Raw genomic sequence first — 57671 nt, forward strand, 5'->3', positions numbered from 1 at the left:
AAGCCGAATTACACCATTACGGGAATTGCGGGAAAGAGGGGCTTTTGCTCGATCAACATTGAAAAGGCCATGATGAATGCTGAAGTGGGCTTTGGAAGAAAGGTGCTGGAGGTATTTGAAAAATACAACATCTCCTTTGAGCACATTCCGTCAGGAATCGATACCATGACCGTGTTCGTTCATCAGTCTGAGTTTGAGGAATTTGAGCAGTCTGTGATTGCAGGAATCCACCGGGCTGTGGAACCGGATTTTGTAGAACTGGAATCAGACCTGGCTCTGATCGCAGTGGTTGGAAGGGGCATGAAGGCCACCAGAGGAACAGCCGGAAGGATATTCTCCGCCCTGGCTCATTCCAGAGTCAATGTAAAGATGATCGACCAGGGCTCCAGTGAACTGAATATTATCATCGGCGTGAAGAATTCGGATTTTGAAGAGGCGATCAAGGCCATTTACGATATATTTATTACAACCGAAGTGTAAATAAAAAAGACAGAAGAAAGGCAGTCAAGCCGTTTTCTTCTGTCTTTTTTGTTAAAGCTTTTCCGTCACAAGGGATATGGCGCAGTATGCCAGAAAAAGGGCCATGGCCAGATTTAAAAGCTTTCTGTGGCTGGAAAAGAAGCGGTTAAAGGCGGCTCCGAACAGGGACCAGCAGCACGTTCCGGCCAGCCCCATGAGGGAGAGAATGAGGACGAAGACCGTGAGGGAAGGAATGCTCCTGTAATAGGGAAGGATAAAGGTGGTCATGGCTGTCAGGCCGTAGAGAATCACCTTTACATTGATGAACTGGAGAACCATGCCGTTTAATACGCTGTTGGTTTCCATGTGTCTGGAACCTTCCCCGTGGGGTGCATCTCTCCATATGGTCCAGGCCAGCCATAAGATGTAAGCGGCTCCCGCATAGACCATGACAGGCTCTAAGACGGGGACAAAGCTGTATAAGAACCGGGTGAAGACCGCACAGCCGGTCATGACGAGGAGAAAACCGAAGAAGACACCCAGGTTAAACCGCAGCCCTTTCCAAAACCCGTATCTGCCCGCAATGGACATGGACATGATGTTATTTGGCCCCGGAGTAAATGCCGTTAAAGCTATGTAAGAAAAAAATGCCGCGAAATTCATAAATAATCTTTTCCTCCTTTTTGGGATATGATATAATGTACGAAATAAACAATATATTGACTCGTTTAATATAATATACAATTTGTGCACTATGATGTCAATAGCTGGGAGGGAATTATTTTGGATTTTATCAATTCAATTGTTGCGGAAAATTTAAAGAGGCTGAGAGAACAGAGGAAAATGAGTCTGGACATGGCGGCAAAGGTCTCAGGAGTCAGCAAAAGCATGCTGGGCCAGATCGAAAGGGGAGATGTAAACCCCACCATATCCACAGTCTGGAAGATTGCAAACGGATTTAAGGTTTCCTTTACAGAGCTGGTGAGCCGCCCTGAAACAGAGCACGAGGTGATTCACAAGGACATGGTCCAGCCCCTTTTGGAGGATGAAGGGCATTACCGCAATTATCCGGTCTTTCCCTATGACAGCAAACGGCGGTTTGAGATGTTTTCCATTGAGCTGGACCCGAAGAGCACCTTACAGGCAGACCCTCATCCGGAAAACACCCAGGAATTTCTCATGATCTTTTCCGGGGAACTGGAGGTGGAGGCAGCAGGAGAAACTTTAAGGGCAGGAGAAGGCGGAGCCATCCGTTTCCGGGCAGACTGTCCCCACCGGTATCACAACCCAGGGGAGGAGCTCTGCCGCTTGAGCATGGTCATTTACTATCCGGAGGCATAGGAAAAAATGCTTTAGCCTGCCGGTAAAATATGGTACAATAAGGGTAAAATAAATCAAATGGAGGATCATCATGAAATACAGGGATTTTGGGAAAACAGGAATAACAGTGTCAGCCCTTGGATTCGGAGCCATGAGACTCCCACTCCTTGATGAGGACTGCGTGGATGAGAAGCGGGCCGTGGCCATGATCCGTCATGCCATTGACCAGGGAGTGAATTATATTGATACGGCATACCCCTACCACAGGGGAGAAAGCGAACGGATTGTGGGGAAAGCCTTAAAAGACGGGTACAGGGAAAAGACGTATCTCGCCACAAAATGTCCCGTGTGGAAGCTGGAAAAGCCGGAGGATTTTGATGCTGTCTTAGAGGAGCAGTTAGAAAAGCTGCAGACAGACCACGTTGATTTTTATTTGCTTCACGCCTTGAGCCGGGAGCGGTTTGAGGAAAAGGTGAAAAAGCTTGAGCTGGTAAAGGCCATGGAAAAAGCCAGGGAGGAAGGCAAAATAAAGTATATTGGATTTTCCTTCCATGATTCATATGACGTATTTCAGGATATCCTAGATTATTATGATGGCTGGGATTTCTGCCAGATTCAGTACAATTACGTGGATTTGGAGCATCAGGCAGGGGCAAAGGGACTTAAGGAGGCCGCTGAGCGGGGGATGGCTGTGGTCATTATGGAGCCTCTTCTCGGAGGAAGGCTGGCAAATCCGGCAGATCACGTGAAAAAGGTATTTCCTGAGGATAAGTCCCCGGTGGAATACGCCCTTGATTTCCTTTGGGACCAGCCGGAGGTGAGCCTGCTTTTAAGCGGCATGAGCGACGAGCAGCAGCTTGAGGACAATCTTTCCTATGCTGACCGCAGTCAGGTGGGCATGGTTACGAAAGAGGAAGGGCAGATTTATAAAAAGGCGAAGGAAGTGTTTGATTCCATGGCCCTGGTTGGCTGTACCGGCTGCCGTTACTGCGTGCCATGTCCCTTTGGCCTTGAAATACCGGAGATATTTTCCTATTACAACATGACTGCGGCCCATAGAGAGGGAGAGGCTAAGTCAGGGTATGGGGCTCTTTCCGTCAAGGCCCAGGAGTGCAGGGCCTGTCACCACTGTGAAAAGGAATGTCCCCAGATGATAAAGATCAGTCAGGTCATGCCTGAGGTTGCCAGGGTGTTTGAAAAAATGGAAGCTTAACTGTTTTGGGAGAAGGAGGGCGGTTTATGCTGGAGAAAATTGATTTATCGGAAAAGCTGGATAAGGAAACGTGTAAAAAAATAAGGGAAGAGCAGGCGGCAAGGCTTGGGCTCTTGCAGAGGGAATGCAAGGAGGCCGGGATTCCCGTTATGGTGGTGTTTGAAGGGCTTGGAGCTTCCGGAAAAGGGACCCAGATCAACCGTCTGATCCAGGCTTTAGACCCCAGAGGCTTTGATGTATACGCCAACAGCAAATCAACGGAGGAGGAGCAGATGCGCCCGTTTTTATGGCGTTTCTGGACCAAAACTCCGGCAGACGGCAGAATTGCTGTCTTTGACCGAAGCTGGTACCGCCAGGTGACGGGGGAACGGTTTGCAGGCAGGCTGGACGAATCGGACCTTGGAGGGGCATTTCACGATATCCAGTCCTTTGAGCGGCAGCTTACGGACGGTGGAACGGTTATCATCAAGCTGTTTCTCTATATTTCAAAGGAGGAACAGAAGAAGCGGTTTAAACGGCTGGAGAGCTCCAAGGATACAGGCTGGCGGGTTACAAAGGAAGACTGGCGCAGAAATAAGGAATATGACCGGTATATTGAAATCTGCGGGGAAATGCTGGAACGGACGGACATGAACTATTCCCCATGGACCATCATCGAAGCCACGGACAAGGATTACTGCTCTGTTAAAATCATGACGCGGGTTGCGGACTGTATGGAAGAGGCATTGAAAAAAAGCCGTCTTCACGGGGAAAAAGGGAAAACAGATGCTGTTCTCCGATCCGGAAAATTCCCTAATAAGGTCCTTTCCGGCGTGGATTTGACAAAGAGCCTGACAAAGGAAGAGTATAAGAAGGAAATAGACCGTCTGGAAGAACGGCTGGAGTTTCTTCACAGCCAGATATACCGCTTGAGGATTCCGGTGGTTTTAGGTTTTGAGGGCTGGGATGCCGCCGGAAAGGGCGGGGCCATCAAACGCCTGACAGGCCACTTGGACCCAAGAGGCTACAAGGTCCACCCAACGGCAGCGCCCAATGACTTAGAGCGGGTCCATCACTACCTGTGGCGCTTCTGGAACAACGTGCCAAAGGCAGGCCATATCGCCATTTTTGACCGGACCTGGTACGGCAGGGTTATGGTGGAGCGGATCGAGGGCTTTTGCAGGGAACAGGAGTGGAGACAGGCTTACCAGGAAATCAATGAGATGGAAGCCCACATGGCAAATGCAGGGGCAGTGGTCATTAAATTCTGGCTTCACATCGATAAGGATGAACAGGAAAAACGGTTTAAAGAGCGCCAGGAAAATCCGGCCAAGCAGTGGAAGATCACGGAAGAGGACTGGAGAAACCGGGAAAAATGGGATGAGTATGAGGCGGCAGTGGATGAAATGCTGGTCCGCACCTCAACCGCCTGTGCGCCCTGGGTGGTCGTGGAAGGAAACTGCAAATATTACGCCAGGGTCAAGATATTAAAGACCGTGGTGGATGCCTTAGAAGCCAAGGTTAAGGAAAAAAAGAAAAATTAGTGATTGCTTGTATTTTTCCTCTTTTTCGTGTAAAGTAGAAAAGCAGCGAACAAAGTGAGAAAGAGGAAGATGCATGAATACGGTTTTAATCGTGGGCGGTGGTGCTGCAGGGATGCTGGCTGGAATAGCGGCAGCCAAAGCAGGCAGCACCGTCCACATTTTTGAGAAAAATGAGAAGCTGGGAAAGAAAATCTATATCACGGGAAAAGGACGGTGCAACGTGACCAATGCCTGTGATGTGGAGGAGCTGTTTACAAACGTGGTGACCAATGCCAAGTTTTTATACAGCAGCTTTTACGGCTTTACGAATTTTGATATGATGAATCTTTTGGAAGAGCTTGGCTGTCACTTAAAGACAGAGCGGGGAAACCGGGTATTTCCGGTCTCTGACCATTCTTCGGATGTGATCAGGGCTCTGACAAAAGGTCTCTTGGACCTTGGGGTTTCTGTTCATTACCGGGCGGAGGCAGAAGCCCTTTTAATGGAAGAAGGGGTTCTTAAGGGACTGGTGATAAAAGAAGGAACGAAAAAGACGAAGGTGTACGCAGATCAGGTGATCGTGGCCTGCGGAGGCTTATCCTATCAGGCCACCGGTTCCACGGGAGACGGCTATGAGCTGGCAAAACAGGCCGGTCACAAGATCACCTCCCTTTCCCCTGCTCTCGTTCCCTTTACAGCGGAAGAGCCATGGGTCAAGGAACTCCAGGGCTTATCCCTGCGCAATGTGGAAGCGGCCATTTTAAAGGGGAAAAAGGTGATTTATAAGGAATTCGGGGAAATGCTGTTCACCCATTACGGAGTCAGCGGCCCGGTCCTTTTAAGCGCCAGCAGCTATGGGGCAAAGGAACTGAAAAAAGGGCCTTTGACTCTTTCCATTGACTTAAAGCCCGCCCTTTCCCCGGAGCAGCTTGACGCCAGGATTTTGAGGGATTTTGAAGAGGCTGTGAATAAGCAGTTTAAAAATTCCCTAAACAACTTATATCCTTCCAAGCTGGTGCCTGTTATCATCGATTTGAGCGGAATTTCACCGGAGAAAAAGGTCAATGAAATTACGAGAGAAGAGCGGCAGAACCTGATTCGGGCAACCAAGAACTTCACCCTGACCCTTACGTCCCTCAGAGGCTATAACGAGGCGGTAATCACCCAGGGAGGCGTTTCGGTGAAGGAGGTAAATCCCTCCACCATGGAATCAAAGCTGGTTCCCGGCCTTTATTTTGCCGGAGAGGTGCTGGATTTAGATGCAGTGACAGGAGGCTTTAACTTACAGATCGCCTGGTCCACAGGATGGGCGGCGGGCAAGGCTGCCGGAGAGGAGAACAAAGTCAGATGACAAAGGTTTATAATATAGCGATTGACGGGCCTGCGGGAGCTGGAAAGAGCACCATTGCCAGGTCTGCCGCAGAAAAGCTTCATTTTGTTTATGTGGATACGGGAGCCATGTACCGCGCCATGGCCCTGCATTTTTTGAGAAACGGGATTTCCCCGGAGGATGAAAATGCAGTTTCTGAGGCGGTTTTAGGCGCCAATGTGACCATTTCTTACGTGGACGGCGTTCAGCAGGTGCTGTTAAACGGGGAAAATGTTTCTGAAGTCATCCGCACTCCCAAAGTCAGCGACATGGCATCTGCCGTTTCCGTTTACATGCCGGTCCGGGAAAAGCTGGTGGAGCTTCAGCGGGAGCTGGCTTTAAAGGAAAACATCATCATGGATGGCAGGGACATCGGAACGTGTGTGCTGCCTGACGCGGATTTAAAGATATACATGACAGCCGACAGCCGGGTACGGGCCATACGCCGGTATAAGGAGATGGAGGCTAAGGGAGAAAAGTGCGATCTGGATGAGATCGAGGCTGACATCATAGAGAGGGACAGGCGTGATATGAACCGGGAACACTCTCCTCTTCGCCAGGCAGAGGATGCCGTTCTTTTGGATACCTCTCACATGAACATTGAAGAAACCGTAGACCGGATTCTGGAGCTGTTTGATGAGAAGACAGGGAAGGAGGGCGGCCTATGGAAGTGATCGTAGCCAAGACCGCTGGCTTCTGCTTTGGAGTGAAACGGGCGGTGGACCAGGTTTATGAGCAGTTGAAGAGAAATGACAACAAGCCCATCTACATCTATGGACCCATCATCCATAACGAAGAAGTGGTCCGGGATTTAGAGGAAAAGGGAGTGAAGGTCATTCACTGCGAGGAGGAGCTTGACGGGCTTTCCGATGCAGTGGTGGTCATCCGGTCCCATGGTGTGGGAAAACGGGTTTATGATATCATGGAGGAAAAGGGCATCGAGATCGTGGATGCAACCTGCCCCTTTGTGAAAAAAATCCACCGGATTGCCATGGAACAGAATGAGGCGGGAAGACGGCTCATCATCGTGGGCAATGAAAATCACCCGGAGGTACAAGGTATTAAAGGCTGGGGAAATGACAATACTTTAGTGATAGAAACCCCGGAACAGGCCCTTTCTCTGCCTGTTTCAGAGGGGGAAAAGCTGTGTATTGTATCACAGACGACATTTAATTACAATAAATTTCAAGATTTAGTTGAAAAAATTTCGGAAACGAGTTATGATATACTTGTTTTAAATACGATTTGCAATGCAACACAGGAAAGACAAGTGGAAGCAAAGCGGATAGCTTCAGAAGTGGATGCCATGATTGTCATTGGCGGAAAGAGCAGTTCCAATACCCAGAAGCTGTACGATATATGCCGAAGGGAGTGTAAGAACACTTACTATATCCAGACACTAGGTGATTTAGATCCTGATTGTGGAAATTCTGTGCGCAGCGTAGGTATTACAGCCGGGGCCTCAACCCCGAATTATATTATCGAGGAGGTTCATACTAATGTCAGAGTTAAGTTTTGAACAAATGTTAGAGGAATCATTAAAAACTATACGTACAGGAGAGATCGTCACTGGTAAAGTCATCGACGTAAAAGAAGATGAAATCGTCTTGAATATAGGTTACAAGTCTGACGGCATCATCCCGCGTAACGAGTACACGGATGACCAGAATTTAAATCTCACCACTGTCGTACAGGTTGGAGAAGAGATGGAAGCCAAGGTCATCAAGGTAAACGATGGCGAAGGCCAGGTTGCCCTTTCCTACAAGAGACTGGCAGCAGACAGAGGCAATAAGAAACTGGAAGAAGCATTTGAAAACCACGAAGTACTGACTGCAAAAGTTGTGCAGGTGCTTGACGGTGGTTTAAGCGTGGTTGTAGAAGGCGCAAGAGTCTTCATTCCTGCAAGCCTTGTATCTGATACTTATGAGAAGGATTTATCCAAGTATGCAGATAAGGAAATCGAATTCATCATCACAGAATTCAATCCCAGAAGAAGAAGAATCATCGGCGACAGAAAGCAGCTCATGGTTGCTAAGAGAGCCGAGCTTCAGAAAGAATTATTTGAAAAGATCCATGCAGGCGATGTAGTAGAAGGCACGATTAAGAATGTGACCGATTTCGGTGCGTTCATCGACCTTGGCGGAGCCGATGGTTTACTTCATATTTCAGAAATGAGCTGGGGCAGAGTAGAGAGCCCGAAGAAGGCTTTCAAGGCCGGCGAGAAAGTGAATGTTCTGATCAAGGACATCAACGGCGACAAGATTGCTTTAAGCTTAAAGTTCCCTGAGACAAATCCCTGGAAGGATGCTTCCGTAAAGTATGCTGCAGGCAATGTAGTGAGCGGAAGAGTAGCACGTATGACTGATTTCGGCGCATTCGTTGAGCTGGAGCCAGGCGTAGATGCACTGCTTCACGTATCTCAGATTTCCAGAGATCACGTAGAGAAGCCATCTGATGTGTTAAGCATCGGCCAGGAAGTAGAAGCCAGAATCGTTGACTTCAATGAAGACGACAGAAAGATCAGCTTAAGCATCAAGGCTCTTCAGACACAGGATGAACCAGAGAGTGAATCTGCATATTCTGACGAAGAATAAGCATAATAAAAGATAGAACAAATGAGGAAGCGGAAGTATCCGCTTCCTTTTTTCGTTGTGCGCCCGGCGGCGCACGTTTCTAACCGGTGCAAGTCCGGAATCCGCCCGGTAGTGGGAAGGATATAGCCGAAGGCAAGGGTGTCCATCGTGAGGTGGAATCTAAAGGAAGCCGGATACTGGGAACATACGAACCAGTGGGCAAATCTCTGGTCTGACGAACAGAAATCACATCAGGCTATGCATGAGGGTAAGACTGCAACACAAGTTAAAGCCCAATAACTACACGGAATCATGTATGGTAAATGTGGCAGATAGATGGAGAGAAAGAAACGTGTGATACCCGGGGAGGTCTGTATGAAATGCTCTGAAAGGAGTAACCACCGTACAAGGAAACGAGGCGGTGCTGAACATGCAGAAGTCAGCAGAGGTCATACTAGCCGAGAGGTGAAGGACCGAATCAATAGGAGTCTTTAGTACAACCGGGAAAGGAGGAAGGACGAATGGGTACAGAAAACGCAGAAAGCTGCTCACAAAAGAATCGTGCGGAACATGAAGGATATGTGAGAGCGCACCGCTCCTTCAACCGGATATGGAAGGAAAGGGACAGTGCACAGCCTGAACTCTTGGAGAAGATACTGGATAAGGATAACCTAAACAGAGCTTTTAAAAGAGTAAAGGCAAACAAGGGAGCACCTGGAATTGACGGAATCACGGTTGATGAAATAGGTGAATACCTTCGGGAGAATCAAAAAAGCGATTATCGAGAGAATATATAGGGGAAAATATACCCCAGACCCGGTAAGACGCAAGGAAATCCCCAAACCAGACGGTGGAATACGAAAGCTTGGTATTCCAACAGTCAAAGACCGAATATTCCAGCAAGCGATTACCCAACAGCTTATGCCAATCTATGAGCCGGTGTTTTCGGACAACAGTTACGGCTATCGTCCGGGAAGAAGTGCAAAGGACGCCATGATGAAGGTAAAAGAGTATGCCGAGGAGGGATACACGAGTGCGGTATCCCTGGATTTATCCATGTACTTTGACACGCTCAACCATGAGATACTTCTAAATATCCTGCGCAGAAAAGTAAAGGACGAGCGAGTAATCCAATGGATTAAAAGATACTTAAAGAGTGGAGTCATAGAAAACGGAGTAGTCATGGAAACAGAGGAGGGATCGCCGCAGGGAGGAAACATCTCGCCGCTGTTAGCGAATATCTATCTGAATGAATTTGACCAGGAATTCCAAGAAAGAGGGGTGGCATTTGTCCGTTATGCGGACGATAGTGCGCCACGAAGGCGTGTCCAAGTAGCGTAGCTACTTGAAGACAGCTATGCTGTACAGATGATGGCGGACGGCCCGCCGAAATCGCCATACAGGTGGAGGTTTCAAACTACCTTAAGGTGCTGTGGTCAAAAGCCACGGTATTGAGCGTTAAGGAAAAGGCAGTATAAACTGTCAAGTGAGTATTAAGGAGATGAATGAACAAGTGAACCACTTACGGAAATGTCGAAAGCGTAGAGATTCCATCAAAACCAGGGGGTAGTCGTTAACCTGGGATAAGTCTGGAGGAAACCTGTTTACTGACCAGACGGTGGGCGGCATAAAGGTGGCATGAACTTAATACAGGCGTCTGTACGGAACGTGGGAACCCACGGACTGATGATAAGGGAGTATATCAAGCGGAAGAACCGTAAGATAAGAGTACTAATGCAGTCATGGGGGCAGATTGGGTTGTAGTAGTGATGAAGTTTCTGTAATGGGAATGGAGCGAAGAACCCGAATTATTCGGTTTCAAGAATAAGTCAACTTTGAAAGGAGGAGGAACTTATGCAAGAAACAAAGCCATACAGTATTTCAAAAAGAGCAGTGATAGCAGCTTATGAAAAAGTAAAAGCAAACAAGGGAACATACGGAGTTGATGAGCAGTCTATTGAAGATTTTGAGAAGAAGCTAAATAATAATCTCTATAAGATTTGGAATAGAATGTCGTCAGGAAGTTACTTCCCGAAACCTGTAAAAGCAGTGGAAATTCCAAAGAAAAATGGAGGAACTCGAATTTTAGGGATACCAACCGTAGAGGACAGGATAGCGCAGATGGTGGTAAAGTTATACTTTGAACCATGTGTAGAAACGGTATTTTACGGAGATTCCTATGGATACAGACCAAACAAATCAGCGATACAGGCAATTGAAGTGACAAGGACAAGGTGTTGGAGAAAAGACTGGGTATTAGAGTTTGACATCAAGGGTCTTTTTGATAACATCAGACATGATTATCTAATGGAAATGGTAAAACTCCACACGAAAGAGGAATGGATTCTTCTTTATATACAGAGGTGGTTGGTTGCGCCTTTTCAAATGGAAGATGGAACAATTACTCCAAGAACTTCAGGAACACCACAAGGAGGGGTGATTAGTCCTGTCCTTGCAAATCTGTTTTTGCATTATGTATTTGATGATTTTATGGTAAAAGAGTTTTCAAGAATTCCGTGGGCTAGATATGCCGATGATGGAATTGCGCACTGTGCATCATTAAAACAGGCAAAATATCTGCAACGTAGGTTACAGGAGCGATTCGAAAGCTTTGGATTAGAATTGAACTTGGAGAAAACAAGAATTGTGTATTGTAAAGATGATGACCGAAAGGGAAATCATGAGTACACATCTTTCGATTTTCTAGGATATACATTCAGACCGAGGCATGCGAAGAATAAGTATGGAAAGTTCTTTACTAACTTTCTGCCAGCAATGGGAGGAAAAGCAAAGAAAGCTATACGAAAGGAAGTTCGTAGCTGGAAGTTGCAGTTAAAGCCAGATAAAGACTTGTGGGACATAGCAAATATGTTCAACAAACAGATACAGGGATGGATTAACTATTACACACATTTCTACAAATCGGAGATATATGATGTTTTAAGATATATCAATGTATGTCTTGAGAAGTGGGTTCGTAGGAAATTTAAGAAACGCAGAGCAAGGAGAAGAGCCGAACATTGGCTGGGAGAGGTAGCAAAGCGTGATAGAAAGCTGTTTGCACACTGGAAATTTGGAATACTGCCAGCGGCTGGATAATGGGAGCCGTATGAGCTGAGAGGTTCACGTACGGTTCTGAGAGAGACTTAGGGGGAAGTTCCCTAGGTCTACTTACTTCGTACTGTTTGCAAAGAGCAGAAGAGCCGCAGAGCGACTATTGGAATCAAGCAGAAAATACCTTGAGGGAAAACTGAAACTGAAGGTGAACCAGGAGAAAAGCCGAGTGGTCAGTGTATATGCAATCCGAAATTTTAAATACCTTGGCTTTACGTTGGGAAAGAACGGAAAGGGCATATATGTCCGAGTTCACGAAAAGTCATGGAAGAAAATGAAGTCAAAGCTGAAAGAACTTAGTTCCCGAAGGACTGTACAGAGCATAAGAACTTCCTTAGAGAAGATAAAAGAGTATATGCGAGGTTGGCTGAATTATTATGGGATAGCAGAAATGAAGAACCGGATAGAATACCTCAACAAATGGCTATATCACAGAATCCGCATGTGCATATGGAAACAATGGAAGAAGCCAAAGACGAAGGTAAGAAACCTGCTGAAAATGGGGGTACCTATGGATTTAGCCTGGAAAGCAGGCAACAGTCGCAGAGGGTACTGGTTTACGACCCAAACGGTAGCCATAAACATGGCAATGACAAAAATAAGACTGATAAACAGTGGCTTTTATGATTTAGCCACGGCCTATCAGTCAGTGCACGTCAACTATTGAAAGCGCCGTGTACCGAACGGTATGCACGGTGCTGAGAGAGGACGGCGGTTAGTCACCGCCTCCTACTCGATTCAAAAAAGTACAGAACAGGAGAAACGGAAGCATGAAAAAACGGAAAGTGAAAGGGGTTTTGCTGCTCTATGCACTGCTGACGGCCCTTGCGGCAGCCGGATGCGGGAAAAAGCCGGAAGTCAAACCGGAGGAGACTCTGGCCTGGCCCGTCAATGTCCAGGGAGAGAAAAACGGGGTGCGGCTGGAGGATGATTACTATGGGTATGTGAATCACGATATTTTAAAGGAGACTAAAATACCGGAGGACTCCAATAGCTGGAGCTATTTCTATAAGCTGGACCGGGAGGCTTACCAGGTGCTTCATGAAGTTCTCACAGAAGCCGTGGAAAACAGGAAGGAAGCGAAGGAAGGTTCCCTGGAACAAAAGATCGGGGATATGTATGGGTCTGCCATGGATATGGAGGGCAGGAGAAGAGCCGGGTTTGGGGAATTAAAGGCGTATATGGACCGGATACAGAATGCTTCCAATATCAAAGAGTATTTGGAAAGCATTGGAACCATTTATTCTGATTTGGGAGTGGGAAGCCTTGTGACGCTTCAGTGGTTTGAGGATATGAGGGATTCCGGAAAGTATGCGTTATATACGGACGGAGCTGATTTAGGGCCAGGAAAGGAAACTTTGGAGGACGAAACCCAGACAGCCCTGATAAAAGAGTATGAGGCTTATATTGGCAGGATGATGGAGTTTTCCGGTCTCAGCAGAGAAGAGGCGGCTTTGGCGGCTTTTGGCATTTTAGGACTGCAAAAGGACTTGGCGGCCAGCGCTCTGCTTCTTAAGGAACGGAATAATCCGGAGATCATTTACAATCCCTATTCCATAGAGATGGTTAAGAGCCTGTTTCCGGGCGGGGAAATGGAAGGATTTCTGACCTCGGCAGGCATTGGGGAAGCCTCCGCCATCATTGTAACCCAGCAGGAACAGATGAAGAAGATCGGGCAGTATTTAAACGAAGACCAGCTTCCCCTTTTGAAAAACTACTCTGTGTTCTGTCTGATTCAGGATTTTGCCCCTTATCTGACTCCTGAGATCAGGGACAATTATCTGGAATGGAACCGCAGGCAAAAGGGAATTAAAGAGAAAAAAACCGATGAAAAGCTGGCAAGCGAGATGGTCCAGGGCCTCCTCGGCTTTGAATTCGGCAGGCTTTATACAGAAAAGACCTTTACAGAGGAAGACAAGCTGGCCATTGAGGCCATGGTTCATCAGATTTTAGAAGCTTACAGAAAGCAGATTCTCGCCCTTGACTGGATGGGAGAGGAGACAAAGGCTGCGGCCATAAGAAAACTGGATCACATGACCATGAAGATCGGATATCCGGATCAATGGCCTGATGACTATGGACAGGCAGTGGTCATCTCTCCGGATGAGGGAGGCCACCTTATTGATAATACCCTTTCCCTGGTCAGGGCAAAGCGCAGGATAGACAGGGAAAAGGTGCTTAAGCCGGTGGACAAATCCGAATGGCAGATGACGCCCCAGACCGTAAACGCCTATTACAATCCCAGCGGCAATGAAATCGTATTTCCGGCAGCCATTCTCCAGCCGCCTTTTTATGATCCGGAGGCAGACCATGCTTCCAATTTAGGAGGCATCGGAATGGTCATCGCCCATGAGGTGAGCCATGCTTTTGATTCTTCCGGTTCTCTTTACGATGAAAAGGGAAATTACCATGTCTGGTGGACGGAGGAGGACAGGGCCAGGTTTAAGGAGCTGGCAGACCGGGTGAGCGCCTATTACGACGGCCAGGATGGATATGAGGGACGCCGGGTAAACGGCGCCCAGACCTTAAATGAGAATATTGCAGATTTAGGCTCCATAAGCAGCGTTACTTCTATTATAGGAGATGACCCGGACCGATTAAGACTTCTCTTTGCCCAATATGCTACCATATGGGCCGCCAAGTATACGCCGGAGAGCATGATACAAAGGCTCAATACCGATGTCCATGCCCCTGCCAAGGTCAGGGTCAATGCGGTGTTGAGCGCCACAGATGCCTTTTATAAGGCTTATCCGGAAATTGAAGAAGGAGATGGGATGTACCTTCCGCCTCTTAAACGGGTAAAGATCTGGTAAAATAAGAAAAAAGCCATATCACAGGCATATATCAATGCCCTGCGGCATGGCTTTTTACTTATTTGATCTGCCCTTTTATGGCCTCAAAGCTCTCTTTGCTGATCACGTGTTCCATTTTGCAGGCATCCCTGTCAGCCACTTCCTTGCTGACACCCAGCCTGACCAGCCAGTCGGAAAGCATTTCATGCCGTTCGAAAATCATTTCGGCAATTTTCTTTCCTTCGTCTGTCAAATAGATGAATCCTTCTTTTGTAACCGTAATATGATCTCTTTCGCGAAGATGTTTCATGGCTACGCTGACACTTGATTTTTTAAAACCCATTTCTTCAGCCACGTCCACGGATCGAACCACAGGCAGGCTCTTACTCAGAATCAGTATGGTTTCCAGATAGTTTTCTGATGATTCGTTTGTTTGCATGCAAGCTTCACCTCGTTTCAGATAATGAAATAAGTATACCATAGGAAGGCCGGAACATCAAATATAAAACTTCACCTTAAAAAATGAAAAAAATATAAAATTTAATCTTGACAACTGACTATGGTTAGAATATACTAACTTTTAGGAGTTGTAAATGATAATCAATAGTGAAAAAAGATCGTGAAAGAAGGGGGATTAATGATGCCTTTAACAATGATGAAAGCAGGCGAACCCAATATCATCCGCAAAATAGGAGGCAAGGAAGAGACCAGACGCTTCCTGGAAAACCTCGGCTTTGTAACAGGCGGAGTTGTTACCGTTGTATCTGAAATAGGCGGGAACATGATTGTGAATGTGAAAGACTCCAGAGTGGCCATTGGCAAGGATATGGCGAATAAAATTCTGGTAGGATAGAGGAGGAAAGAAAAGTCATGACATTAAGAGAAGTGGGCATCGGAAAGACAGCCAAGGTGGTGAAGCTTACCGGTGAAGGTCCTGTGAGAAGAAGAATTATGGATATGGGAATTACAAAAGGTGTAGAGGTTTTTGTGAGAAAAGTTGCGCCTTTGGGTGATCCGGTTGAAGTTACCGTAAGAGGATATGAATTATCCCTTCGGAAAGCGGATGCGGAAATGATTATTGTAGAGTAATTTTTTTTACATAGGAGTTAGAATAAACTAATTTTTGATAAATCAAGCTGACAGCAGAAAGAGGTAAGAGATATGTCAATTAAAATCGCATTAGCAGGCAATCCAAACTGCGGAAAAACGACTCTGTTTAATGCGCTGACTGGTTCCAATCAGTTTGTTGGAAACTGGCCAGGCGTAACGGTTGAGAAAAAAGAAGGAAAGCTGAAAGGCCATAAAGATGTAATCATCATGGACCTTCCAGGTATTTATTCTCTTTCTCCATATACTTTGGAGGAAGTGGTAGCCAGAAATTATCTGATCGGAGAGAGACCGGATGCGATTTTGAACATCGTAGATGGAACCAATATTGAGCGTAACTTATATTTGTCCACTCAGCTTATGGAGCTTGGAATCCCCTTAGTCATGGCAGTGAACATGATGGATATCGTAGATAAAAACGGGGACAAGATTCATATCGATAAATTGAGCCAGAAGTTAGGCTGCGAAGTGGTGGAGATTTCCGCATTAAAGGGAACCGGAATCCAGAAGGCGGCTGAAAAAGCAATGGCTCTGGCAAATCAGAAGAGCAATGCCGTTCCGGTACATAAGTTTTCTTCTGAGGTGGAAAGCGTTCTTGATGCAATTGAAGATAAGCTGGGTTCTGAGATTCCTCAGGAGCAGAAGCGCTTCTTTGCGATCAAGCTTTTAGAAAGAGACAGCAAGATTCAGTCTCAGATGAAGCAGGTGCCTGATGTATCGGAAGAAATCGGCCGGATTGAGGAAGAGATGGATGACGATACGGAAAGTATCATCACCAATGAGCGTTACACTTATATTTCCTCTATTATAAAAGAGTGCTACACCCGCGGCAAGGAAGAGAAGCTGACGGTATCTGACAAGATCGACAGGATCGTGACGAACCGTATTCTGGCCCTTCCTATCTTTGCAGCAGTTATGTTTATCGTGTATTATGTTTCCGTTACAACCGTAGGAACCTGGGTTACAGATTGGACCAATGACGGGCTGTTTGGCGATGGCTTCAGCTTCTTTGGAATAGATGTTCCCGGCGTACCGGTAGTAGTAGAAGGCATTCTCGTTGCAGTAGGATGTGCAGATTGGCTCCAGGGACTGATTCTTGACGGAATCGTAGGCGGTGTAGGCGCTGTTCTTGGTTTCGTTCCTCAGATGTTTGTACTCTTTATTTTCCTGGCATTTTTAGAGAGCTGCGGCTATATGGCGAGAGTTGCATTTATCATGGACCGTATTTTCCGTAAATTCGGCCTTTCCGGTAAATCCTTTATTCCCATGCTGATCGGAACCGGATGCGGCGTTCCCGGTGTTATGGCTTCCCGTACCATTGAAAATGACCGTGACCGCAAAATGACTATTATGACAACAACCTTTATCCCCTGCGGTGCAAAGCTTCCTATCATTGCCCTGATTGCAGGCGCATTGTTTGACGGTGCATCCTGGGTGGCTCCAAGTGCTTACTTTGTGGGAATTGCAGCGATCATCTGTTCCGGTATCATCTTAAAGAAGAGCAGAATGTTTGCAGGAGATCCGGCTCCTTTCGTTATGGAGCTTCCGTCATACCATATGCCTACTTTGGAGAGCATTTTAAGAAGCATGTGGGAGCGCGGCTGGTCCTTCATTAAAAAGGCAGGAACCATTATTTTGTTATCAACCATTGTAGTATGGTTTGCTTCTTACTTCGGCTGGGTGGACGGTGAGTTCCGCATGCTGGAGGATATGGAAATTGACAACAGCATTCTGGCTGGCATTGGAAGCACGATCAGCTGGCTCTTTGCCCCTCTTGGCTGGGGAGACTGGAGATCAACCGTGGCTGCTGTTACCGGTCTGATCGCTAAGGAAAATGTAGTTGGAACCTTTGGTATTTTCTATGGATTTGCAGAAGTGGCAGAAGATGGTGCTGAAATATGGGGAAACCTTTCCAGCAGCATGAGCACACTGGCAGCTTATTCCTTCCTGGTATTTAACCTTTTATGTGCTCCCTGCTTTGCTGCTATGGGCGCTATCAAAAGAGAGATGAATAACACGAAATGGTTCTGGTTTGCTGTTGGCTATCAGACAGGACTTGGTTATCTCACTTCCCTTTGCATTTACCAGATCGGTATGCTGGTGACAACAGGAACTTTTGGATTCTTCACAGTTGTTGCATTTGCCCTGATTGCATTCTTTATTTATCTGCTGGTAAGACCGTCAAATGAAGGAAAGAGTTCAAAAGTTTCCTTTAGAGGTGCGGCAAATACCAGGTAACTGAATCATAAATTGAAAGGAAACACGGAAAGGAGGCACCGCATATGGGAACATTAGTTGTTTTAGCTGTTGTGGTAGGCATGGTAGGTCTTGTTGTGAGAAGCATGATCAGAGATAAAAAGAAGGGAAAATCCCTTCATTGCGGAAGCGACTGCGGACATTGCGGCGGTCACTGTCACTGAGAACAGATAGATGAAAAATAACGGTAAGCAGAGGTGCACAGGTGGAAAGTCGGAATAAAGTGAAGGAGGGGCGCAAGGTGCCCGACTCCAGAAACTATCACAGGACGAAAATGCAGAAAGAACTTATTATTGAGAGGCTGAAGGAAAAAGGCTGCAGGATCACCAAGCAGCGCCTTGTGCTGCTGGATATCATACTGGAGCACGAATGCTCCAGCTGCAAGGAAATCTACTATAAGGCATCAAAAGCCGATGGAAGCATTGGTGCGGCTACAGTTTACCGGCTGGTCAATACCCTGGAAGAAATCGGTGCAATCAGCCGGAAGAACATGTATAAGATCGCGTATTCGGAAAATTGTTCCATGGAGGATGCGTGTACGGTTGTCCTTGATGATACGACCACCTACCACTTATCCGCTAAGAACTGGAATTCCGTTGTTAAGGCTGGTCTTGCTGCCTGCGGTTACTTAAATGACCAGAAGATTTCCTCCATTACCGTAAAACCTTGTCAATGTGAGAGCGTAGATTGTTCTTAAATCTGGGGCCAGCGTTATATCGCTGGCCCTTTACTGTCTGAAATTTAAATTTTTAAAACGATAAAATTTATCAATAATCAGGGTTATGTTTGACGAACCGTAAATATGACTGCTATGATGAAATAAACAGAAATAAAATTTTAACACACAAAGGAGGATTTAAATGATGTGGAATATTCTTAAGCTTCAGAAAGCAGGTATTTTTTTAGGAGGTGTGCTCTTTGGAACGGCAGGAGTTAAGATCCTCTCAGGAAGAGATGCCAAGAAGGTTTATACAAACTGTACTGCAGCCGCTTTAAGAGCCAAGGACTGTGTGATGAAGACAGCTACCGCAGTGCAGGAAAATGCAGAAGACATCCTTGCAGAGGCAAAGCAGATCAACGAAAAAAGAGAAGCAAAAGAAACTGTCTTTGAGACAGAAGAGCGCTGTGAATGTGAAAACAGCGGGGAATAAGCACAGAGGAAAATAAACGTGAAATTTATCATTAAACATGAAATACCGGGAAGGCTGAGAGTCCATTTTGATCAGCCCCGGATGACCTGCAGGGAGGCGGACACCCTGCTGTATTACCTTCATTGCCTGAAAAATGTGACCGGCGTGAAGGTTTATGAGCGGACTGCCGATGCTTCTGTCTGCTATGTGGGAGACAGGGACGAGGTCATTGCCGCTTTGCGAGGGTTCCGGTATGAGTCCGTCAATGTGCCGTCAGGCGTCATTGAACATTCCGGCAGGGAACTGAATGCCAGCTATCAGGAAAAGCTGATCAAGAGAGTGGTCATGAGGACTGTAGGGAAGTATCTTCTTCCTGCGCCTTTAGGAGGCATTCTCATTGGAATCAGATCGGCAAAATACATCTTTAGAGGGCTTAAGAGCCTTTTAAAGGGAAAGCTTGAAGTGGCAGTTTTAGATGCTGTTGCCATCGGAGTCTCCGTTGTGCGGGGAGAGTTGGGGACGGCAGGTTCTGTCATGTTTTTGCTTGGAATCGGAGAGCTTTTAGAGGAGTGGACCCATAAGAAATCAGTGGGGGATTTGGCCAGAAGCATGTCCTTAAACATCAGCCGGGTATGGCTCCTTGCCGATGGACAGGAGGTGCTGGTAGAGGCGTCTTCCATTGTGCCCGGAGATAAGGTTGTGGTTCACGTGGGAAATGTCATCCCATTTGACGGCATTGTGGCTTCCGGGGAAGCCATGGTCAACCAGTCCTCCATGACCGGGGAATCTCTCCCGGTGAAGAAGGAAACCGACGGATACGTGTATGCAGGAACTGTCATAGAAGAAGGCGGGCTGGTCATTGATGTAAAGGAAGTGTCAGGCTCCACCAGATTTGAAAAGATCGTCACCATGATCGAGGAATCGGAAAAGCTGAAATCAGCAGTAGAAAGCCGGGCAGGCCGCCTGGCTGATAAGCTGGTGCCTTATACCCTTGCAGGAACAGGGCTTACCTGGCTTCTTACCAGGAATGTGACACGGGCTTTGTCGGTGCTGATGGTGGACTTTTCCTGTGCCTTAAAGCTTGCTATGCCTATTTCAGTGCTTTCGGCCATCAGAGAGGCCAGCATGTATCATATCTCCGTTAAGGGAGGAAAGTATTTAGAGGCAGTTGCAGAGGCTGGAACCATTGTCTTTGACAAGACAGGGACCTTAACAAAGGCCAGGCCTACCATGAAGGAAGTGGTGGTTTTCGGGGAAGAGAACCCGGATGAAATGCTTCGGATTGCCGCTTGCCTGGAAGAGCATTTTCCTCATTCCATGGCAAAGGCAGTGGTAAAGGCAGCCAAGGACCGGGGTCTGGAGCATGAAGAGATGCATTCCAAGGTGGAATACATCGTGGCTCATGGCATTGCTTCATTTATAAACGGCAGGAAGGTGGTCATCGGAAGCTATCATTTTGTATTTGAGGATGAGAAGTGTACGGTGGATGAAGAGCACCGTGAGCAGTTTGAAAAACTTCCTGAGGACTGTTCCCATCTCTATCTGGCTATGGACCAGAAGCTTGCTGCCGTCATCTGCGTGGAAGACCCCCTTCGGGAAGAAGCTGCCGCAGTCGTGAATTCCTTAAAAAAGGCCGGAATCCGCAAAGTGGTCATGATGACCGGAGACAGTGAGCGGACTGCCGCTGTTGTTGCTGCCAAGGTGGGCGTTGACGAATATTATTCTGAGGTGCTGCCTGAGGAAAAGGCACGTTTTGTAGAACAGGAAAAGGCATCGGGCAATGTGGTCATTATGGTGGGAGACGGAATCAACGATTCCCCGGCCCTTTCTGCGGCTGATGTGGGCATTGCAATCAGCGACGGCGCTGAAATTGCCAGGGAGATTGCGGATATTACCATTGCAGCGGACAATCTTTATGAGATTGTCACTTTAAAGCTGCTGAGTGACAGCCTGATGAAAAGGATTCATAAGAATTACCGGAATATTGTGGGCTTTAATACGGGCCTGATTCTGCTGGGAGTGGGAGGAATCATAACTCCTTCGGTTTCAGCGCTTCTTCACAATACATCGACTCTGGGCATCAGCCTTGCCAGTATGCAGAATCTTCTGGATTAGGTATCAGAGCGGGATTGACATTCCGGTTTTCTTGTTGTATACTTGCTATGACAATTGAAAAGGGGCGCTGGAAGATAGTCCGGCTGAGATAAAACACTTTTGTTTTAAACCCTGTAACCTGATCTGGATAATGCCAGCGTAGGAAACTTTCAGGCTCAGCCTGTTTACCCGCCGGTACATCCCGGCGGGTTTTTTAATACAAGAAAAGGAGAAAAGAATATGAATGCAAGCGTAGCAATCCAGACTTTGCCTGAGGCAAAAAATGATGAAGAGTTAATCCGTATCGTTGATGAGGTAATAGACTATATTAAAAGCACAGGACTCAATTATTACGTAGGGCCTTTTGAAACGGCCATTGAAGGCGATTATGACGAACTGATGGATATTGTCAAGGAATGCCAGCATATTGCAATCCGGGCAGGTGCGCCTTCTGTTGCCGCTTATATTAAGGTGACCTATAAGCCGGAAGGAGATGTGCTCACCATTGAAAAGAAAGTCACAAAGCATCACCAGTAGGATGTGGTCCTGGTCTGCCATTGTGCTGATTCTGGTTTTATGGCAGGCCGTCACATCCTCTGGTCTGGTGGACCCTTTTCTGCTTCCGTCTCCGGTCAGCGTGGGAAAGGCCTTTGTAAAGGAATTTCCCGCATTAGCCGGACATGCCAGGATTACCCTTACTGAGGCATTTACAGGGCTTTTTCTGGGAGTGGCGGTAGGGTTTGGAATGGCTGTGGTCATGGACCATTTTGATGGGCTTTATAAGGCTTTTTATCCCTTGATTGTCCTGTCTCAGACGGTTCCCACTGTAGCCATCGCGCCGCTGCTGGTTTTGTGGTTTGGCTATGAAATGACGCCCAAGGTTATCCTGATCGTCATAACCACCTTTTTCCCCATTACCGTGGGGCTGCTGACCGGCTTTAAGGCGGCGGACCCGGATGCCGTAAACCTTCTTAAGGCAATGGGAGGGGGAAGAGTGCAGATATTCCGTTATATCAAGCTGCCGGGGGCTATGGGACAGTTTTTTGCAAGCCTGCGGATATCGGCTTCTTATGCAGTGGTGGGAGCGGTTATTTCCGAATGGCTGGGCGGTTTTGGAGGACTTGGGGTTTATATGACCAGGGTGAAAAAGGCATTTGCATTTGACCGGATGTTCGCGGTTATTTTTCTCATATCAGTTATCAGTCTTTTGCTTATGAAGGGCGTGGAACTGCTTTCAAGGAAATGTATGCCTTGGGAACATAAATGAGATGAAAGAATCTATACTATCATGCCCAAAGAGCATGGGCAAGAAAGAGGAAATTATGAAAAAGAGAAGTTTTGTAATATTAGCCGCAGCTATGACAATGGCGGCCTTAACAGCCTGCGGCGGCGGAAGCAGTCAGACCGGCAGCAGCCAGGCTGGAAGTATGGCCTCCAGTGAGGCAGGCAGTACCGCCCCTGCTGAAACAAGCGGAGCTGAGGCAAATGATACACAGGATTTAAAAAAGATCACATTTGTTCTGGACTGGACCCCTAACACCAACCATACAGGTCTTTACGTTGCCCAGGAAAAGGGATATTTTAAAGATGCAGGTCTTGAGGTAGAGATCGTCCAGCCGCCGGAAGACGGGGCTGAGGTGCTGGTGGCATCAGGAAAGGCCCAGTTTGGCATTTCCTTTCAGGACAGCATGGCTCCGGCTTTGACAGGAGACGCAGCCCTTCCCATTACCGCGGTAGCGGCAGTGATCCAGCACAATACTTCAGGAATCATTTCCAGAGATGGAGAAGGCTTGGACTCTCCCAAGGGTCTGGAAGGGAAAAAGTATGCCACCTGGGATTTGCCGGTGGAAAAGGCCATGGTTGAGGACGTTATGACAGCCGCCGGAGGCGATTTCTCCAAGGTTCAGCTCATTCCCAGCACAGTGACCGATGAGGTTTCCGCCCTTCAGTCAAAAAGCGTAGATGCCATCTGGATTTTTTATGCCTGGGCAGGGGTGAAGATGGAAGTGGAGAATCTTCCTACTGATTACTTTGCCTTTGCTGACATCAATCCTGTTTTTGACTATTACACCCCTGTGGTTATAGCGGGAAATGAATTTTTAAAGCAGGAACCGGAGACAGCCAGAGCATTTTTAAGCGCCTTAAGCCAGGGTTATGAAGACGCCGTAAATGATCCGGAGGAAGCGGGAAAGATTCTTTTAAAAGCGGCCCCGGAGCTGGATGAAGAGCTGGTAATGGCCAGCCAGAAATACTTAGCAGACCAGTATAAGGCAGACGTGGATGTATGGGGCTATATGGACCCGGAACGCTGGAACCGTTTTTATGGCTGGCTCAATGAAAAAGGCCTTTCAGAAGAAACCATTCCTGAAAATACAGGCTTTACCAATGATTATCTGCCCCAATAAAAAGATCAGGAGAAGACCATGGCACATTTGAAGGCAGAGGGCATAACCAAGTCCTTTGATGGAAGAACCATTATAAAAGAAGTTTCCTTAGAGCTTTTAGAAGGGGAACTAGTGTCCCTCTTAGGGGTCAGCGGAGGAGGAAAGACCACTCTGTTTCACATTCTGGCAGGAATCAGCCTGCCGGATGAGGGCCATGTATATCTGGATGGACAGGATATCACCGGAAAACCGGGACTTGTCAGCTACATGCTTCAAAAGGACCTTTTGCTGCCTTACCGCACCATTGTGGATAACGTGGCCCTTCCCCTGATCATTAAGGGGATGAAGAAAAAGGAAGCCAGGGAAAAGGCAGGGGCTTATTTTGAGAAATTCGGTCTGGAGGGGACCCAGAAGCAGTATCCTTCCCAGTTGTCCGGAGGCATGAGACAGAGGGCGGCTCTTTTGAGAACCTATCTGTTTTCCGGCAGCATCGCCCTTTTGGATGAGCCTTTTTCTGCCTTGGATATGCTGACAAAGGCCAGAATGCATGAGTGGTATTTAAAGGTGATGGAGGAAATCCGCCTCTCCACTCTTTTTGTCACCCATGATATTGATGAGGCCATTCTTTTATCAGACCGCATCTGTCTGCTGACCGGAGCGCCTGGAAGGATCACCAAAGAGATCATCATAAAGGAGCCGAGGCCAAGGGGAAAGGACTTTTCCGTTTCAACGGAATTCATGGAGTATAAAAGGGAGATTTTAAAATATCTGGAAGGATGATGATTTGAATTTGATGCGGGCTTTTTTCATGAGTCCGCATATTTTTTTATATAAATTATGTTAAGAAAATATCAAAAACCTTATTGTAAGTATCACGTTTATTTCGTATAATAAGGATAAAAGACGTGCTATTTGTGATGAGGATTGATGAATATGATAAAAATGACGAATATAGATGTTAAAAAAATGACGATTGGAGAAATGGCTAAAATCAATCATATATCAGAACAGACGCTGCGCCTTTATGACCGGGAGGGTCTGTTTTCTCCGGTGTACCGGGATGAGAAGACCGGATACCGCTATTATGACATCCGCCAGAGCGCCCAGCTTGACATGATCCGGTACATGAAGGCTCTTGGGATGCCTTTAAAGGAAATCCGGATTCATATGAAGAAATGGGATATGGGCCGGGTCAGGCAGCTTCTTCGGGAGAACCGGGATGCCATAGACCAGAAGATTGTGGAGCTCAATCTGCAAAAACGGGCCATAGAACGGACCCTTGACAGCTATGAGCGGTATGAGGCGGCTCCGCCTGATGGGGCCATAGTCTTAGAATACATACCAAAACGGCAGATGTACGTGAAAAAGACGAAAACAAACTTCTATGATTATGAAATTGATGAATATGAACGCCTTCTGCGGAGCCTGAAAGAGGATATGGCTGCCCGCAGCATATCTTCTTTTTACTTTGCAAATGCAGGGACAATTTTAAAACAGGAAAACTTCATGAAGCGAAATTTGTTTTCCACGGAGATATTCGTGTTTGTGGATCAGGATTACGTGGATGAAAAGCTGATTACAGTCATACCCGCGGCCTCCTATCTCTGCATTTACTGTGACCGTTTTTCCAAGGAAAAAGAGTACATTGACCGGCTGCTGGCAGCCATAGAAGAAAACCATTACACGGTGACAGGGGATTATATCTGTGAAGTCATTGTAGAAATGCCCTTTGACTACAGGGAGAGGGGGATGTTTCTGCGTTTGCAGGTGCCAATCCGGATGTCCTGATTTTTGGTGATTTTGCTTCATTGACCTCATACCGCCTATAACCTTTATACTGAAGACATCAACAACCGTTTCCCAATAATCTTTTTTATGAATAGAAAGGACGAGAATCATTATGATGAATTACGAAAAGATTCGTGTGGTGCAGTATGGATGCGGAAAGATGGCCAAGTACATCTTAAGATACCTGTATGAAAAGGGTGCGGAAATCGTAGGTGCCATTGACGTAAATCCTGAGGTGGTAGGAATGGATGTGGGCGAATTTGCCGGCCTTGGATTTAAAATCGGCGTGACCATCCGAAGCGATGCGGATGCGGTTCTCGACGAATGCGATGCGGATATCGCCGTTGTGACCCTGTTCAGCTTTATGGATGATGTTTACCCTCATTTTGAGAAATGCGTTTCCAGAGGAATCAATGTGGTGACAACCTGCGAGGAAGCCATTTACCCATGGACCACGGCTTCTTCCATTACCAACCGCTTAGACCGTCTTGCAAAGGAAAACGGCTGTACCATCGTCGGTTCCGGAATGCAGGACATTTACTGGATCAATATGATCGGCTCTGTGGCAGGCGGCGTACACCGGATGGACAAGATCGAGGGTGCGGTCAGCTACAATGTGGAGGACTACGGCCTGGCCCTTGCAGAGGCTCACGGAGCGGGAATGACTCCTGAGGAATTTGAGGAAAAGATTGCCCATCCCACCACGTTGGAGCCTTCCTATGTGTGGAATTCCAATGAAGCCCTGTGCAATAAGATGGGCTGGACCATCAAATCCCAGACGCAAAAATGTGTGCCTTACTTCTATGACAAGGACTTATATTCCGCCACTTTAGGGGCCACCATTCCCAAGGGTAACTGCATCGGCATGAGCGCGGTTGTGACGACGGAAACTTTTCAGGGACCGGTCATTGAAACACAGTGCATCGGAAAGGTATACGGCCCGGAAGATGGAGATATGTGTGACTGGAAGATCATTGGAGAACCGGATGTGACCTTCTTCGTCCAGAAACCGGCTACGGTTGAGCATACGTGCGCTACGGTGGTAAACCGCATCCCAACCATACTCAACGCCCCGGCAGGGTTTGTAACGGTTGAAAAGCTGGAAAATGTCCAGTATATGACATCTCCCATGCACATGTACCTGGAGGACTGATGAAAAGCTCCGGATGCAAATAAGACAGATCATAAGAAAATCCGCAAAACAGCAGCAGGCTTTGCGGATTTTTTTTATATTATAATAAGCGGTTTAAAGATAGGAATCCTTTGACAATACGGGAAGTGATGATATAATCATGGGAGTGCCTTAAGAAGAGAACCATAATGGAAAACAAAGGAGAAGAAAATTGAAAGTTCTTGAAAAGCATCCCATGATCATGATTATCATTGGAGTGATAGGAATCTCTGTCTCTGCAATCTTTGTAAAGTATTCCGATGCCCCCTCTGTGGTGACGGCAGCCTACCGCATTTTGTGGACGGTTGGCATTATGACCCCACTGGTATTCGGAAACAAGGGAGTGCGAAGAGAACTGAAGCAAACAGGTAAGAAGACGGTTATTTTATGCGGGGTGAGCGGTATGTTTCTGGCCCTTCATTTTGCAGCCTGGTTTGAATCCTTAAATCAGACCTCGGTGGCCAGCTCCACCGCCATTGTCTGCACGGAGGTGATCTGGGTGGCCCTGGGATTTGTCCTGTTTTTAAAAGGGAAGATGGGAAGGGCTGCTGTTTTCAGCATAGCGGTAACGGTTCTTGGAAGCCTGCTCATTGCCTTTTCTGACTACTCTGCCGGAGGCGATAACTTATATGGGGACGGGCTGGCTCTGGCGGCAGCCGTGTTTTCAGCCATATATACCCTGATCGGGCGGGAGGTCCGCAAGGGAATGTCAACCACCTCTTATACATATTTCGTTTATGTGTTCTGCGCCCTGACGCTCTGTATTTCTGCGGCAGCAGCAGGAATCCCCTTTACGGGGTATGGGGTCCGTTCGGTGATTGTGGGGCTTTTGCTGGCCGTGTTTTCCACCCTGCTTGGACACAGCATTTTCAGTTGGTGCTTAAAATACTTATCCCCTTCTTTTGTATCCGCTTCCAAGCTCTGCGAGCCTGCTGTGGCCGCCCTGTTTGCAGCCTTTCTCTTTGGAGAAATTCCGGTCTTTTTACAGGTGATAGGCGGGATTATTACCATTGGAGGAGTGCTTCTTTACTCCAGGGTGGAGAAAAACCAGTAGAAAATATCCTGCTGATGCAGGTGAAATGAATACAGGACAATGTGAAAACCGCAGAATACTGTTCCTTCTGCGGTTTTCCTGTCATTTCTCTTAAGGTGTCTGCTCTGGAGAACAGAAAACAATCACCTTTGAAGGGGTGGTAATAGCTGGAATGCTGCGTGTCGTAAACATGTAAACGACCAGGAGATAGTGTTTTCCCGGCGGGTAGAAAAATATCTGGCCGTTGGAAAGGAGAATCTGCGTATCATAGTTGTTGGTCAGATTCAGCTTCAGAGTGTTGTCCGAGTTCACCAGATTTTCATCGAAATAGTCAAACATGGCCTGGCGTCCATCCGTATCCCTGATCAGGGCAATAGCTGTAAACTGAGGGGGATAAATGAGGGGAACCGGGGCCATTGTGTCGTAAACGGCTATGATCGAGTCTCCGGATTTAAAAGTATGCTGCTCCAGAACGTAGGTCTGGGAAGTGACGATCAAATTGACCTGCCCCAGGCTCTGGCTCATCATGGAAAGCATCAGAGAGCATCTGGCCATGTCATGGGAGGTCCTTAAAGGGGTAACGGAACTGACGGTTCCGTAAATGGAGGTGTAACGTGCCATAGAAACCTTCTGCATTATTCTTACTCCTATCTTATGAAGACAGGAGTAAGTGTATGAACTCTTTTGTTGGAAATAAGTCCGCCATGCACATTCATAATTTGGCGGGTGGAGTATATTTTTGGAGACTAATATTTCTGCATGGCTCATAGGTGATGCAAATCGTAATAAAAAAGTCAAGAAATATACCATAAATATTTAGACATATTTCGCATATATAAGTTATAATAATCTTTGATTATGAAAAGTATAGCAAAGAGGTAGGAAATTGATGGAAAAAAGAGAACCGCGCAGCAGAAAGAAAAAAACGTTTGGCTTAAAGGGATGGGCAGCTTTGTCCGGCATCACTGTGGCTGCGGCGGCATTGATCGGAACGCTGGTATACATACAGATCGGAAAACAATATGAAACCGTATTTTTTCCCAATACAACCATCAATGGCATGGATGCATCAAAAAAATCTGTGGAAGAAGTAAAGGGGCTGATCTCCAGAGAGGCCCGCAGTTACGTTTTATCAATCAGGGAAAGAGGGGGAAATGAGGAGCAGGTGAAGGGAAGCGACATTGGCCTGGAGCCTGTTTTTGACGGAAAGCTGGAAGCTATTTTGTCAGAGCAGGAGCCTAATCAGTGGTTTCAGCACAGAAAAACGCCTCAGACCTTTGACATAGATACCATGATCCAGTATGATCAGGATAAGTTTCAGGAAGAGATTTCCAGTCTGGCCTGTTTTCAGGAGGAGCGCATTGAAAAGCCTGAAAGCGCATACATATCCGGCTATGAGCCGGGAAGGGGATATACCATTGTGGCGGCAAAGGAAGGAAACCAGCTTGACCGGGAAAAGGCAGTGTCCGCCATTTCTCAGGCTGTTCTGGATTTAAAGCCGGAGATTTCCTTAGAGGAGGCAGAGGCTTATGTACGGCCTCACGTTCCCACCGATGATCCGGAGCTGGTCAGCAGGGTACAGACCATGAACCAGTATGCAGGCACCACCATAACCTATAATTTTGGAGGGGAAAAGACGGTTTTAAACGGCGATACCATTTCCCAGTGGATCAAAACGGGAGAGGATGGAAAGGTGTATTTAGACAGCGGAGCAGTGACTGCCTATGTAAAGGAGCTGGCTTCCAGGCGTGATACTTATAACAAGGCGAAGAGCTTAAAGACATCTTACGGCCAGACGGTCAAGATCACAGGCGGTGTTTACGGCTGGAGGATTGACCAGAGCGCTGAGGCCGATGAGCTGGCCCAGCTCATCCGTTCCGGTGAGAGCCAGGTGAGGGAACCGATTTACAGGCAGAAGGGCGTCAGCCATGGGGAGACTGATTACGGAAATACATATGTGGAAGTCAACCTCACTGCCCAGCAGTTGTTTTTCTACAAGGACGGAAAGCTGGTGGTAAAATCGGATTTCGTATCCGGCAATGAGTCAAAGGGCTGGTCCACTCCGGCGGGCGTATATTCTATTACATATAAAGAACGGAATGCCACCTTAAAGGGAGAGGATTACAGAACTCCTGTGTCTTACTGGATGCCTTTTAACGGAAACATCGGCTTTCACGATGCCTCATGGCGCAGCAGCTTTGGAGGAGCCATTTTTAAAACCAGCGGTTCCCATGGCTGTGTCAACCTGCCTCCGGCATCGGCAAAGATCATTTTTGAAAATATAGCTTCGGGAGTTCCTGTTCTGTGCTATCATCTTCCGGGAACGGAGTCAAAGGCGGCTGCAGGCGGGACCGCAAAGCCTGAGGAGACAAAACCCGCTGAAACAAAGCCTGCCCAGAAAAAGCCCGCACAAGGGACGACAGAGGCTCCTAAGCCCACCACCAGCGCACCGACTACTGCACCTGTACCGACGACAGAGGCAGTGACCAGGGCACCTGAGACAGAGCCTTCCACCAGCGCCTCTTCTCCTGAAAATCAGGAAAAAGGTCCTGGCGTTTCCGGCGGTTCCAGGAAAAAGGAAGTAGGGCCGGGAGTGAAGCGCTGATCAATGGGAGGAATGAAGGATGCTGGTAAAAGAAAAATTTGTACCTCTTCAATTTTTTAAGAGGGAAGCCTATACCGGAAGCTGGAAGGGAATGCGCTACCGGGTGGCTAAGGGAGAAGACGGGCTTGAGGCTGTGGTTTATCCGGGGCCTTACTGCTATGAGGCAACAGAGGAAGAGAAGAAGACGAAAGCTGTCTTTCCATTTTCCGATGAAGGGCTTGGTCAGGTGGTAGACTGGATCAATGAGCAGTATGAGGAGCATAAAAGCGTCTGGAATGCTGCCCGAAGATAGGAAAAAGACCGGTTATACAAAATAGATGCGGTGCGGCCAAAAGGCTGCGCCGTTTTTGTAACAGGATGAGATATTACCCCTTTTCGAAATGGCTGAAATATGGTATGATAATTTATTATGAAAATAAAAAGCTGTCATCATAATCGGATGGACTGCAGGCAGTGCAGCCCTTTTATTTACGCGGATAATGAGGAAAATGCTCTGCCTGCAGAAGCATTTGACGAATACCGCGATAACTGCAGGAAATTTGCAAAGCGTATTTCCTGCGGTTGGAGAGGCATTTGATTGGAGTGACTTACATGGAGGAAGAGAGATGGAAGACATCAAAGAGGAAGTAATTTCCAAAAACTTTATTGAACAGGAGATAGATAAGGACCTTGCAGAAGGCGTTTACGATCACGTGCAGACCCGGTTCCCTCCGGAACCAAACGGCTATCTGCACATCGGACATGCAAAGTCCATTTTGCTTAACTATGGCCTCGCTCAGAAGTATGGCGGAAAGTTCAACCTCCGTTTTGACGATACAAACCCGACAAAAGAGAAGACAGAATTCGTGGAATCCATTATGGAAGATGTGAAATGGCTGGGCGCTGATTTTGAAGACCGCCTTTTCTTTGCGTCTGATTATTTCCAGACGATGTACGACTGCGCTGTCCTTTTAATTAAGAAGGAAAAGGCCTTTGTCTGTGATTTAACTGCGGAAGAAATCCGGGAGTACCGGGGAGATTTTAAGACTCCGGGAAAGGAAAGTCCGTACAGAAACCGCAGCGTGGAAGAGAACTTAAAGCTGTTTGAAGAGATGAAGGAAGGCAAATACAAAGACGGGGAAAGAGTGCTCCGGGCCAAGATTGATATGGCGTCTCCTAATATCAACATGCGTGATCCGGTTATTTACCGTGTGGCTCATATGACCCATCACAACACCGGGGACCAGTGGTGCATTTATCCCATGTATGATTTTGCCCACCCCATTGAAGATGCCATTGAGAAGATCACCCACTCCATCTGTACCCTGGAATTTGAGGACCACAGACCGCTTTATGACTGGGTGGTAAATGAATGTGAATTTGAAAATCCCCCCCGCCAGATCGAATTTGCCAAGCTCTACCTCACCAATGTGGTGACCGGAAAGCGTTATATCAAAAAGCTGGTGGAGGACAATATTGTAGACGGCTGGGATGATCCCCGCCTGGTTTCCATTGCAGCCTTGAGAAGAAGGGGTTATACTCCGGAATCCCTGCGCATGTTTGTCAATCTGGTAGGCGTATCAAAGGCCAACAGCTCTGTGGATTATGCCATGCTGGAATACTGCATCAGGGAAGATTTAAAGCTGAAAAAGCCAAGGATTATGGCTATTTTAGACCCTATCAAACTGGTGATCGACAATTATCCGGGAGATACCATCGAGTATTTGGATGTCGCCAATAACCTGGAAAATCCGGAGCTGGGAGACCGTAAGGTTCCCTTTGGAAAAGAGCTTTATATTGAAAGAGAAGACTTTATGGAGGAGCCTGTTAAGAAGTATTTCCGCCTCTTCCCAGGCAATGAAGTCCGTTTGATGAATGCTTATTTCGTGACGTGTACAGGCTGTGAAAAGGATGAGAACGGCAATGTGACTGTGGTCCACTGTACCTATGATCCTGAGACAAAGAGCGGATCAGGCTTTGAAGGAAGAAAGGTAAAGGGAACCATTCACTGGGTGGCAGCTTCCACCGCAGTGCAGGCAGAATGCCGCTTGTATGAAAACATTGTGGACGAGGAAAAGGGAAAGCTTAACGATGACGGAAGCTTGAACTTAAACCCCAATTCTCTGGTCATCTTAAAGGACTGCTATGTGGAGCCGGGCCTTGAAAGCGCAAAGGCTTACGACAGCTTCCAGTTTGTCAGAAACGGCTTTTTCTGTATTGACTGCAAGGACAGCAAGCCGGAGCATCTCGTATTTAACCGGATCGTGTCCTTAAAGAGTTCCTTTAAAATAACAAAATAACCGTAGCAGGCCCAGGCTTGTGAAATGGAGAAATGCTGCATGGCCGGGACAAAAGGACGTGCAGCATTTCTGTACTCATATTCCGCCTTATGCAGGAGAAAGGAGGTTTTTCCCATGGAACTTATGATACCCTTAAAAAACAGTACGGGCTGGCCTTATTACAGCCAGATTTACAGTTATATCAAGGAGGAAATCAAAAAGGGGAGCTTAAAGCCTTCCACCCGCCTTCCTTCTACCCGTCTTTTGGCGGATCATTTAAAGGTGAGCCGCAGCACCACGCAGATGGCTTACGAACAGCTTCTTTCCGAGGGGTATATTGAGTCGGTTCCCTGTAAGGGGTATTATGTCTGCACCATTGACGGGCTGGTTCACACAGGAGAAGTTCAGGGAATGGGGATATCTTCCCCGCCTGGCCCTGCTTTCGGTGGAAAAAGGGCGGATTCAGCCCGGTGGAAGGTGGATTTTTCTCCGAGAGGAATCGATCTGGAGGCATTTCCCTTTAACACCTGGAGAAAAATATCTAAAAATACTCTTGTAGACGATAATAAGGAGATGTTCGCCACAGGGGACCCTCAGGGCGAGCAAAGCCTCAGGGAAGCCATCCGCGTCTACCTCCATTCTGCCAGAGGGGTAAACTGTCAGGCAGAGCAGATCATTGTGGGAGCGGGAAGTGAATATCTGTTGATGCTGCTGTCTCAGATTCTGGGAACAGGACAGGTCATTGCCATGGAAAATCCCACCTATAAGCAGGCTTACCGGGTGTTTGACAGCTTAAAATACCGGGTGGTTCCGGTTTCCATGGACCGGTGGGGGATGTCGGTGGAGCTTTTGGAGAAAAGCGGGGCTGATATCGCCTATGTGATGCCTTCCCACCAGTACCCCACGGGAATCGTCATGCCGGTGAAACGGAGACAGGAGCTTCTGGCTTGGACTTATGAAAAAGAGGGGCGGTATCTGATTGAAGACGATTATGACAGTGAATTCCGCTATAAAGGAAAGCCCATACCTGCCCTTCAGGGGCTGGATGGGAGGGAGCGGGTCATTTACTGCGGAACCTTTTCCAAATCCATCGCTCCTGCCATTCGTGTAAGTTATATGGTTCTGCCGGGACCCCTTCTTGATGTTTACCGGGAACGGGTGAGTTTTTATGCTTCCACCGTATCCCGTATTGACCAGAACATCCTTTACCGGTTCATGTCAGAGGGACATTATGAACGCCATTTAAACCGGATGAGATCGGTTTATAAGGCCAAGCATGACGTTCTCACCGCCGGGCTTAAGTCCTTTGAAGGTGATTTTACGATCAGAGGAGAGTATGCAGGGCTTCATCTGCTTTTGACGGACAAAAGGGAAAGGCCCGAACAAATGCTGATCCAAAAAGCGGAGCAGGCAGGGGTCAGAGTTTACGGCATGTCGGGATATTTCATCCATGAAGAGCATAATACCTACCCGTCCACCGTTGTTCTTGGATTTGCAAGCCTTACGGAAGAGGAGATAAGGGAAGGGCTGGAGCTTTTGAAGCTGGCCTGGGGGTGAGGTGAATTTGTCCGAAGGACGAAGAGAAGCTCCCTTGAAGGGATAAGGAGGGATTTTGTGAAGGAAAAAAGACGGACTATAGCGGCCATTGGGCTGATCACTGTTTTACTGCTTGCCCTGGGTGCTGCCGGAAGTGCTAAAAATGAAAAGGCAGCTTTGAAAAGGGAAAGCCAGGAGGCGGCCTCCAGCCTTCCTGCAAAAAAAGAGGCTGTAACCGAGACTTCTGAGGAGGCCTTGACGGAGATTTCTCTCACTCCGGAGGAAAAGGAACTTCTGGATCAATTGACAGAGCAGATGGAGCGGGGAGATTTAGAGGCGGCTGCCAGGACTTTAAACGGCTATCAAATTCCATGGAAGGAATTTCCCTATATGTATGACAAAACAGCCATGAAAGCAGAGGTTTCTGACGGGAAAGGGCTGGTATTTATAAAAGCCTCCACGGTTTTTTACGGAGATTTTGCAGACGGCAGCCCTCAGGGAAACTGTACGGCTCTTCAGGTTTTGGAGCTGGAAGAGGGGAAGCGCTATGACTATTCCTTTGGAACCTGGGATCAGGGAAAGATGACGGGAGAGGGAGAGAGCGGTTACAATTATTACGACGGGGTGACAGAGGATGTTACCAAGACAAATATAAAGAAGGGGACGTTTCAGAAGGATTTGATGGAGGGCGCAGTTACCTATACCAGCATCAATGCGGCAGGAGAAGAGACAACCTGGCAGTTTGACGTTCAGGGCGGGGTGATTGTTCCTGATGATAAGTGGATTAAGGAAACGGACAGCTCCGGAGCCGTTGTCTACAGGCTGATGGCAGAGGGGGCAGAGGTTCACGCTTACACCTTAAGTGAAAGTGCCATGGGAGAGAGCCGGTGGAAGAATCTGATCGTATATGAAAACTGGAAGGCAGGAGGCTTTTAAGGGGTGAATCAGGAAATCATAGACCGTTTGGGAGTCATCACAGACGAGGAACGGGAAATACTGGGCGGGCGGACTGAAATTGACCGGAAGAGGTATACGGAAGGGCAGGAGCTGGTCATTGACAGCAAAAAGATGCTGGACCACGGAAAGCTGATTTCCATAAGGCCCCACACCCGGTTTGTCCATTTCCCAAAGCATAAACACAATTATATTGAAGTGACTTATATGTGCAAGGGGGAGATGACTCATATCATTGACGGGGAAAAGGTGGTATTAAAAAGCGGAGAGCTGCTGTTTTTAAACCAGCATGCCACCCAGGAAATCCTTCCGGCAGGGGAGGGGGATATTGCGGTAAATTTCATTATTCTTCCTGAGTTTTTTGACACGGCCTTTGAAATGATGGGAGAGGAAGAAAACCTGCTGAGGGACTTTCTGGTGGGCTGTCTCTGCTTTGATCCCCGGTATGCCAGTTACCTTCATTTTAAGGTGGCAGAGGCTTTGCCGGTGCAGAATCTGGTGGAGAATATGGTGTGGACCCTGCTCAGTGACCAGCCCAATAAGAGGAGCATCAATCAGGTCACCATGGGGCTTTTGTTCCTCCAGCTCATGCATTATACCGATAAGATCAGCCATTCTTCTGAAAGCTTTGAACAGAAGCTGATCTTTCAGGTGCTGGCTTTTATTGATGAAAACTACAGGGAAGGGGAGCTGACGGAACTTGCCGGGATTTTAGGGTATAACATCTACTGGCTGAGCCGGGCCATTAAGCGGCTGACGGGACGGACTTATAAGGAACTTCTGCAGATCAAACGGTTAAACCAGGCTTCTTTTCTCCTTTTAAATACGAGGCTCACTGTGACCGATATTTCCATTGCAGTGGGGTATGACAATACCAGTTATTTTCACCGGATATTTCGGAACTACTATGGAATTTCTCCAAAGGAATACAGGGATTCGGCCTGTTGTTTAGGGGATGAGAAAGGTTTTATAAACCTTTAAAACCGTAAAATTTGATGAAAAATTTATCTGAAAGATGGATGAAAAAAGAAGTGATAAAGTAATAAACAAACGGAATAGTACATATACTTGGTAATATATGGCTGATATAAAATATTTCTATAAAGGAGAGGACCATTATGCCAAGAGGAGTAAGAAAAACACCGCTTGAAAAGCTTCAGGAAGAGTTAAAAGAGGTGCAGGAATCCATTCAGCAGTATAAGAACTGTCTTGTTACTTTGAGCGAAAAAGAAAAGAGTATTCAGGATAAAATGAAGCTGGAAGAATTTAAGGAAGTATCTTCAATATTGGACGAGCATGAGATGTCAATTATGGATTTAAAGGAATTGCTGATTTCATCAAAGGCAGAATAGATAAGGATTTAAACGGTTTAGAAAGCCGTGCAAATAAGGACGCAGTTTTAATTAAACTGCGTCCTTATTTTTTGTCTTCCTATCCTTTATGATAGAAGCAGAAGCACCCTTTGGGTATCCGTGTATGTCCCAAAAGGGTGGGCGGGAAAGAAAAAAGGAATGGAGAGTGGTTTGTATGGAAAAGCACTACCTTGCCATAGATATCGGCGCCTCCAGCGGCCGTCATATTCTGGGCTCTGTAAAGGAAGGAAAGATAACATTTGAGGAGATTTACCGGTTTGACAATGGCATGGAAACCAAAGACGGCCATTTGTGCTGGGATGTGGAGTCCTTATTTGCAAAGATCAAAGAGGGGATGAAGCAGTGCAAAAAAATCGGGAAAGTTCCTCTTACCATGGGGATTGATACATGGGCAGTGGACTTTGTCCTTTTGGATGAGGAAAACCGGATATTAGGCAATGCGGTGGGATACCGGGATGACAGGACAAAAGGAATGGATGATAAGGTGTATGAGATCATTCCTTTAAAGGACTTATATGAGAGAACGGGAATCCAGAAACAGATTTTTAATACTGTTTATCAGCTTATGGCTGTAAAGGAAGAAAAACCGGAGTATCTGGAACAGGCGGATTCCTTCCTCATGATTCCCGACTATTTTCATTATCTTCTGACAGGGGTAAAGAGGCAGGAGTATACCAATGCCACCACCACGCAGTTAGTGAATCCGGAAACAGGAAACTGGGATTATGAATTGATTGGAAAACTGGGGTTTCCCCAAAAGCTGTTTGGTCAGCTTTCCATGCCGGGGACTTTCGTGGGGAAATTGAGGCCGGAAATAGAAGCGGAATTGGGATTTACGTGTCAGGTAGTTCTTCCGGCTACCCATGATACCGGCTCTGCTGTTATGGCGGTTCCAATGGCAGAGGAAAGCGGAGAGTCCAAGGAAGATATTCTTTACATAAGCTCAGGAACCTGGTCTTTGATGGGGACAGAACTGGACAGGGCAGACTGTTCCAAGGAAAGCATGGAAGCTAATTTTACGAATGAGGGCGGATACGATTTCCGGTTCAGGTACTTGAAAAATATTATGGGGATGTGGATGATCCAGTCCGTGAGAAAGGAGTTTGCGGCTGCGGGGCAGGACTATTCCTTTGCCGGGTTATGCCAGATGGCTTTAAAGGAAACCATTGCTTCTATTGTAGACTGCAATGACAGCACATTTCTGGCACCAAAGAGCATGGTGAAAGCGGTGCAGGATTTCTGCCGCAGGTTGGGAATGCAGGTGCCTGAAACAGCGGGGGAAGTGGCGGCTGTCATTTACAACAGTCTGGCTGACTGTTACCGGGATACGGTTCGGGAGCTGGAAGCTGTTACAGGAAAGCATTACTCCTCCATTCATGTGGTGGGAGGCGGCTCCAATGCAGAGTATTTAAACCGGCTGACGGCAAACCGCACAGGCCGGACCGTCTATGCAGGACCAGGAGAAGCTACCGCCATCGGCAATCTGCTGGCCCAGATGCTGGCAGCAGGGGAATTTGAGGATTTAAAATCAGCAAGAGAAGCGGTTTACCGTTCTTTTGCCATAACAGAATATAAGCCAGATCACATGTGATGAGAAGGGAGCGAAATTTTTATGATACGGAAATCATTTAAAATGTATTTAAATGAAGGAATGGCTCAGGAATACGAAAAGAGACACAACCTGTTATGGCCTGAAATGAAGGATGTGATTCATCAATGCGGCGGCCGTAATTACTCTATTTTCCTGGATGAAGAAACGAATGTCCTTTACGGCTACATCGAGATTGAAGATGAAGAGAAATGGGCGGCATCGGCGGATACGGCCATTAACCGGAAATGGTGGGACTTTATGGCGGATATTATGGAAACAAACCCGGATAACAGCCCGGTTTCCGTGGGATTAAAGCCTGTATTTCACCTGGATTAAATCAATGAATAGAAGGAGAAAAAGATCATGACAATAAAAGAGCGGTACGAAGCGGCAAAAGAAATGTATCAGGGAGCGGGCGTTGATGTGGATGCGGCAGTGGAAGCCTTACAAAGAATCCCTATTTCCATGCACTGTTGGCAGGGAGATGATGTAAACGGATTTGACCGGGAAGGCGCTTTATCCGGCGGAATCCAGGCAACCGGCAATTATCCGGGCCGGGCCAGAAACCCGGAGGAGCTGATGGCAGACATGGATAAAGCCCTGAGCCTGATTCCTGGAAAACACAGGATCAATCTCCATGCCAGCTATGGTATTTTTGAAGATGGAGAATGGGCTGACCGGGATAAGCTGGAGCCGAAACATTTTGCAAAATGGGTGGAGTTTGCAAAGGAGAGGGGTATTGGCATTGATTTCAATCCCACGCTGTTTTCCCATCCAAAGGCTGAGAATGCCACCTTATCAAGTGAGGACCTTGAAATCCGCAGCTTCTGGATTGACCATGTAAAGGCATGTATCCGCATTTCCCAGTATTTTGCAGAGGAACAGGGAAGCCCATGCACCATGAATATCTGGATTCCCGACGGGCTGAAGGACATTCCTGCTGACAGGACAGCTCCGAGAGCGAGGCTGAAGGACTCTCTTGATCAGATTCTTTCCATGGATTATGACAAGAGCAAGGTGTACGTGGCAGTGGAGTCCAAGGTGTTTGGAATCGGCATGGAAAGCTATACCGTAGGTTCCCATGAGTTTTATATGAATTACGCCTCTAAAAATGATATTCTCTGTCTGCTGGACAGCGGCCATTACCATCCGACGGAAGCGGTATCCGACAAGATTTCTTCCATGCTTTTGTTCTTTGACAAGGTGGCTCTGCATGTCACGAGGCCTGTGCGCTGGGACAGCGATCATGTGGTATTGTTTGACGATGAAACGAAGGAGATTGCCAAGGAAATCGTGCGGGGAGGCGCTGACCGTGTTCTTCTGGCCCTGGACTTCTTTGATGCAGGCATCAACCGTTTAAGCGCCTGGATTGTGGGAATGCGCAACATGCAGAAGGCCCTGTTAAATGCCCTCCTCCTTCCTGATGAAAGGCTGGCGAAATTGCAGGAGGAGCGTAATTTCACAGAGCAGATGATGGTTCAGGAGGAAATGAAGCTTTATCCCATAGGCGATGTGTGGAACTATTTCTGCGAAATCAATGGCGTTCCCGCGAAGGAAGACTGGTTTGAAGAAGTCCGCTCCTATGAAAAAGAAGTGCTGGTTAACCGGAAATAAGGAGGATGAATATGAGGATTTTAGATACAGAATTTGTAAAGGGATTTATCCGTTTATGCGACGACGGATTTCACCAGAACTGGCATGAGAGAAACGGAGGCAACTTAAGCTACCGGATCAAACCGTCAGAAGTGGAAGAGATAAAAGAGGAATTGACAGATGAAAATCCCTGGCAGCCCATCGGAACCACGGTAAAGGGGCTGGCAGGAGAGTATTTCATGGTGACTGGAAGCGGCAAATATTTCCGCAATGTGATCTTGGACCCCAGGGCCAATACCTGCATCATAGAAATAGATGAAACAGGGGAACAGTACAGAATCTGCTGGGGCCTGGTAAACGGAGGACGCCCCACCAGCGAGCTCCCTTCCCACCTCATGAACCATGAAGTGAAAAAAGCGGCGACAGACGGAAAACACCGGGTCATTTACCACGCTCACCCGACTAATATCATTGCACTCACCTTTGTACTTCCCTTAGAAGATAAGGTGTTTACCAGAGAATTATGGGAAATGGCTACGGAGTGTCCGGTTGTGTTCCCTTCCGGCGTAGGCGTGGTAGGCTGGATGGTTCCGGGAGGACGGGATATTGCGGTGGCCACCAGCGAACTGATGAAAAAGTACGATGTGGCCATCTGGGCTCATCACGGCCTGTTTGCCTCAGGAGAGGACTTTGACTTAACCTTTGGCCTGATGCATACGGTGGAAAAATCTGCGGAAATCCTTGTTAAGGTGCTTTCCATCAGGCCTGACAAACTTCAGACCATAACCGCAGAAAACTTCCGTGATCTGGCGGCTGATTTTAAGGTGGCCTTGCCGGAAGAATTCCTCTATGAAAAGTGATTTATAGCAGGAAATAAAAAACCGCCGGGACCAGTTGATTGAATGGTGATAACGAAGTATCAGAAACTGAGATTATAACGGCTGACAAACAGGAGACTGCAAACGGGCGTACCGCATTAACGGCGATACGCCCGTTTTATCACGCAGCAGAACACCATTTTAAGAGGTATGACTATTCTGCTGCCATAACAACGGTTTTTAATTTACCCTTGTGGCGGAAAACGAAATGAAGTGTTCGATTAAAACAACCTTTTTCCATCTGAAATATCTATGCCAAACTCTTTTGCCATACTGGTTTGCCTGAATGGATTGATTTTTTCCACCATGCCGTTACGCCTAAAAAATGAGCCTGTATTTTTAAACCAAAACGTTACATTTGCTTTCTCGCATTGTTCGCGGATATGAAGCACCCAATCATAATCACATTCACGGGCTTCCCGCCCCGTTTCACCGCCGACGGTAACATGATCTACTCCGTGAAGATACGGTGTCAAATCTATTGCTTCTAAAAGCGGAGCACAAGCGATAAAACGCCGCTTTATGGGATAGGATAAAAACAGTGGGAGTCTATAATCGGCTGATAGTTGATTTTCCACAGTACACCCGATATTCACATTATCATATCCTGTTCCCCAGTCTGACGGAAGAGATACAAGGAAACGGTCAATTCGCTTTGTCAAAATCAGAAATTCTATGTCCGTTCTCTCCCTGATCATAGCCCAGACTTCTTTACGCCATTCATCCGCTTCGGGAAGAAAAAAGTCAGTCGCAAAACAAGTCGCAAGAATTTTGTTCCCCTTGATGTTGTATTGACCTTTTGCATTTTTTCTGGCAGGCCAATCGAATTTGTCTGTTTTTTGTATCGTGTTCTGACCAAAGCGTTTCGCGTATGGTCCGTAAAAATAGCAATTTATGCAGCCTTCACTTACTTTGTAACAGCCTGTCCACGGCTCCCAGTTCATAGGCGTCCTCCTTATTTGGCTGGGCCGCGGCTTTGATTTATCAAAGCACAACCCATATTGTTTTACGGCTTCGGGAGGAAACATTGTGCGCATGGCAACTTCCTCAGCTCCACATGAGAGGGGAACATATGGAATTGCCTGTCATTTTGGATCATCAGCTTCTTTCCCATCCCTGCTGTTCAAAGTGAAATTTCACTATATTCATCCCGTTCTTATTATCTCTAATTATATACGGTCTGTAAAACAATAACAACAAGCAGATTCTTATAAAAGCATGAAAACAGCGAAACAGCATAGCCGTTAAGCTATACCGTTTCGCTGTTAAGAATACTTCCTTATTGCCCGCAGCCTTTGAGTTACGGGAGTTATTCCATGATATCTTCCACAATCGTGGTGGTTTCTTCGGCCAGGTCTTTCAGCGCCTTCTGCGCATCTTCTGCTCCGTCTTTTGCCATATCAACGGCATCTTCCGCAGTTTCTTTTACAGCATCAACAGCATCCTCTGCGGCTTCCTCTATAAAGTCTGCTGCATCTTCTGCTTTTTCAGACAGATAATCCGCTGCTCCGGCAGCGTAATCGAGGCCTCCGTCTTCCGTCATGTCTTCCTGGTCCAGAGCTTTTTTTGCCTGTCCCTTGGCAGAGTCAAACTTGTCCTTTGCAGTAAATTTCATAGCAGAAGCTGCTTCCTTTACTGTGTCAGTGACAATGCCTGCTGCGTCCTTTACCATGTTTTTTGCCGCATGAGCCGCATCTCTGGCTGCTTCTGCTGTATCAGAGGCTGCGATCTTAAACTCGTCCTTATTGGCATGTAAGGAAACGTAATTGCGGTTCATGGTGCTGTCGATCTTGGTGATGTCATCGTCGTCATCTTCAAAGTCATGGAAGTTTTCTTCCAGTTCCTTGTGAAAGGATTTGTATTTTGTAAAGTAAGAGATGCCGGCAGCGGCAGCGCCTGCTATGGTGGCAAGTGCCACAAATTTTCCAAAACCATTACCTTTTTTTGCCATTTAAAACACTCCTTTCCTTTTGGGCATAATGATACGCCTGAAAGGCGATTTACTCTGTTTAATATTGTAATACTTCCAAAAGAAAAAATAAAGGTATATAATAAGAAAATTTCTATAAACTATGTAGATGAGGACAAAAAACCCTTAAATTTGGGAAAAATGTAAAAAATATATAAAGTTAGCACTCAACTCTTGACAGTGCTAATAATGAGTGATATAACTTAGTATGTAAATAAAATAAAACTTCTTTAGGCAAACCTGAAGAAAGAAAATAACATATGGCTATGAGGAGGAATTGCAATGAAATTAGTTCCATTATTTGACAAAGTTGTTTTAAAACCGCTGGTTGCTGAAGAGACAACCAAGTCAGGAATTGTTCTGCCTGGTCAGGCAAAAGAAAAACCCCAGCAGGCGGAAGTCATCGCAGTAGGACCTGGCGGATTGGTAGACGGAAAAGAAGTCACCATGCAGGTAAAAGTGGGCGATAAAGTAATCTTCTCCAAGTATTCCGGAACAGAGATTGAAACCGGGGAAGACGATGAGAAATATGTGATCGTAAAGCAGAATGACATTTTAGCGGTAATTGAATAACCGGGCGATCGGAATTTGAACTAATTTTTAGAAGAAAACTGGAGGAATGAAACATGGCAAAGCAGATTAAATATGGCGTGGAAGCCAGAAAAGCACTGGAGTCCGGAGTAAATCAGTTAGCAGATACTGTTCGTGTGACCCTGGGACCGAAAGGAAGAAACGTTGTTTTGGATAAATCATTTGGCGCACCATTGATTACCAATGACGGTGTGACCATCGCAAAGGAAATTGAATTAGAAGATGCATTTGAGAACATGGGCGCTCAGCTCGTAAAAGAAGTTGCCACAAAGACCAATGACGTGGCAGGTGACGGTACTACAACTGCAACGGTTTTAGCTCAGGCTATGATCAACGAAGGAATGAAGAACCTGGCAGCAGGCGCAAACCCGATCGTTTTAAGAAAGGGTATGAAGAAAGCGACAGAAGCAGCCGTAGAAGCCATTGCTAAGATGAGCGAGCCTATTAAGGGTAAAGCTTCCATCGCAAGAGTTGCAGCTATTTCCGCAGCAGACGATGAAGTGGGCGAGATGGTAGCTGACGCTATGGAAAAGGTTTCCAACAACGGCGTTATCACCATTGAAGAGTCCAAGACCATGAAGACAGAGCTGGACCTGGTAGAAGGTATGCAGTTTGACAGAGGTTATGTTTCCGCTTACATGTGCACCGATATGGAAAAGATGGAAGCTAACTTAGATGATCCATATATCCTGATTACAGATAAGAAGGTTTCAAACATTCAGGAAATCCTCCCGCTGTTAGAGCAGGTAGTTCAGTCCGGCGCAAGACTTCTCATCATTGCAGAAGACGTAGAAGGCGAAGCACTGACAACTCTGATTGTAAATAAATTAAGAGGAACCTTCAATGTAGTAGGTGTAAAGGCTCCAGGCTACGGCGACAGAAGAAAAGAAATGCTTCAGGATATCGCAGTTTTAACAGGCGGTACCGTAATTTCCGAAGAGCTGGGCTATGAGCTGAAGAACGCTACTCTGGACTTATTAGGACGTGCAAAATCCGTTAAGGTTCAGAAGGAAAACACCGTCATCGTAGACGGCTGCGGCGACAAGGATGCCATCAATGCCAGAATCGGCCAGATCAAGAGCCAGATCGAGGAAACAACTTCTGACTTTGACAGAGAAAAATTACAGGAAAGACTTGCAAAATTATCCGGCGGCGTAGCAGTAATCCGTGTAGGTGCTGCAACAGAAACTGAGATGAAGGAAGCAAAGCTTCGTATGGAAGACGCTTTATCCGCAGCGAGAGCAGCCGTTGAGGAAGGTGTAATCGCAGGCGGCGGTTCTGCTTATATCCATGCCATCACTCAGATTCAGGAGGTTGTAAACGGACTGGAAGGCGATGAGAAAACTGGCGGAAAGATCATCTTAAAAGCTCTGGAATCTCCGCTGTATCACATTGCAGCTAACGCAGGTCTGGAAGGCAGCGTTATCATCAACAAGGTGAAAGAATCCAAAGTCGGAACCGGCTTTGACGCATATAAAGAAGAGTACGTGGATATGGTGGAAGCAGGCATTCTGGACCCAACCAAGGTGACCAGAAGCGCACTTCAGAATGCAACCAGCGTTGCCTCTACCCTATTGACAACAGAGTCCGTTGTTGCTAATATTAAAGAAAAAGCACCCGCAATGCCTGGACCGGGCGGAATGGATATGATGTAAGCAATGAGCAGTGCGAAACAGGGGGTGAATGAATTTTCGTTGTGCTCGCACATAAGAAAATTTATTCGCTACCTGTTTCATAGGGCGAATGCCCGACAGCGGGTGGAGCCGCAGGCTCTGCCCGCTGCACTGCGGACTTCCCCGAAGATCAGGAGCAAAAGAGGAAAGGACCCAGTGCCGTATGAATGAAATGTATGCAGAATGTCTTGTGAAACGAAAATCTCCGGCGTATACCATGCTTTTAAAAATCGTAATGGGAATCGTATGTGTGATCGCATTTTTCCTTTCCATTACCCCGCTTTTAGGAGTTTTTGGAGTGGTGATTCTCTTTGCAGCCATCGCCGGAACCTACTTTGTGTTCCGCAACAGTGAGGTGGAATTTGAATATCTTTATGTGACCAACAGCCTTTCCATTGACCGGATTTACGGCAAGAGCAAGAGAAAGAAAGCCTGGGAAGGTTCCATGGAAGAGGTTCAGATCGTTGCGCCTACAGGCTCTACAGAGGCCAGGGATCATGAGACAGGAAATATAAAAGTGCTGGATTTTTCCTCCCATATGCCGGGAGCAAAGACTTACACTCTGATCAGCCAGTCCGGCGGAGAACGGACCAAAATCATATTTGAGCCCGATGAAAAGCTGCTTCGCTGTATGAGGATGACAGCGCCGCGGAAGGTGATTCAGGGAATATAATAGAAACCAGGAGGCAAGCGGTTTGAATGAACTGCCTGCCTCCTGGTTTTTTGTTTTAAGAGGGATTTTGATCGAGCTCTGAAAAGGAGGACAGATTCTTCCGACAGGCTTCTATTTCCTCTCTTGATGCATCGCAGACAGCCATGATCTGCTCCACGGGAAACTCCTGGCTGAGCATTTTCATGATTATTTTTCTGCGTTCCTGTTCCATGCCTTTTTCGATTCCTTGTTCCATTCCCTTTTCTATATTTTCCATATCGCGCATTAGTAATGTCATATATTCATGCCTCCATTCTCTGTTCTTTTTTGCTTCTTTTACGGCATCTTCCAGCTTCTTTCCAAAGGGGCCGCTGTTCGGCCTCCCTGCCACAAGATCAAGAAAAGCTTTCAGCCCTTCACTGATATCATCGATATTGCCGTCAGCATTCAAAAAAATCCTGGTTGTTCCGTCTTGTAAGTGTATGTAGTTATCTTCTCTGCAAACATATTCAAACGTATAAATATGCCTGTTTTTACCGAATAAGTCAAATGGACAGATAAAAATAATATAGCTGTTATTTAATTTTGTATATGGCTCCCCTTTATCAATTAACTGCAAATCAATGATGGACTGGTAGTACCTTGTTCTTTTGGGAAGTTCTTTTGTGTCGATTGTCTGCATTTCGATGTTATAGACTGTGCTGTTATTTCCGATTACATAAACATCCAGCCTTACGCTGCGGGCATCTTTATCCAGACGGATGCTTTTTTGAAGTTCCGGGTATTGAATGCAGGAAATATTTAATTCCGGAAGTATTTCCTGCAAAAGTTCCAAACACAGCGCCGGATCTGTCATGACCTTTCCAAAAATAAAGTCATTGGATATTCCCAGGGAATTCCAATCGGTTCTCATTTGAATCATTTGCGCCTCCTGCCAGAAGATATCTCCCTCAGAGCATTGCAGCAAATATACCTTATATCAGAATTATATCATTTTAAGGATTCTGTTGCAAGAACGGGACAGAGAGGAAGACTTAAAAAATAATTTTGAAATGGAATAAAAAAGGACAAAGCAGAAAAATTTAAAGCTGAAAAAAGAATTTAAAAAGATATTTGATATGATGGTTTTATGATACCACAGAGGTAAAAATAAGTAAACGATTTATTAAGGTTTTGTCCGTTGACAACCCTTACAAAATTTGTTAAACTATGTAACTAATAAGCAGGCAAGAATACTTAGCAACCGTACAAATCATAAAGAAAAGGAGAGATTAAATTAATGGGTACAATTATTGGCGACGGCATTACTTTTGATGATGTGCTCCTGGTTCCGGCCTATTCAGAAGTGGTCCCGAATCAGGTTGATTTAACGACCAATCTTACCAAAACGATTAAGCTGAACATCCCCCTCATGAGCGCAGGAATGGATACGGTGACGGAACACCGCATGGCCATTGCCATGGCAAGACAGGGAGGAATCGGCATTATTCATAAGAACATGTCCATTGATGAGCAGGCAGAGGAGGTCGACAAGGTTAAACGGTCTGAGAACGGTGTCATTACAGATCCCTTTTATCTCTCTCCGGAGCATACCTTAAAGGATGCCAATGACCTCATGAGCAAGTTCCGCATTTCCGGTGTTCCCATTACAGAAGGGAAAAAACTGGTGGGCATTATCACCAACCGGGACTTGAAATTTGAAGAGGACTTCAGCCGCAAGATCAAGGAATGCATGACCACTGAAAATCTGGTAACCGCCAGAGAAGGAATCACCCTGACAGAGGCAAAGAAGATTCTTGCCAAGGCAAGAGTGGAAAAGCTTCCGATTGTAGATGATGAATTCAATTTAAAGGGCCTGATCACCATTAAAGACATAGAAAAGCAGATCAAATATCCGAGTTCCGCCAAGGACAACCAGGGAAGGCTGCTGTGCGGCGCTGCCGTGGGAATTACAGCCAATGTGCTGGACCGGGTGGGAGCTTTGGTACAGTCCAAGGTGGATGTGGTGGTTTTAGACTCCGCCCACGGTCATTCTGAAAATGTCATCCACTGCGTAAAGCTGATTAAGGAAGCTTACCCCGATCTTCAGGTCATTGCAGGAAACGTAGCTACCGGAGATGCCACAAAGGCATTGATTGAAGCGGGAGCTGATGCGGTGAAGGTGGGAATCGGCCCCGGTTCCATCTGTACTACCCGTGTGGTAGCCGGAATCGGCGTTCCCCAGATCACAGCAGTTATGGACTGCTATGCAGTGGCTAAGGAATACGGAGTGCCCATCATTGCCGACGGCGGAATCAAGTATTCCGGCGATCTGACAAAGGCTATTGCAGCCGGCGGAAGCGTATGTATGATGGGAAGCATGTTTGCCGGATGCGACGAAAGTCCGGGAACCTTTGAGCTGTATCAGGGAAGAAAATACAAGGTGTACCGCGGCATGGGTTCCATTGCTGCCATGGAAAACGGAAGCAAGGACCGGTATTTCCAGGCGGATGCCAAAAAGCTGGTTCCTGAAGGCGTGGAGGGCCGTGTGGCATACAAGGGAATGGTAGAGGATACCGTATTCCAGATGCTGGGAGGCTTACGGTCCGGAATGGGATACTGCGGAACACAGACAGTTCGGGAGCTCCAGGAAAATGGAAGATTTGTAAAGATCACAGCAGCTTCCTTAAAGGAAAGCCATCCCCATGATATTCATATCACAAAAGAGGCGCCAAACTATAGCGTTGATGAATAGAACTTCCAAAAGAAAAGGTGGAGATCATAAAAGATCCTCCACCTTTTTGATTACAAGGCCGATGGCCTCTGTTAAATTCAGATTTTCGCAGCCCACCACGTGATGGTTGCATTTATTCACAGGAATCAGTATCTTATAAGCAGAACTTTTCCCTATGGCCTCTGACATGGCCGGTGTGATTTCTCCCAGAAGGGAGTCTGCAATGACGATTCCAATGGGTCCAATGATCACATCCGCCTGGCGGCTGGCTACAATAACCGGGTTTTGGCCGGTAGCCCCGGCATCAGCTCCTGCCTTTAACATGGCAGAGGTGGCGATGGAATTGGTTCCCACGGCAGTGATGAAAAGCTCCGGATGGGACTTTTTAAGCTGGACGATGACGGATTGTCCCATTTTTCCGCCCTGCCCGTCAATAATAACGATGTTCATGGCAATCCTCCTCGCCCTTCATTGTATTATAGGAAAGGAAAGAAATCAAGAGCTGCAAAAAAGGATTGCCCGGTTATTTCTGCTTATGAGGAAGCCGTCCCCGGAAAAACCGCTTTTTCAGTTCTGAAAAATGGAAGGGAATGAGAGGATAGATATAGCTCTTTCCGGCAATGGTCTTGTTAAATACAATGGCACAAAGAGAAAGCAAAACCCCTCCCAAAAAGCCCCAGTAATTAAATATAGCTGTTGTGATCAGCATGATCATTCTCATGAATTTAAAGGCATAGCCCAGTTCGAAGCTGGCCTGGGAGTAGTTGGCAATGGTCACAAATGCCATGTAAAGCATGGTCTCACTGTTGAACCAGCCGGATTTGACGGAATATTCTCCCAGTACAATACCGGCGATCACGCTCAAGGGGGTGGTCAGCATGCTGGGCGTGGTGACCGCGGCAAGCCTTAAGCCGTCAATGGCAAATTCCAGAATCAGAAGCTGGAAGATCAAAGGAACCTGAGGCACCTCCGATAACCGGGTGAATTGGAGCCAGGAGGGAATGATCTCCGGATTCTGCATGAGAAGCAGCCACGTGGGTGTCATGAACAGGGTCAGTATGGCGATGACCAGCCTGGAAAGGCGTAAGTAAGTGCCTGTAACAGGGGGGAAATAATAGTCATCAGCCTCTTCAATGATGTCAAATACAGAGGAAGGCAGTATCATGGCAGCAGGAGAGCTGTCCACAAGGATGATGATATTTCCTTCTAAAATCGAAGCAGCAGCCGTGTCCGGGCGCTCGGAAAATTTGAACTTTGGAAAGGGATTGAACCATTTATGGGGATAAAGGCATTCCGCAAGGCTTTCCTGGTTCATGGTCAGGGCATCCACCTCCAGCTTTGATATGCGGTCCTTGATCATGGTGAGAAGTTTTTCATCCACCCTTCCCTTAAAGTAGCAGATGGCGATATCCGTATGGGAGCTTTCTCCGGTGCTCATGATTTCCATGGTGAGTTTGGGGTCCCGGATTCTCCGGCGGATAAGGGCAGTGTTAAAGATCAGGGTTTCCACAAATCCGTCTCTGGAGCCTCTTAAAACCTTGTCTTTTTCCGGTTCTGACACCCCTCTGGCCGGATAGGTGCGGCAGTCCACGGTGATGCATGTATCGTAGCCGTCAATGAAGAGGCAGGATATTCCCATTAAAAGCTGGATTATCATTTGCTCCTCGTCCTTAATGAGTCCGATCTCGCCGTAAGGCAGATATTTTTTTGAGAAGGTATGGGCATCAGGAGGCATGTCCTCCTCTTTTATGGCAGCAAATCCGGGAAGGATTTTTAACCAGACCTCATCCTTTGTAAAACCGTCAATAAAATAGATACAGGCCTCCCGGCCTGCCATGTGTATGACACGGTATACCACATCAAAATTCGATTGAACGTCCAGCTTTTCGTGGAGGCGTTTTATATTGTCCGATAACTTTGGGGAAAATTCCATGGTGATGATCTCCTTGTGGCTTATGAAAAGATATAAGGATAGTATGTGCATTTTTTGAAAAAAATATGTTCTGGGGTTTTCGGGATTTTATATATAATATTCCGATAATATTTCTTGTATACAAGGACATTTTTAGTGAAATACACTAAAAACGTTGACTTTTTGGGAAATAAATGGTATTATCATCGATGTGAGAAGCGTAAGAAAGTGCACAAGGTGCACAGTTGTGACACGTGAATTTTGGAAAGCAGAAAATTTATAATGTGACGGCTTAAGAACGTGGCAAAGGATTGCCTTCTGTGGGGGAAGGGCAATCCTTTTTTTATCGCATAGGAAAGTTCGTCCTATGCGATAAAAACCCTCCGGGGGATCGCACTGCGGCGGTAGGGTTGGATGTCGCAAAAGCGACCCGCCGCAGGCGGAGAATCCCGCAAGCGGGATTCTTTATTTCTGAAAAGTATTGATATAGAGGAAAAAATTACATATACTATCACTTAGTGACAAGGAGGAAGTTGAGTTTATGTTGAAGAAGTTGAGGAGAGATAAGCGCGGCAGAAATGTGATAACAGCAGTGGCTGTTGTGGCAGCCGCATTTTTACAGACGTTTGTCATACAGACATTTATCCGGCCTTCGGGCCTTTTATCAGGGGGATTTACGGGAATTGCGATTTTAATTGACCGGATCACCTCCCTTTTTGGAAGCAATTTTTCCACTTCCCTGGGAATGATCCTTTTAAACCTTCCTGTTGCCTGGGCCTGCAGCAAGAGCATCAGCAAACGGTTTACTCTCTTTTCCCTACTCCAGGTTTTTTTAGCCAGTGCATTTTTAAAAATCCTGCATTTTGAGCCCATTTTTGAAGATATCATACTCAATGTTTTATACGGCGGAGTGCTGTATGGCTTTGCCATTGTCATGGCTCTCAGGGGAAATGCTTCCTCCGGAGGAACGGACTTCATCGCCCTGTATGTATCCAATAAAACCGGAAAATCCATATGGACCCAGGTCTTTATGGGCAATGTGATTCTGCTTTCCATCTTTGGAGCGATTTTCGGCTGGGACTACGCCGGATATTCTATCTTATTCCAGTTTGTGAGCACCATGGTCATTTCCACCTTTCATCACCGGTATGAGCGGGTCACCCTTCAGATCACCACCACAAAGGGACCTGAGATGGCAAAGGAGTATGTAAAAGCTTTCCGCCACGGCATTTCCTGTGTGGAGGCGGTGGGAGGCTACAGCGGAAGGGATATGTACCTCCTTCATACGGTAGTTTCCTCCTATGAAGTGCCCGATATGGTAACCCTGTTTCTGGAAGTGGATGAAAACGTGATCGTGAACATGTTAAAAACACAGCAGTTTTACGGCAGGTTTTACAGGGCTCCCATGGAATGATCTTTTATTTGGTAAAGCGGGGCAGCCGCAGCCGTTTTAAGGGGCTGAACCAGTTGAAATACACGATGAACAAAAGCGAGGTAACGACCCAGGTCAGAGGATAGCTGAAGATCATGGTCTTGATTCCGGGGCGGATGGGAACGGCCACAAGAATCCAGAGAACCCGGAGGGCGCAGATTCCCAAAGCTGTGATGATCATGGGAATCCAACTGTCCCCCGCTCCCCTGAGAGCGCCGGAATAAATTTCAATGCACACATAGGTAAAGAATACCGGGGAGAGGAAGCGGAGTATTTCCATCCCCTTTTCAATCACATCCCGGTCAGTGGTAAACAGTAAGTAGATGTAGCTGCCGGAGTAATACAGGAAAAAGCTTAAGACAATGGCAGAAATAAAACCCATGATCATGCAGATACGGATTCCTTTGTATACCCTGTCTTTTTTTCCTGCTCCGTAGTTTTGTCCCACAAAGGTGGTGACTGCGATTCCAAAGGCGCTGATGATCATCCAGAAGATGCTGTCGATCTTTGCATAGGCTGTCCACGCTGCGATGGTGTCGGTTCCCAGGGAATTGACGGCAGCCTGGATGATCACGTTGGAAGAGGAGTACATCACCGATTGCAGGGCGGCGGGGAAGCCGATCCTTGTCATCTGCTTTAACATTTCCCGGTTGATTCTGATGTCCTTTACCTTAAGCCGGTAGGACTGATTTGTTCTGACCAGCACACGGGCCACTAAAACGGCGCTGACAAACTGAGAGATGATAGTAGCAAGGGCAGCTCCCGCAACTCCCATGTGAAAGGAAACCACAAACAGCAGGTCCAGAACGATGTTGGTAAAACAGCTCATGATTAAAAAGTAAAGAGGCTGCCTGGAGTTTCCGGCGGCTCTTAAGATGCCGGCTCCCATATTATAAAAAAGGTTTGGAATGGCACCTAAAAAATAAATCCGCAGATATAAAACAGAATAGTCCATGATGTCTTCAGGCGTTCCCATGGCTCTTAAGGCAGAAGGCGCCAGAAAAAATCCCACAAACATCAGCACAATGCCGCCTATAAGGGAAAAGGCGGCAGCAGTATGAACGGCCAGGCTCACCTGGCTTTCCTTTTTTGCCCCATAAAACTGGGAAATAATGACTCCGGCCCCAGAGGAAAGCCCGACAAAAATTCCGATCAGCAAATTGATCAGCGTTCCTGTAGGGCCTCCCACGGCTGCTAAGGCTTCCTTGCCCACGAACCGTCCCACCACCACCGCATCGGCAGTGTTATAAAGCTGCTGGAAAAAGGTTCCGAATAAAATAGGAAAGAAAAACAGAAGAAGCTGTTTCCATATCACTCCCTCTGTAATCTGGTTATGCCCTGGGGCATTAAATGTCTTTGTATTCTGACTCATTTTGATTTCCTCTTTTGGCCCATGCTTTCTGGGCATAATGGTATACCCAAAGGGTGCTTCCTCTTTTGGCCCACGCTTTCTGGGCATAATGGTATACCCGGTGCTTTCTCATTTAGGTAAGTATGTATTTTGCCTTATCATTATACAGTCTTAAAAGGGAAAATACAATCCCGATTATTCACTTATCTGTGCTTTGGAAATGGCCTGGTCAACTGCCTTTAAAAGCATCCCTGAGGTGTACCTGGTTTCCGTAGAATAAGAAACATTTTTGGTGGACTGGTTTTTGACGATCTGCTCTGATAAGTTATTCATGGCCGGCTGCATCAGGGGATACATGGTGGCTACGGTTTCGCTTAAAGGGACCAGGGTGACCGAGGTGATCTGCTTGGCGTCGACGGTGACTTCTACGTTTGCCTCCTGATGATTCAGCATGATGGCGGAGGTATAGACTCCCGGAACGTAGATCACTGGGTCGCCGGAGGTCTGAACAGAATCCCTCTTAGGGCGGAACATGACTAAAAACAAAGTGATGAGGAGAATTCCAAGGCCCACAAAGATTGCAGTGTAAATGATTTCCTTCATTCGTAAAACAATGATTTTTGTTTTAGAGCTCATAAAAGAAGCCCTCCGTACAGTTTTGTTATAATGTATTATTGGGCTGGAAATTTCATTCCTAAGAATTCGTTGTTGACAAGGGAAATCTGTGATAAAATAAGATACAAACGTGTGTTTGTGAATCAATGGATATGGGTCATATCCACTGATCTGTCAAAAGAAAAATTGGGAAAAGGAGTGAATATGCCATGTCCCTTCAATTTATATTAGGCGGTTCCGGTTCCGGAAAGACCAGCCGCTTGTATACGGAGCTGATCCGCCGGTCCATGGAGGAGCCGGATACCCGGTTCATCGCCGTTGTTCCGGAGCAGTTTACCATGCAGACCCAGAAGGAAATCGTCACCCTTCACCCCAATCACGGGGTCATGAACATCGATATCGTAAGCTTTATGAGACTGGCTTACCGGATATTTGAGGAGCTCGCCATCGTAAATCCCCAGGTCCTTGACGACATGGGAAAGTCCATGGTGCTCCGGAAGGTGACGGCAGGAAAAAAGCGGGAGCTGATTCTTTATAAAGAGCATTTGTCAAAGACCGGATTCATTTCCCAACTAAAGTCCATGCTGTCTGAGCTTTACCAGTACGGCGTGACGCCGGAGATGTTAAACGGAGAAATGACGGAGCACGTAAGTCCCATGCTAAAACAGAAGCTTTCGGATATTTCCGTGATTTATCAGGGCTTTAAGGATTATATCAAGGAAAAATACATCACCACAGAGGAGATTTTAGATGTTTTATGCGACGCCCTTCCAAGGTCGGAGCTGATAAAAAACAGCGTTATCACCTTAGATGGATATACCGGATTTACGCCGGTTCAGTACCGGATTTTAAAGCTGTTTCTGCGGTATGCCAAGCAGGTCATCGTCACTGTGACCATCGACCCGTCGGAGAACATGAACCGGAAAACAGGAGCCCAGGAGCTGTTTTACATGAGCCGCCAGATGATATGGAAGCTGAATGAGCTGGCAAGAGAAGCTGGAACATCCAGAGATGAAGATATTCTGCTTACGGACCGCCCCGCCGTCCGCTACCAGTGCGAAGGCGGGAAAGGGGCAGCAGACGGCTGCTGCGATGGGGAAAATGCCCTGGATTTTCTGGAACAGAATCTATACCGGTATAAGGGGAAGTTCTGCGAATCCGTTCCCGGCTCAGTCAGTCTGATGAAGGCATTAAGCCCCTCAGAGGAAATTGCCTTTGTGGTCCGCTCCATGGAGGAGCGCATCCGGGAGCAGGGACTGCGCTACCGGGATATGGCTGTCATCACCGGAGACTTAGGGACTTATGCCAATGAGATATCCCATCAGTTTCCCTTAAACGGCATCCCTTACTTTTTGGATGACAAAAAAAGCATTTTAAAAAATCCCATGGTGGAGCTGATCCGGGCAGCCGTTGATATGGTTCAGAAGGACTTTTCCTATGAATCGGTGTTTCGTTATTTGAGAACCGGACTGGTGGCTTCAAAAGAGGATTCGGCCAGGACAGACCGGCTGGAAAATTACGTCATTGCCATGGGAATCCGGGGATTTAAACGGTGGAACAGCGTATGGGAGGGCTGGTACCGGGGAGGAAAGGACTTAAATCTGGAGGAGTTAAATGCCTTCCGGGAAGAGATCATGACCCCCTTAAGGCCCCTCTTGGAAGTTTTCAGGGGCAGGGAATCCACAGTAGAGTCCATGACAGCAGCGTTGACAGCCCTTTTAATGGAGCTTGGCATAGAAGAAAAGATTCTCGCCTATGAAGGAGAGTTTCAGGAAGCGGGAGAATACGGCCTTGCCAGGGAGTACAGCCAGGTATACGGCCTGGTCATGGACTTATTTGACCGTCTGGCCGGACTTTTGGGAGAAGAACACGTGAGCCCCAGGGAATACGGAGAAATCCTGGATGCAGGATTTTCTGAGGTCAAGGTGGGCTTGATTCCCGCTTCCGTGGACCGGGTGGTGGTGGGTGATATCACCAGAACCAGGTTAGACCACGTCAAGGTCCTGTTTTTTGTAGGCGTAAATGACGGAATCGTTCCGGTGAAAAAGGACAACAAAAGCCTGCTGACAGACAGGGAAAGGGAATTTTTAGGAAACCAGGCCATTGAACTGGCCCCCACTGCCAGTGAGGAGGGCTTAAGACAGCGCTTTTATCTGTATCTGGCACTCACAAAGCCGGAGCAGGAACTGATTTTATCCCATGCGGCCATGGACAGCAGCGGAAGAAGCCTGCGCCCCTCCACCCTGATCGGGGAGCTGAAAAAGCTGTTTCCCCATTTAGCTGAAAAGGTTCCTGAAGATGGGGCAGTACCTCTTTCCATGCGGGAGGCTAAGGACTGCCTCGTCAAAGGGCTTCGGGAATATGAACATACAGGGGGAGACGGAAGGTTTTTAGAGCTGTTTAAGGCATTTCTCCGTTCAGAGGACCATAGGGAGGAAGGGAAAAAGCTGGCAAAAGCTGCCTTTTATTCCTATGAAAAACGGGGAATCGGAAAGATCGCGGCAAGAGCCCTTTACGGCCCTGTCATAAGCGGAAGCGTGACCAGAATGGAGCAGTTTGCTTCCTGTGCTTACGCCCATTTCTTAAATTACGGGCTGGAATTGATGGAGAGACAGGAATTCCAGCTTGCAGCCATGGACATCGGAAACTTATTTCACGATTCCATTGACTTATGGTTTAACCGGATGAAGGAGGGGGGGCGGGATTTTAAAACTCTCTCTGAAGAAGAGCGGAAGGCTCTGGTCCGTGAATGCGTGAATGAAGTGACGGAAGAATACGGCAACACCATTTTAAAAAGCTCTGCCAGAAATGCCTATCTGGCCGGAAAAGTGGAGCGGATCACCGACAGGACGGTGTGGGCCCTTTTGGAACAACTGAAAAAAGGAGATTTCACCCCCGTAGGATTTGAGGTGTCCTTTTCTGCCGACGACCATTTAAATGCTATGAGAATTCCCTTATCAGGGGATGAAGCCGTTCATCTGCGGGGAAGGATCGACCGCATGGACTTGTATGAGGACGAGGATGCGGTCTATGTGAAGATCATCGATTACAAATCAGGAAGCACAGCCTTTGACTTGACCTCTCTTTACTACGGCCTCCAGATGCAGCTTGTGGTCTATATGGACGCAGCCCTGGAAATGGAAGGAAGACGCAGCCCTGATAAGTCTGTGGTTCCGGCAGGAATCTTCTATTATAATATTAACGATCCGGTGGTTGAACGGGAAGGGGACATGACAGAAGAAGATATCAGCAGGCAGATGCTGAAACAACTTCGCATGAACGGCCTGGTCAACAGCGATTTAAATGCCATTTCCCATTTGGACCATGAGATCGAAACGGAATCAGACGTCATCCCAGTTGCCATGAAAAACGGGATCATCCAGGAGGCTAAGTCCTCGGTGGCAGGAGGAAAGCGCTTTGATGCGCTGCGCCAGTTTGTCAGGGAGAAATTAAAGACAGAAGGCCAGGATATCCTGGACGGAGTCATTGACATCACTCCCTATAAACAGGGAATGAAAAGCGCCTGCGATTACTGCCCCTACCACAGCGTCTGCGGCTTTGATTTAAAGACCAGAGGATACAGCTATCGAAAATTCAAGGCATTGAAATCTGAGGAAATATGGCCTGTTATTGAGGGAGAGGAGGAAGACCATGGCGATTCGCTGGACTGAGGAACAAAAAGCGGTCATTGAAAGCAGAAACAGAAACCTGCTGGTATCGGCGGCTGCAGGAAGCGGAAAGACTGCGGTTTTGGTGGAGAGAATCATCCGCATGGTCACCGAAGGGGAGAATCCCCTGCGTGTGGACCAGCTTCTGGTCATGACCTTTACAAAGGCCGCTGCCGATGAGATGAGGGAGAGGGTGTTAAAGGCCATCGATGAAAAGCTGATGGAAAATCCCGACAACGCCCATCTTCAGATGCAGTCAGCCATGATTCCATATGCCCAGATCACCACCATTGACAGCTTCTGTCTGGGGCTCATCCGGGAGCACTACAATAAGCTGGACATTGACCCGGCTTTCCGGGTGGGAGATGAAGGGGAAATGCTCCTTTTGCGGGGTGACGTCATGGAGGAAATGCTGGAGGAGTTTTACGGAAAGCAGGACCCCTTGTTTGAACAGTTTGTGGAAACGTATGCGACGGGAAAAACCGACCGGGGAATCGGGGATTATATCATGCAGGTATACACCTTTTCCCAGAGCAATCCCTGGCCGGATGAGTGGCTGGAAGGGTGCAGACAGGAGCTGGAAGCCTGTGATATGGACCAGCTCATGGATACGGGCTGGATGAAATTTCTCATGTGGGATGCAGCCCTCCAGCTTGGGGAATTAAAGGACCAGATCGAAAGTGCACTGGAGGTCTGCGAGGATGAGAACGGCCCTCTGGCCTATCTTCCCATGCTGACCGGTGATTTTCGCATGCTGGAGACTCTTTCGAGAGCGGAAGACTACGAATCCTTAAACGAAGGTCTGAAAGAGGTCGCCTTTGACCGTCTGGCAGCCATCCGTGGCAAGGACATTGATCCCGATAAAAAGGCTTATGTGACAGGAATCAGGGACCGGGTGAAAAAGGCCGTTGCAAAGCTTCGGGATTTATACTGCTTTGAATCCCCTCAGGAGGTGCTTTCCGATATCCGGGGAACGAAAGAGGCGGTGAACACGCTTCTCGA

Annotated in this window: 52 protein-coding genes, 2 pseudogenes and 1 riboswitch (2 of these 55 only partly in view); of the genes and pseudogenes, 44 read left to right on the forward strand and 10 right to left on the reverse strand. The window is 47.0% G+C overall.

The window, feature by feature from the left end:
- Positions 1–480 carry the 3' portion of an aspartate kinase gene (locus QM657_RS02115; RefSeq protein ID WP_415064872.1) on the forward strand. The gene continues 840 nt to the left of window position 1, outside the view, so the window shows 480 of its 1320 coding nt (coding positions 841–1320); its start codon lies beyond the left edge, outside the window; its stop codon occupies positions 478–480.
- A 51-nt stretch (positions 481–531) separates the two neighbouring features.
- Here QM657_RS02115 and QM657_RS02120 read toward each other — a convergent pair whose 3' ends face one another.
- Positions 532–1122: a LysE family transporter gene (locus tag QM657_RS02120; protein ID WP_415064873.1), complete on the reverse strand. Its 591-nt coding sequence runs from the start codon at positions 1120–1122 to the stop codon at positions 532–534.
- 120 nt (positions 1123–1242) lie between these two features.
- On the opposite strand from QM657_RS02120, the gene QM657_RS02125 reads away from it, so the two are divergent.
- From QM657_RS02125 to QM657_RS02175, 11 genes and pseudogenes are all read left to right on the forward strand, one after another.
- Positions 1243–1800, forward strand: a complete 558-nt coding sequence (locus QM657_RS02125; RefSeq protein ID WP_415064874.1) for a helix-turn-helix domain-containing protein — start codon at positions 1243–1245, stop codon at positions 1798–1800.
- A gap of 70 nt (positions 1801–1870) precedes the next feature.
- Positions 1871–2992 (forward strand): aldo/keto reductase, encoded by a 1122-nt coding sequence (locus QM657_RS02130; protein WP_415064875.1) that lies wholly within the window; start codon positions 1871–1873, stop codon positions 2990–2992.
- A 26-nt stretch (positions 2993–3018) separates the two neighbouring features.
- Positions 3019–4515: a polyphosphate:AMP phosphotransferase gene (pap, locus tag QM657_RS02135; RefSeq protein ID WP_415064876.1), complete on the forward strand. Its 1497-nt coding sequence runs from the start codon at positions 3019–3021 to the stop codon at positions 4513–4515.
- Between the two features lie 73 nt (positions 4516–4588).
- The gene (locus QM657_RS02140) at positions 4589–5845 is read left to right on the forward strand and encodes an NAD(P)/FAD-dependent oxidoreductase (protein WP_415064877.1); all 1257 of its coding nucleotides are present in this window, start codon (positions 4589–4591) and stop codon (positions 5843–5845) included.
- Positions 5842–6537: a (d)CMP kinase gene (gene cmk / locus QM657_RS02145; protein WP_415064878.1), complete on the forward strand. Its 696-nt coding sequence runs from the start codon at positions 5842–5844 to the stop codon at positions 6535–6537. The genes QM657_RS02140 and cmk overlap by 4 nt, the downstream gene beginning before the upstream one ends.
- Positions 6528–7382: a 4-hydroxy-3-methylbut-2-enyl diphosphate reductase gene (ispH, locus tag QM657_RS02150; RefSeq protein ID WP_415064879.1), complete on the forward strand. Its 855-nt coding sequence runs from the start codon at positions 6528–6530 to the stop codon at positions 7380–7382. Before cmk ends, ispH begins: the two co-directional genes overlap by 10 nt.
- Entirely contained in the window at positions 7363–8457 is a 1095-nt protein-coding gene (rpsA, locus tag QM657_RS02155; protein WP_415064880.1) for a 30S ribosomal protein S1, read from the forward strand. The genes ispH and rpsA overlap by 20 nt, the downstream gene beginning before the upstream one ends.
- A 500-nt stretch (positions 8458–8957) precedes the next feature.
- Positions 8958–9744, forward strand: a pseudogene (ltrA, locus tag QM657_RS02160) (group II intron reverse transcriptase/maturase); the annotation flags it as partial.
- 546 nt (positions 9745–10290) lie between these two features.
- Positions 10291–11535: a group II intron reverse transcriptase/maturase gene (ltrA, locus tag QM657_RS02165; protein WP_415064881.1), complete on the forward strand. Its 1245-nt coding sequence runs from the start codon at positions 10291–10293 to the stop codon at positions 11533–11535.
- A 79-nt stretch (positions 11536–11614) separates the two neighbouring features.
- A pseudogene (locus QM657_RS02170) lies at positions 11615–12217 on the forward strand (group II intron maturase-specific domain-containing protein); the annotation flags it as partial.
- Positions 12218–12320: 103 nt separating this feature from the next.
- Positions 12321–14363, forward strand: a complete 2043-nt coding sequence (locus QM657_RS02175; RefSeq protein WP_415064882.1) for a M13 family metallopeptidase — start codon at positions 12321–12323, stop codon at positions 14361–14363.
- Positions 14364–14421: 58 nt separating this feature from the next.
- Here QM657_RS02175 and QM657_RS02180 read toward each other — a convergent pair whose 3' ends face one another.
- Positions 14422–14781, reverse strand: coding sequence for a metal-dependent transcriptional regulator (locus QM657_RS02180; RefSeq protein WP_415064883.1), 360 nt, complete (start codon positions 14779–14781; stop codon positions 14422–14424).
- A gap of 198 nt (positions 14782–14979) precedes the next feature.
- On the opposite strand from QM657_RS02180, the gene QM657_RS02185 reads away from it, so the two are divergent.
- The 14 genes from QM657_RS02185 (at position 14980) to QM657_RS02250 (ending at position 27326) form a co-directional block, all read left to right on the forward strand.
- Positions 14980–15195 carry a FeoA family protein gene (locus QM657_RS02185; RefSeq protein ID WP_333651125.1) on the forward strand — a complete coding sequence of 72 codons (216 nt, stop codon included), beginning with the start codon at positions 14980–14982 and terminating at the stop codon, positions 15193–15195.
- A gap of 17 nt (positions 15196–15212) precedes the next feature.
- Complete coding sequence (locus QM657_RS02190) at positions 15213–15431, forward strand: FeoA family protein (RefSeq protein ID WP_415064884.1); 219 nt, start codon at positions 15213–15215, stop codon at positions 15429–15431.
- Between the two features lie 72 nt (positions 15432–15503).
- Positions 15504–17687 carry a ferrous iron transport protein B gene (feoB, locus tag QM657_RS02195; protein ID WP_415064885.1) on the forward strand — a complete coding sequence of 728 codons (2184 nt, stop codon included), beginning with the start codon at positions 15504–15506 and terminating at the stop codon, positions 17685–17687.
- Between the two features lie 44 nt (positions 17688–17731).
- The gene (locus QM657_RS02200) at positions 17732–17869 is read left to right on the forward strand and encodes a FeoB-associated Cys-rich membrane protein (protein ID WP_415064886.1); all 138 of its coding nucleotides are present in this window, start codon (positions 17732–17734) and stop codon (positions 17867–17869) included.
- Between the two features lie 110 nt (positions 17870–17979).
- On the forward strand, positions 17980–18402 hold the full coding sequence (locus tag QM657_RS02205) for a Fur family transcriptional regulator (RefSeq protein WP_415064971.1): 423 nt from the start codon (positions 17980–17982) through the stop codon (positions 18400–18402).
- A gap of 166 nt (positions 18403–18568) precedes the next feature.
- Positions 18569–18856: a DUF6110 family protein gene (locus QM657_RS02210; RefSeq protein WP_415064972.1), complete on the forward strand. Its 288-nt coding sequence runs from the start codon at positions 18569–18571 to the stop codon at positions 18854–18856.
- Positions 18857–18874: 18 nt separating this feature from the next.
- Positions 18875–20950 carry a heavy metal translocating P-type ATPase gene (locus QM657_RS02215; protein ID WP_415064887.1) on the forward strand — a complete coding sequence of 692 codons (2076 nt, stop codon included), beginning with the start codon at positions 18875–18877 and terminating at the stop codon, positions 20948–20950.
- A 50-nt stretch (positions 20951–21000) separates the two neighbouring features.
- A riboswitch (TPP riboswitch) is annotated at positions 21001–21114 on the forward strand.
- 55 nt (positions 21115–21169) lie between these two features.
- Positions 21170–21466: a thiamine-binding protein gene (locus QM657_RS02220; RefSeq protein ID WP_415064888.1), complete on the forward strand. Its 297-nt coding sequence runs from the start codon at positions 21170–21172 to the stop codon at positions 21464–21466.
- Positions 21435–22196 (forward strand): ABC transporter permease, encoded by a 762-nt coding sequence (locus QM657_RS02225; protein WP_415064889.1) that lies wholly within the window; start codon positions 21435–21437, stop codon positions 22194–22196. The genes QM657_RS02220 and QM657_RS02225 overlap by 32 nt, the downstream gene beginning before the upstream one ends.
- Positions 22197–22251: 55 nt before the next feature.
- The gene (locus QM657_RS02230) at positions 22252–23334 is read left to right on the forward strand and encodes an ABC transporter substrate-binding protein (RefSeq protein ID WP_415064890.1); all 1083 of its coding nucleotides are present in this window, start codon (positions 22252–22254) and stop codon (positions 23332–23334) included.
- Positions 23335–23352: 18 nt separating this feature from the next.
- Entirely contained in the window at positions 23353–24093 is a 741-nt protein-coding gene (locus QM657_RS02235; protein ID WP_415064891.1) for an ABC transporter ATP-binding protein, read from the forward strand.
- A gap of 153 nt (positions 24094–24246) precedes the next feature.
- Positions 24247–25101, forward strand: a complete 855-nt coding sequence (locus QM657_RS02240; protein WP_415064973.1) for a MerR family transcriptional regulator — start codon at positions 24247–24249, stop codon at positions 25099–25101.
- A gap of 112 nt (positions 25102–25213) precedes the next feature.
- Positions 25214–26254, forward strand: a complete 1041-nt coding sequence (locus QM657_RS02245; protein WP_415064892.1) for a dihydrodipicolinate reductase — start codon at positions 25214–25216, stop codon at positions 26252–26254.
- 190 nt (positions 26255–26444) lie between these two features.
- Positions 26445–27326 (forward strand): DMT family transporter, encoded by an 882-nt coding sequence (locus QM657_RS02250; protein WP_415064893.1) that lies wholly within the window; start codon positions 26445–26447, stop codon positions 27324–27326.
- 90 nt (positions 27327–27416) lie between these two features.
- Here QM657_RS02250 and QM657_RS02255 read toward each other — a convergent pair whose 3' ends face one another.
- The gene (locus tag QM657_RS02255; protein ID WP_415064894.1) at positions 27417–27941 is read right to left on the reverse strand and encodes a hypothetical protein; all 525 of its coding nucleotides are present in this window, start codon (positions 27939–27941) and stop codon (positions 27417–27419) included.
- A 253-nt stretch (positions 27942–28194) separates the two neighbouring features.
- Between QM657_RS02255 and QM657_RS02260 the strand changes: the two genes are divergently transcribed.
- From QM657_RS02260 to rhaD, 11 genes are all read left to right on the forward strand, one after another.
- Positions 28195–29910: a L,D-transpeptidase family protein gene (locus QM657_RS02260; protein ID WP_415064895.1), complete on the forward strand. Its 1716-nt coding sequence runs from the start codon at positions 28195–28197 to the stop codon at positions 29908–29910.
- 19 nt (positions 29911–29929) lie between these two features.
- Positions 29930–30202, forward strand: coding sequence for a GNAT family acetyltransferase (locus tag QM657_RS02265; RefSeq protein ID WP_415064896.1), 273 nt, complete (start codon positions 29930–29932; stop codon positions 30200–30202).
- A gap of 313 nt (positions 30203–30515) precedes the next feature.
- Entirely contained in the window at positions 30516–32189 is a 1674-nt protein-coding gene (locus tag QM657_RS02270; RefSeq protein WP_415064897.1) for a glutamine--tRNA ligase/YqeY domain fusion protein, read from the forward strand.
- Positions 32190–32303: 114 nt separating this feature from the next.
- Positions 32304–33725, forward strand: coding sequence for a PLP-dependent aminotransferase family protein (locus tag QM657_RS02275; protein WP_415064898.1), 1422 nt, complete (start codon positions 32304–32306; stop codon positions 33723–33725).
- Positions 33726–33782: 57 nt separating this feature from the next.
- Positions 33783–34640 (forward strand): hypothetical protein, encoded by an 858-nt coding sequence (locus tag QM657_RS02280; RefSeq protein ID WP_415064899.1) that lies wholly within the window; start codon positions 33783–33785, stop codon positions 34638–34640.
- Positions 34641–34643: 3 nt separating this feature from the next.
- Entirely contained in the window at positions 34644–35639 is a 996-nt protein-coding gene (locus QM657_RS02285; protein ID WP_415064900.1) for an AraC family transcriptional regulator, read from the forward strand.
- A gap of 137 nt (positions 35640–35776) precedes the next feature.
- The gene (locus QM657_RS02290; protein ID WP_415064901.1) at positions 35777–36010 is read left to right on the forward strand and encodes a hypothetical protein; all 234 of its coding nucleotides are present in this window, start codon (positions 35777–35779) and stop codon (positions 36008–36010) included.
- A 175-nt stretch (positions 36011–36185) separates the two neighbouring features.
- Positions 36186–37622 (forward strand): rhamnulokinase, encoded by a 1437-nt coding sequence (rhaB, locus tag QM657_RS02295; protein ID WP_415064902.1) that lies wholly within the window; start codon positions 36186–36188, stop codon positions 37620–37622.
- 21 nt (positions 37623–37643) lie between these two features.
- The gene (gene rhaM / locus QM657_RS02300) at positions 37644–37958 is read left to right on the forward strand and encodes an L-rhamnose mutarotase (protein WP_415064903.1); all 315 of its coding nucleotides are present in this window, start codon (positions 37644–37646) and stop codon (positions 37956–37958) included.
- A gap of 27 nt (positions 37959–37985) precedes the next feature.
- Positions 37986–39236 (forward strand): L-rhamnose isomerase, encoded by a 1251-nt coding sequence (locus QM657_RS02305; RefSeq protein ID WP_415064904.1) that lies wholly within the window; start codon positions 37986–37988, stop codon positions 39234–39236.
- Between the two features lie 11 nt (positions 39237–39247).
- On the forward strand, positions 39248–40075 hold the full coding sequence (rhaD, locus tag QM657_RS02310) for a rhamnulose-1-phosphate aldolase (RefSeq protein ID WP_415064905.1): 828 nt from the start codon (positions 39248–39250) through the stop codon (positions 40073–40075).
- 239 nt (positions 40076–40314) lie between these two features.
- On the opposite strand, the gene QM657_RS02315 is transcribed toward rhaD, so the two are convergent.
- Together QM657_RS02315 and QM657_RS02320 are read right to left on the reverse strand one after the other, a co-directional pair.
- Positions 40315–41130: a DUF5131 family protein gene (locus QM657_RS02315; protein ID WP_415064906.1), complete on the reverse strand. Its 816-nt coding sequence runs from the start codon at positions 41128–41130 to the stop codon at positions 40315–40317.
- Positions 41131–41402: 272 nt separating this feature from the next.
- Positions 41403–42044 carry a hypothetical protein gene (locus QM657_RS02320; protein ID WP_415064907.1) on the reverse strand — a complete coding sequence of 214 codons (642 nt, stop codon included), beginning with the start codon at positions 42042–42044 and terminating at the stop codon, positions 41403–41405.
- A 300-nt stretch (positions 42045–42344) separates the two neighbouring features.
- Between QM657_RS02320 and QM657_RS02325 the strand changes: the two genes are divergently transcribed.
- The 3 genes from QM657_RS02325 (at position 42345) to QM657_RS02335 (ending at position 44999) form a co-directional block, all read left to right on the forward strand.
- A complete protein-coding gene (locus tag QM657_RS02325; RefSeq protein WP_124067675.1) occupies positions 42345–42635 on the forward strand; it encodes a co-chaperone GroES in 291 nt (96 codons plus the stop codon).
- Positions 42636–42688: 53 nt separating this feature from the next.
- The gene (groL, locus tag QM657_RS02330; RefSeq protein WP_415064908.1) at positions 42689–44308 is read left to right on the forward strand and encodes a chaperonin GroEL; all 1620 of its coding nucleotides are present in this window, start codon (positions 42689–42691) and stop codon (positions 44306–44308) included.
- Positions 44309–44489: 181 nt separating this feature from the next.
- Positions 44490–44999 carry a DUF6106 family protein gene (locus QM657_RS02335; RefSeq protein ID WP_415064909.1) on the forward strand — a complete coding sequence of 170 codons (510 nt, stop codon included), beginning with the start codon at positions 44490–44492 and terminating at the stop codon, positions 44997–44999.
- 55 nt (positions 45000–45054) lie between these two features.
- Here the strand turns inward: QM657_RS02335 and QM657_RS02340 are convergent, their stop codons facing one another.
- Positions 45055–45900, reverse strand: a complete 846-nt coding sequence (locus QM657_RS02340; protein WP_415064910.1) for an Rpn family recombination-promoting nuclease/putative transposase — start codon at positions 45898–45900, stop codon at positions 45055–45057.
- 357 nt (positions 45901–46257) lie between these two features.
- On the opposite strand from QM657_RS02340, the gene guaB reads away from it, so the two are divergent.
- Positions 46258–47712, forward strand: a complete 1455-nt coding sequence (gene guaB / locus QM657_RS02345) for an IMP dehydrogenase (protein ID WP_415064911.1) — start codon at positions 46258–46260, stop codon at positions 47710–47712.
- Positions 47713–47736: 24 nt separating this feature from the next.
- On the opposite strand, the gene QM657_RS02350 is transcribed toward guaB, so the two are convergent.
- Together QM657_RS02350 and QM657_RS02355 are read right to left on the reverse strand one after the other, a co-directional pair.
- Entirely contained in the window at positions 47737–48141 is a 405-nt protein-coding gene (locus tag QM657_RS02350; RefSeq protein ID WP_415064912.1) for a DUF3842 family protein, read from the reverse strand.
- Between the two features lie 73 nt (positions 48142–48214).
- Complete coding sequence (locus QM657_RS02355; RefSeq protein ID WP_415064913.1) at positions 48215–49624, reverse strand: spore germination protein; 1410 nt, start codon at positions 49622–49624, stop codon at positions 48215–48217.
- A 520-nt stretch (positions 49625–50144) separates the two neighbouring features.
- Between QM657_RS02355 and QM657_RS02360 the strand changes: the two genes are divergently transcribed.
- Positions 50145–51017 carry a YitT family protein gene (locus QM657_RS02360; protein ID WP_415064914.1) on the forward strand — a complete coding sequence of 291 codons (873 nt, stop codon included), beginning with the start codon at positions 50145–50147 and terminating at the stop codon, positions 51015–51017.
- Between the two features lie 4 nt (positions 51018–51021).
- Here QM657_RS02360 and QM657_RS02365 read toward each other — a convergent pair whose 3' ends face one another.
- On the reverse strand, positions 51022–52407 hold the full coding sequence (locus tag QM657_RS02365) for an MATE family efflux transporter (RefSeq protein ID WP_415064915.1): 1386 nt from the start codon (positions 52405–52407) through the stop codon (positions 51022–51024).
- Between the two features lie 174 nt (positions 52408–52581).
- On the reverse strand, positions 52582–53022 hold the full coding sequence (locus QM657_RS02370) for a hypothetical protein (RefSeq protein WP_415064916.1): 441 nt from the start codon (positions 53020–53022) through the stop codon (positions 52582–52584).
- A gap of 188 nt (positions 53023–53210) precedes the next feature.
- Between QM657_RS02370 and addB the strand changes: the two genes are divergently transcribed.
- Positions 53211–56672, forward strand: coding sequence for a helicase-exonuclease AddAB subunit AddB (addB, locus tag QM657_RS02375; RefSeq protein WP_415064917.1), 3462 nt, complete (start codon positions 53211–53213; stop codon positions 56670–56672).
- Positions 56653–57671 carry the 5' portion of a helicase-exonuclease AddAB subunit AddA gene (gene addA / locus QM657_RS02380; protein WP_415064918.1) on the forward strand. It continues 2671 nt past the right edge of the window, so the window shows 1019 of its 3690 coding nt (coding positions 1–1019); it begins with the start codon at positions 56653–56655; the stop codon falls past the right edge of the window. Before addB ends, addA begins: the two co-directional genes overlap by 20 nt.

This window comes from Lacrimispora sp. (genome assembly GCF_047605665.1).
In the GTDB taxonomy this organism is placed as follows: Bacteria; Bacillota; Clostridia; order Lachnospirales; family Lachnospiraceae; genus Lacrimispora.

Coding starts and splice junctions, on each gene's coding strand:
- QM657_RS02355 (WP_415064913.1), bottom strand. CDS start 49,624: ATGGAATTTTCCCCAAAGTTATCGGACAATATAAAACGCCTCCACGAA.
- QM657_RS02270 (WP_415064897.1), top strand. CDS start 30,516: ATGGAAGACATCAAAGAGGAAGTAATTTCCAAAAACTTTATTGAACAG.
- QM657_RS02120 (WP_415064873.1), bottom strand. CDS start 1,122: ATGAATTTCGCGGCATTTTTTTCTTACATAGCTTTAACGGCATTTACT.
- QM657_RS02245 (WP_415064892.1), top strand. CDS start 25,214: ATGATGAATTACGAAAAGATTCGTGTGGTGCAGTATGGATGCGGAAAG.
- groL (WP_415064908.1), top strand. CDS start 42,689: ATGGCAAAGCAGATTAAATATGGCGTGGAAGCCAGAAAAGCACTGGAG.
- QM657_RS02360 (WP_415064914.1), top strand. CDS start 50,145: ATGTTGAAGAAGTTGAGGAGAGATAAGCGCGGCAGAAATGTGATAACA.
- rhaM (WP_415064903.1), top strand. CDS start 37,644: ATGATACGGAAATCATTTAAAATGTATTTAAATGAAGGAATGGCTCAG.
- rhaB (WP_415064902.1), top strand. CDS start 36,186: ATGGAAAAGCACTACCTTGCCATAGATATCGGCGCCTCCAGCGGCCGT.
- QM657_RS02235 (WP_415064891.1), top strand. CDS start 23,353: ATGGCACATTTGAAGGCAGAGGGCATAACCAAGTCCTTTGATGGAAGA.
- cmk (WP_415064878.1), top strand. CDS start 5,842: ATGACAAAGGTTTATAATATAGCGATTGACGGGCCTGCGGGAGCTGGA.
- QM657_RS02240 (WP_415064973.1), top strand. CDS start 24,247: ATGATAAAAATGACGAATATAGATGTTAAAAAAATGACGATTGGAGAA.
- QM657_RS02305 (WP_415064904.1), top strand. CDS start 37,986: ATGACAATAAAAGAGCGGTACGAAGCGGCAAAAGAAATGTATCAGGGA.
- QM657_RS02320 (WP_415064907.1), bottom strand. CDS start 42,044: ATGGCAAAAAAAGGTAATGGTTTTGGAAAATTTGTGGCACTTGCCACC.
- QM657_RS02210 (WP_415064972.1), top strand. CDS start 18,569: ATGTGGAATATTCTTAAGCTTCAGAAAGCAGGTATTTTTTTAGGAGGT.
- QM657_RS02130 (WP_415064875.1), top strand. CDS start 1,871: ATGAAATACAGGGATTTTGGGAAAACAGGAATAACAGTGTCAGCCCTT.
- QM657_RS02365 (WP_415064915.1), bottom strand. CDS start 52,407: ATGAGTCAGAATACAAAGACATTTAATGCCCCAGGGCATAACCAGATT.
- QM657_RS02325 (WP_124067675.1), top strand. CDS start 42,345: ATGAAATTAGTTCCATTATTTGACAAAGTTGTTTTAAAACCGCTGGTT.
- feoB (WP_415064885.1), top strand. CDS start 15,504: ATGTCAATTAAAATCGCATTAGCAGGCAATCCAAACTGCGGAAAAACG.
- rhaD (WP_415064905.1), top strand. CDS start 39,248: ATGAGGATTTTAGATACAGAATTTGTAAAGGGATTTATCCGTTTATGC.
- QM657_RS02290 (WP_415064901.1), top strand. CDS start 35,777: ATGCCAAGAGGAGTAAGAAAAACACCGCTTGAAAAGCTTCAGGAAGAG.
- QM657_RS02265 (WP_415064896.1), top strand. CDS start 29,930: ATGCTGGTAAAAGAAAAATTTGTACCTCTTCAATTTTTTAAGAGGGAA.
- ispH (WP_415064879.1), top strand. CDS start 6,528: ATGGAAGTGATCGTAGCCAAGACCGCTGGCTTCTGCTTTGGAGTGAAA.
- QM657_RS02200 (WP_415064886.1), top strand. CDS start 17,732: ATGGGAACATTAGTTGTTTTAGCTGTTGTGGTAGGCATGGTAGGTCTT.
- QM657_RS02230 (WP_415064890.1), top strand. CDS start 22,252: ATGAAAAAGAGAAGTTTTGTAATATTAGCCGCAGCTATGACAATGGCG.
- QM657_RS02205 (WP_415064971.1), top strand. CDS start 17,980: ATGCAGAAAGAACTTATTATTGAGAGGCTGAAGGAAAAAGGCTGCAGG.
- QM657_RS02275 (WP_415064898.1), top strand. CDS start 32,304: ATGGAACTTATGATACCCTTAAAAAACAGTACGGGCTGGCCTTATTAC.
- QM657_RS02260 (WP_415064895.1), top strand. CDS start 28,195: ATGGAAAAAAGAGAACCGCGCAGCAGAAAGAAAAAAACGTTTGGCTTA.
- QM657_RS02255 (WP_415064894.1), bottom strand. CDS start 27,941: ATGCAGAAGGTTTCTATGGCACGTTACACCTCCATTTACGGAACCGTC.
- QM657_RS02180 (WP_415064883.1), bottom strand. CDS start 14,781: ATGCAAACAAACGAATCATCAGAAAACTATCTGGAAACCATACTGATT.
- ltrA (WP_415064881.1), top strand. CDS start 10,291: ATGCAAGAAACAAAGCCATACAGTATTTCAAAAAGAGCAGTGATAGCA.
- addB (WP_415064917.1), top strand. CDS start 53,211: ATGTCCCTTCAATTTATATTAGGCGGTTCCGGTTCCGGAAAGACCAGC.
- QM657_RS02340 (WP_415064910.1), bottom strand. CDS start 45,900: ATGATTCAAATGAGAACCGATTGGAATTCCCTGGGAATATCCAATGAC.
- guaB (WP_415064911.1), top strand. CDS start 46,258: ATGGGTACAATTATTGGCGACGGCATTACTTTTGATGATGTGCTCCTG.
- QM657_RS02315 (WP_415064906.1), bottom strand. CDS start 41,130: ATGCGCACAATGTTTCCTCCCGAAGCCGTAAAACAATATGGGTTGTGC.
- rpsA (WP_415064880.1), top strand. CDS start 7,363: ATGTCAGAGTTAAGTTTTGAACAAATGTTAGAGGAATCATTAAAAACT.
- QM657_RS02140 (WP_415064877.1), top strand. CDS start 4,589: ATGAATACGGTTTTAATCGTGGGCGGTGGTGCTGCAGGGATGCTGGCT.
- QM657_RS02370 (WP_415064916.1), bottom strand. CDS start 53,022: ATGAGCTCTAAAACAAAAATCATTGTTTTACGAATGAAGGAAATCATT.
- QM657_RS02335 (WP_415064909.1), top strand. CDS start 44,490: ATGAATGAAATGTATGCAGAATGTCTTGTGAAACGAAAATCTCCGGCG.
- QM657_RS02350 (WP_415064912.1), bottom strand. CDS start 48,141: ATGAACATCGTTATTATTGACGGGCAGGGCGGAAAAATGGGACAATCC.
- QM657_RS02175 (WP_415064882.1), top strand. CDS start 12,321: ATGAAAAAACGGAAAGTGAAAGGGGTTTTGCTGCTCTATGCACTGCTG.
- QM657_RS02185 (WP_333651125.1), top strand. CDS start 14,980: ATGATGCCTTTAACAATGATGAAAGCAGGCGAACCCAATATCATCCGC.
- pap (WP_415064876.1), top strand. CDS start 3,019: ATGCTGGAGAAAATTGATTTATCGGAAAAGCTGGATAAGGAAACGTGT.
- QM657_RS02220 (WP_415064888.1), top strand. CDS start 21,170: ATGAATGCAAGCGTAGCAATCCAGACTTTGCCTGAGGCAAAAAATGAT.
- QM657_RS02190 (WP_415064884.1), top strand. CDS start 15,213: ATGACATTAAGAGAAGTGGGCATCGGAAAGACAGCCAAGGTGGTGAAG.